This is a genomic window from Dyella sp. Tek66A03 (assembly GCF_052567735.1).
In genome coordinates, this window is the sequence record NZ_CP199584.1 from 3,486,848 (window position 1) to 3,541,868 (window position 55,021).

53 protein-coding genes and 1 pseudogene (1 of these 54 only partly in view) are annotated in these 55,021 nt (G+C 63.9%); 31 read left to right on the top strand and 23 right to left on the bottom strand.

Annotated features, from left to right (window positions below; genetic code table 11):
• On the top strand, window positions 1-1,462 hold the 3' portion of the coding sequence (locus ACT01B_RS15490; RefSeq protein WP_445144129.1) for an alpha-amylase family glycosyl hydrolase. 869 nt of this gene lie to the left of the window's left edge; the window shows 1,462 of its 2,331 coding nt (coding positions 870-2,331); the start codon falls outside the window, past its left edge; the stop codon is at window positions 1,460-1,462.
• Between the two features lie 215 nt (window positions 1,463-1,677).
• On the opposite strand, the gene ACT01B_RS15495 is transcribed toward ACT01B_RS15490, so the two are convergent.
• A complete protein-coding gene (locus tag ACT01B_RS15495) occupies window positions 1,678-2,508 on the bottom strand; it encodes a plasmid replication/partition related protein (protein ID WP_445144130.1) in 831 nt (276 codons plus the stop codon).
• Between the two features lie 131 nt (window positions 2,509-2,639).
• On the opposite strand from ACT01B_RS15495, the gene ACT01B_RS15500 reads away from it, so the two are divergent.
• From ACT01B_RS15500 to ACT01B_RS15525, 6 genes are all read left to right on the top strand, one after another.
• Window positions 2,640-3,104 (top strand): nuclear transport factor 2 family protein, encoded by a 465-nt coding sequence (locus ACT01B_RS15500; protein WP_445144131.1) that lies wholly within the window; start codon window positions 2,640-2,642, stop codon window positions 3,102-3,104.
• Window positions 3,105-3,181: 77 nt separating this feature from the next.
• On the top strand, window positions 3,182-4,126 hold the full coding sequence (locus ACT01B_RS15505; protein WP_445144132.1) for a peptidylprolyl isomerase: 945 nt from the start codon (window positions 3,182-3,184) through the stop codon (window positions 4,124-4,126).
• A 115-nt stretch (window positions 4,127-4,241) separates the two neighbouring features.
• Window positions 4,242-6,401 (top strand): AsmA family protein, encoded by a 2,160-nt coding sequence (locus ACT01B_RS15510; RefSeq protein WP_445144133.1) that lies wholly within the window; start codon window positions 4,242-4,244, stop codon window positions 6,399-6,401.
• An 84-nt stretch (window positions 6,402-6,485) separates the two neighbouring features.
• Window positions 6,486-7,415 (top strand): DMT family transporter, encoded by a 930-nt coding sequence (locus ACT01B_RS15515; RefSeq protein WP_445144134.1) that lies wholly within the window; start codon window positions 6,486-6,488, stop codon window positions 7,413-7,415.
• A gap of 80 nt (window positions 7,416-7,495) precedes the next feature.
• The gene (locus ACT01B_RS15520; RefSeq protein ID WP_445144135.1) at window positions 7,496-8,614 is read left to right on the top strand and encodes a calcium:proton antiporter; all 1,119 of its coding nucleotides are present in this window, start codon (window positions 7,496-7,498) and stop codon (window positions 8,612-8,614) included.
• 169 nt (window positions 8,615-8,783) lie between these two features.
• On the top strand, window positions 8,784-9,425 hold the full coding sequence (locus ACT01B_RS15525) for an NAD(P)-dependent oxidoreductase (RefSeq protein WP_445144136.1): 642 nt from the start codon (window positions 8,784-8,786) through the stop codon (window positions 9,423-9,425).
• A 51-nt stretch (window positions 9,426-9,476) separates the two neighbouring features.
• Here ACT01B_RS15525 and ACT01B_RS15530 read toward each other — a convergent pair whose 3' ends face one another.
• The 3 genes from ACT01B_RS15530 to ACT01B_RS15540 are packed head-to-tail and all read right to left on the bottom strand — an operon-like array spanning window position 9,477 to window position 12,771.
• Window positions 9,477-10,085, bottom strand: a complete 609-nt coding sequence (locus tag ACT01B_RS15530) for a c-type cytochrome (protein WP_445144137.1) — start codon at window positions 10,083-10,085, stop codon at window positions 9,477-9,479.
• Between the two features lie 26 nt (window positions 10,086-10,111).
• Entirely contained in the window at window positions 10,112-11,032 is a 921-nt protein-coding gene (locus tag ACT01B_RS15535) for a copper resistance protein B (protein ID WP_445144138.1), read from the bottom strand.
• A complete protein-coding gene (locus ACT01B_RS15540; RefSeq protein ID WP_445144139.1) occupies window positions 11,029-12,771 on the bottom strand; it encodes a copper resistance system multicopper oxidase in 1,743 nt (580 codons plus the stop codon). Before ACT01B_RS15540 ends, ACT01B_RS15535 begins: the two co-directional genes overlap by 4 nt.
• Before the next feature lie 606 nt (window positions 12,772-13,377).
• Between ACT01B_RS15540 and ACT01B_RS15545 the strand changes: the two genes are divergently transcribed.
• The 4 genes from ACT01B_RS15545 to ACT01B_RS15560 all read left to right on the top strand — a co-directional run bounded on the left by ACT01B_RS15545 (window position 13,378) and on the right by ACT01B_RS15560 (window position 16,844).
• On the top strand, window positions 13,378-14,259 hold the full coding sequence (locus tag ACT01B_RS15545; protein ID WP_445144140.1) for a 23S rRNA (adenine(2030)-N(6))-methyltransferase RlmJ: 882 nt from the start codon (window positions 13,378-13,380) through the stop codon (window positions 14,257-14,259).
• Window positions 14,260-14,351: 92 nt separating this feature from the next.
• Entirely contained in the window at window positions 14,352-14,867 is a 516-nt protein-coding gene (locus tag ACT01B_RS15550; RefSeq protein WP_445144141.1) for a Slp family lipoprotein, read from the top strand.
• A gap of 138 nt (window positions 14,868-15,005) precedes the next feature.
• The gene (locus ACT01B_RS15555; RefSeq protein WP_445144142.1) at window positions 15,006-15,797 is read left to right on the top strand and encodes a carbonic anhydrase; all 792 of its coding nucleotides are present in this window, start codon (window positions 15,006-15,008) and stop codon (window positions 15,795-15,797) included.
• 138 nt (window positions 15,798-15,935) lie between these two features.
• Window positions 15,936-16,844, top strand: a complete 909-nt coding sequence (locus tag ACT01B_RS15560; RefSeq protein WP_445144143.1) for a cation diffusion facilitator family transporter — start codon at window positions 15,936-15,938, stop codon at window positions 16,842-16,844.
• On the opposite strand, the gene ACT01B_RS15565 is transcribed toward ACT01B_RS15560, so the two are convergent.
• Window positions 16,841-17,236, bottom strand: coding sequence for a VOC family protein (locus tag ACT01B_RS15565; protein ID WP_445144144.1), 396 nt, complete (start codon window positions 17,234-17,236; stop codon window positions 16,841-16,843). The genes ACT01B_RS15560 and ACT01B_RS15565 overlap by 4 nt on opposite strands.
• On the bottom strand, window positions 17,233-17,631 hold the full coding sequence (locus ACT01B_RS15570) for an MmcQ/YjbR family DNA-binding protein (RefSeq protein WP_445147502.1): 399 nt from the start codon (window positions 17,629-17,631) through the stop codon (window positions 17,233-17,235). Before ACT01B_RS15570 ends, ACT01B_RS15565 begins: the two co-directional genes overlap by 4 nt.
• Before the next feature lie 201 nt (window positions 17,632-17,832).
• Here ACT01B_RS15570 and ACT01B_RS15575 point away from each other — a divergent pair, with 201 nt between their 5' ends.
• The 4 genes from ACT01B_RS15575 (at window position 17,833) to ACT01B_RS15590 (ending at window position 24,286) form a co-directional block, all read left to right on the top strand.
• A complete protein-coding gene (locus ACT01B_RS15575; RefSeq protein ID WP_445144145.1) occupies window positions 17,833-18,435 on the top strand; it encodes a GNAT family N-acetyltransferase in 603 nt (200 codons plus the stop codon).
• Window positions 18,436-18,541: 106 nt separating this feature from the next.
• Window positions 18,542-22,003: a transcription-repair coupling factor gene (gene mfd / locus ACT01B_RS15580; RefSeq protein ID WP_445144146.1), complete on the top strand. Its 3,462-nt coding sequence runs from the start codon at window positions 18,542-18,544 to the stop codon at window positions 22,001-22,003.
• 146 nt (window positions 22,004-22,149) lie between these two features.
• Entirely contained in the window at window positions 22,150-23,067 is a 918-nt protein-coding gene (locus ACT01B_RS15585; RefSeq protein ID WP_445144147.1) for a LysR family transcriptional regulator, read from the top strand.
• 61 nt (window positions 23,068-23,128) lie between these two features.
• Entirely contained in the window at window positions 23,129-24,286 is a 1,158-nt protein-coding gene (locus tag ACT01B_RS15590; RefSeq protein ID WP_445144148.1) for a calcium:proton antiporter, read from the top strand.
• Window positions 24,287-24,337: 51 nt separating this feature from the next.
• Here ACT01B_RS15590 and egtD read toward each other — a convergent pair whose 3' ends face one another.
• From egtD to ACT01B_RS15615, 5 genes are all read right to left on the bottom strand, one after another.
• Window positions 24,338-25,342: an L-histidine N(alpha)-methyltransferase gene (gene egtD, locus ACT01B_RS15595; protein WP_445144149.1), complete on the bottom strand. Its 1,005-nt coding sequence runs from the start codon at window positions 25,340-25,342 to the stop codon at window positions 24,338-24,340.
• Window positions 25,339-26,592 carry an ergothioneine biosynthesis protein EgtB gene (gene egtB, locus ACT01B_RS15600; protein ID WP_445144150.1) on the bottom strand — a complete coding sequence of 418 codons (1,254 nt, stop codon included), beginning with the start codon at window positions 26,590-26,592 and terminating at the stop codon, window positions 25,339-25,341. Before egtB ends, egtD begins: the two co-directional genes overlap by 4 nt.
• 239 nt (window positions 26,593-26,831) lie before the next feature.
• Window positions 26,832-27,224 (bottom strand): hypothetical protein, encoded by a 393-nt coding sequence (locus ACT01B_RS15605; protein WP_445144151.1) that lies wholly within the window; start codon window positions 27,222-27,224, stop codon window positions 26,832-26,834.
• 133 nt (window positions 27,225-27,357) lie between these two features.
• Window positions 27,358-29,553, bottom strand: coding sequence for a bifunctional 23S rRNA (guanine(2069)-N(7))-methyltransferase RlmK/23S rRNA (guanine(2445)-N(2))-methyltransferase RlmL (rlmKL, locus tag ACT01B_RS15610; RefSeq protein ID WP_445144152.1), 2,196 nt, complete (start codon window positions 29,551-29,553; stop codon window positions 27,358-27,360).
• On the bottom strand, window positions 29,550-30,080 hold the full coding sequence (locus tag ACT01B_RS15615; RefSeq protein WP_445144153.1) for an alpha/beta fold hydrolase: 531 nt from the start codon (window positions 30,078-30,080) through the stop codon (window positions 29,550-29,552). Before ACT01B_RS15615 ends, rlmKL begins: the two co-directional genes overlap by 4 nt.
• A gap of 378 nt (window positions 30,081-30,458) precedes the next feature.
• On the opposite strand from ACT01B_RS15615, the gene ACT01B_RS15620 reads away from it, so the two are divergent.
• Window positions 30,459-31,040: an N-acetylmuramoyl-L-alanine amidase gene (locus ACT01B_RS15620; protein ID WP_445144154.1), complete on the top strand. Its 582-nt coding sequence runs from the start codon at window positions 30,459-30,461 to the stop codon at window positions 31,038-31,040.
• A gap of 10 nt (window positions 31,041-31,050) precedes the next feature.
• On the opposite strand, the gene ACT01B_RS15625 is transcribed toward ACT01B_RS15620, so the two are convergent.
• Entirely contained in the window at window positions 31,051-31,293 is a 243-nt protein-coding gene (locus tag ACT01B_RS15625) for a helix-hairpin-helix domain-containing protein (protein WP_445144155.1), read from the bottom strand.
• Window positions 31,294-31,431: 138 nt separating this feature from the next.
• On the opposite strand from ACT01B_RS15625, the gene tesB reads away from it, so the two are divergent.
• From tesB to ACT01B_RS15640, 3 genes are all read left to right on the top strand, one after another.
• The gene (tesB, locus tag ACT01B_RS15630; RefSeq protein WP_445144156.1) at window positions 31,432-32,295 is read left to right on the top strand and encodes an acyl-CoA thioesterase II; all 864 of its coding nucleotides are present in this window, start codon (window positions 31,432-31,434) and stop codon (window positions 32,293-32,295) included.
• Window positions 32,296-32,427: 132 nt separating this feature from the next.
• Window positions 32,428-32,820, top strand: coding sequence for a hypothetical protein (locus ACT01B_RS15635; RefSeq protein ID WP_445144157.1), 393 nt, complete (start codon window positions 32,428-32,430; stop codon window positions 32,818-32,820).
• Between the two features lie 182 nt (window positions 32,821-33,002).
• Entirely contained in the window at window positions 33,003-33,713 is a 711-nt protein-coding gene (locus tag ACT01B_RS15640) for an arginyltransferase (protein WP_445144158.1), read from the top strand.
• Window positions 33,714-33,765: 52 nt separating this feature from the next.
• On the opposite strand, the gene ACT01B_RS15645 is transcribed toward ACT01B_RS15640, so the two are convergent.
• Together ACT01B_RS15645 and purT are read right to left on the bottom strand one after the other, a co-directional pair.
• Complete coding sequence (locus ACT01B_RS15645) at window positions 33,766-35,283, bottom strand: FMN-binding glutamate synthase family protein (RefSeq protein ID WP_445144159.1); 1,518 nt, start codon at window positions 35,281-35,283, stop codon at window positions 33,766-33,768.
• 160 nt (window positions 35,284-35,443) lie between these two features.
• Entirely contained in the window at window positions 35,444-36,625 is a 1,182-nt protein-coding gene (gene purT, locus ACT01B_RS15650) for a formate-dependent phosphoribosylglycinamide formyltransferase (RefSeq protein WP_445144160.1), read from the bottom strand.
• Window positions 36,626-36,772: 147 nt separating this feature from the next.
• Here purT and ACT01B_RS15655 point away from each other — a divergent pair, with 147 nt between their 5' ends.
• From ACT01B_RS15655 to ACT01B_RS15675, 5 genes and pseudogenes are all read left to right on the top strand, one after another.
• Entirely contained in the window at window positions 36,773-38,275 is a 1,503-nt protein-coding gene (locus tag ACT01B_RS15655) for a transglutaminase-like domain-containing protein (protein WP_445144161.1), read from the top strand.
• Window positions 38,276-38,294: 19 nt separating this feature from the next.
• Window positions 38,295-38,720: pseudogene (locus ACT01B_RS15660) on the top strand (SPFH domain-containing protein); the annotation flags it as partial.
• The gene (locus ACT01B_RS15665; RefSeq protein ID WP_445144162.1) at window positions 38,710-38,901 is read left to right on the top strand and encodes an Arc family DNA binding domain-containing protein; all 192 of its coding nucleotides are present in this window, start codon (window positions 38,710-38,712) and stop codon (window positions 38,899-38,901) included. The pseudogene ACT01B_RS15660 and the gene ACT01B_RS15665, both read left to right, overlap by 11 nt.
• 127 nt (window positions 38,902-39,028) lie before the next feature.
• Complete coding sequence (locus tag ACT01B_RS15670; RefSeq protein ID WP_445144163.1) at window positions 39,029-39,226, top strand: hypothetical protein; 198 nt, start codon at window positions 39,029-39,031, stop codon at window positions 39,224-39,226.
• A gap of 127 nt (window positions 39,227-39,353) precedes the next feature.
• The gene (locus tag ACT01B_RS15675) at window positions 39,354-39,818 is read left to right on the top strand and encodes a DUF1203 domain-containing protein (protein WP_445144164.1); all 465 of its coding nucleotides are present in this window, start codon (window positions 39,354-39,356) and stop codon (window positions 39,816-39,818) included.
• Window positions 39,819-39,824: 6 nt separating this feature from the next.
• On the opposite strand, the gene ACT01B_RS15680 is transcribed toward ACT01B_RS15675, so the two are convergent.
• Entirely contained in the window at window positions 39,825-40,211 is a 387-nt protein-coding gene (locus ACT01B_RS15680; protein ID WP_445144165.1) for a DUF423 domain-containing protein, read from the bottom strand.
• Between the two features lie 82 nt (window positions 40,212-40,293).
• Between ACT01B_RS15680 and ACT01B_RS15685 the strand changes: the two genes are divergently transcribed.
• Window positions 40,294-40,911, top strand: a complete 618-nt coding sequence (locus ACT01B_RS15685) for an SCO family protein (RefSeq protein WP_445144166.1) — start codon at window positions 40,294-40,296, stop codon at window positions 40,909-40,911.
• Window positions 40,908-41,393 (top strand): copper chaperone PCu(A)C, encoded by a 486-nt coding sequence (locus ACT01B_RS15690; protein ID WP_445144167.1) that lies wholly within the window; start codon window positions 40,908-40,910, stop codon window positions 41,391-41,393. The genes ACT01B_RS15685 and ACT01B_RS15690 overlap by 4 nt, the downstream gene beginning before the upstream one ends.
• Before the next feature lie 42 nt (window positions 41,394-41,435).
• On the opposite strand, the gene ACT01B_RS15695 is transcribed toward ACT01B_RS15690, so the two are convergent.
• The 7 genes from ACT01B_RS15695 to ACT01B_RS15725 all read right to left on the bottom strand — a co-directional run bounded on the left by ACT01B_RS15695 (window position 41,436) and on the right by ACT01B_RS15725 (window position 50,019).
• On the bottom strand, window positions 41,436-42,314 hold the full coding sequence (locus tag ACT01B_RS15695; RefSeq protein WP_445144168.1) for a cytochrome c oxidase assembly protein: 879 nt from the start codon (window positions 42,312-42,314) through the stop codon (window positions 41,436-41,438).
• 110 nt (window positions 42,315-42,424) lie between these two features.
• The gene (locus tag ACT01B_RS15700; RefSeq protein WP_445144169.1) at window positions 42,425-44,326 is read right to left on the bottom strand and encodes a GldG family protein; all 1,902 of its coding nucleotides are present in this window, start codon (window positions 44,324-44,326) and stop codon (window positions 42,425-42,427) included.
• Window positions 44,327-44,329: 3 nt separating this feature from the next.
• The gene (locus tag ACT01B_RS15705; protein ID WP_445144170.1) at window positions 44,330-45,064 is read right to left on the bottom strand and encodes an ABC transporter permease subunit; all 735 of its coding nucleotides are present in this window, start codon (window positions 45,062-45,064) and stop codon (window positions 44,330-44,332) included.
• Window positions 45,061-45,993, bottom strand: a complete 933-nt coding sequence (locus ACT01B_RS15710; protein WP_445144171.1) for an ABC transporter ATP-binding protein — start codon at window positions 45,991-45,993, stop codon at window positions 45,061-45,063. Before ACT01B_RS15710 ends, ACT01B_RS15705 begins: the two co-directional genes overlap by 4 nt.
• Before the next feature lie 175 nt (window positions 45,994-46,168).
• On the bottom strand, window positions 46,169-47,521 hold the full coding sequence (locus ACT01B_RS15715; RefSeq protein ID WP_445144172.1) for a polyketide cyclase: 1,353 nt from the start codon (window positions 47,519-47,521) through the stop codon (window positions 46,169-46,171).
• A gap of 227 nt (window positions 47,522-47,748) precedes the next feature.
• Window positions 47,749-48,390, bottom strand: coding sequence for a response regulator (locus tag ACT01B_RS15720; RefSeq protein ID WP_102304958.1), 642 nt, complete (start codon window positions 48,388-48,390; stop codon window positions 47,749-47,751).
• A 399-nt stretch (window positions 48,391-48,789) separates the two neighbouring features.
• On the bottom strand, window positions 48,790-50,019 hold the full coding sequence (locus tag ACT01B_RS15725) for a sensor histidine kinase (protein ID WP_445144173.1): 1,230 nt from the start codon (window positions 50,017-50,019) through the stop codon (window positions 48,790-48,792).
• Window positions 50,020-50,229: 210 nt separating this feature from the next.
• On the opposite strand from ACT01B_RS15725, the gene ACT01B_RS15730 reads away from it, so the two are divergent.
• The 5 genes from ACT01B_RS15730 (at window position 50,230) to ACT01B_RS15750 (ending at window position 53,404) form a co-directional block, all read left to right on the top strand.
• Window positions 50,230-50,850, top strand: a complete 621-nt coding sequence (locus tag ACT01B_RS15730) for a GNAT family N-acetyltransferase (RefSeq protein ID WP_445144174.1) — start codon at window positions 50,230-50,232, stop codon at window positions 50,848-50,850.
• Window positions 50,847-51,644, top strand: coding sequence for a septum site-determining protein MinC (gene minC, locus ACT01B_RS15735; protein WP_445144175.1), 798 nt, complete (start codon window positions 50,847-50,849; stop codon window positions 51,642-51,644). The genes ACT01B_RS15730 and minC overlap by 4 nt, the downstream gene beginning before the upstream one ends.
• A gap of 54 nt (window positions 51,645-51,698) precedes the next feature.
• Entirely contained in the window at window positions 51,699-52,514 is an 816-nt protein-coding gene (minD, locus tag ACT01B_RS15740) for a septum site-determining protein MinD (protein WP_445144176.1), read from the top strand.
• A gap of 5 nt (window positions 52,515-52,519) precedes the next feature.
• Entirely contained in the window at window positions 52,520-52,789 is a 270-nt protein-coding gene (gene minE / locus ACT01B_RS15745) for a cell division topological specificity factor MinE (protein WP_445144177.1), read from the top strand.
• Window positions 52,790-52,906: 117 nt separating this feature from the next.
• Entirely contained in the window at window positions 52,907-53,404 is a 498-nt protein-coding gene (locus tag ACT01B_RS15750) for a hypothetical protein (protein ID WP_445147503.1), read from the top strand.
• Window positions 53,405-53,541: 137 nt separating this feature from the next.
• Here ACT01B_RS15750 and ACT01B_RS15755 read toward each other — a convergent pair whose 3' ends face one another.
• The gene (locus ACT01B_RS15755) at window positions 53,542-54,810 is read right to left on the bottom strand and encodes a multidrug effflux MFS transporter (RefSeq protein ID WP_445144178.1); all 1,269 of its coding nucleotides are present in this window, start codon (window positions 54,808-54,810) and stop codon (window positions 53,542-53,544) included.
• Window positions 54,811-55,021: the final 211 nt, after the last annotated feature.

The following is a 55,021-nucleotide window of genomic DNA, read 5'->3' on the forward strand; positions in this document are numbered from 1 at the left end:
TAACAAGGCGCCTGGCGGCCCCACGGCGGAGTTCCAGGCGATGGTGCAGGCGTTCCACAATGCCGGCATCAAGGTCTACATGGACGTGGTCTACAACCACACGGCCGAAGGCGGCACCTGGACCAGCAGCGATCCCACCACGGCCACCATCTACTCGTGGCGCGGCCTGGACAATACGACTTACTACGAGCTCACCTCGGGCAACCAGTATTTCTACGACAACACCGGTGTCGGCGCGAATTTCAACACGTACAACACCGTCGCCCAGAACCTGATCGTCGATTCGCTCGCCTATTGGGCGAATACGATGGGCGTCGATGGTTATCGCTTCGATCTCGCCTCGGTGCTGGGCAATAGCTGTTTGAACGGCAGCGCGGTGGCTGGTGCGCCGAATTGCCCGAACGGCGGCTACAACTTCGACGCCGCGGATTCGAAGGTGGCGATCAATCGCATCCTGCGCGAATTCACCGTGCGTCCGGCGGCGGGCGGCAGTGGCCTGGATCTGTTCGCCGAGCCTTGGGCCATTGGCGGTAATTCCTATCAGCTTGGCGGCTTTCCGCAGGGCTGGTCGGAATGGAACGGCGCCTTCCGTGACAGCTTCCGCCAGGCGCAAAACGAACTGGGCAACATGACGATCTCGATCGGCCAGGATGCGACGAACTTCTCCGGCTCGTCCAACCTGTTTCAGGCCAGTGGCCGTTCGCCATGGAACTCGACGAACTTCATCGATGTGCACGACGGCATGACGCTCAATGACGTCTATGCGTGCAACGGCGCCAGCAACGGCCAGGCATGGCCCTACGGCCCCTCCGATGGTGGCACCAGCACGAACTACAGCTGGGACCAGGGCATGTCGGCCGGCACGGGTACGGCGCTCGACCAGCGGCGTGCGGCGCGCACGGGCATGGCCTTCGAAATGCTTTCCGCGGGCACACCGTTGATGCAGGGCGGTGACGAACATCTGCGCACGCTCAAGTGCAACAACAACGCCTACAACCTCGACTCGAGCGCGAACTGGCTCAACTACAGCTGGACCACCGACCAGTCGAATTTCTACAACTTCGCCCAGCGGCTGATCGCGTTCCGCAAGGCACACCCTGCCCTTCGCCCGGCGACCTGGTACAGCACCAGCCAGGTAGTGTGGTATCAACCGAGCGGCGCCGTCGCCACCAGCAGCTACTGGAACAACACCAGCAATTATGCGCTGGCGTACACCATCAACGGGCCGTCGCTTGGCGACAGCAACTCGATGTACATCGCCTATAACGGCTGGTCTGGCAGTGTCACGTTCACGCTGCCGGCACCGCCCTCAGGCACGAGCTGGTATCGCGTCACGGATACATGCAACTGGAATGACGGTTCGAACACCTTCGTCACGCCGGGCAACGAGGCCGTCATCGGCGGTGCCGGCACCACTTATAGTCAGTGCGGCCAGTCCTTGCTGTTGCTGATCTCGAAGTAAGCGGTTCAAGCCGTCATCTCCGCATGGCGGAGATGACGGCGATGTGCGTGACCGGTCGCACCGCTACGCCACACCATTGTGAAGCGCAATATATTGCGCTCGACAGCACATTTGTTGGCCCTTGGTTCGAGGGCTATTCGAAGGCTGCTTTCGCGCCCGTCTCCGCTCCCTGGCGCGACCCGCCGAAAAGCATCCGCCCCTTCCACGCCTTCCGTTCAATCGACGTTGTCTTGCAGCAGCGATAACTGCCTGCGCAACGCCTCGTTTTCGGAGGTCAGCTCGGCAACACGCCGGCGCAGGCTTTCCAACTCGCCCTCCTCGCGCTCCGCGACCGGTTCCAGGGTCACCGGCTCCTTGCTCGGCTTGCGACGCGAATCGCGCACGCGCTTGGCTGCTTGCTTCAACTCGTCGCTGCCGGCTATCGCCGCCGCTCGCTGCTCCTCCTCGGGAAGGCTCGCGACTGCGGCCGCCGCATTGATCGAAAGCGTGCCCGACTTCACCGCTGCCACCACCTCGGGCGCGGCCTGCTTCCGGATCTTCTCGATCAGCACCACCTGGCTGTTGCTCAGGCGCGCCTCACGGGCGATCGCCTGACGGCTCGGCAACGGCACGGACGGTGCCGCCGTAGCGGTGGATGCGTCCGGGGCTGCTCCCTCAACTGGGCCTGACGCTTCTTCGGCAGCCAGTTTCGCCGACGCTTCCGTTTCCTGCATGCGCGCCCTGCGCTCCGCCAAGATCTCCCGCTTGCGCAACGCCAGCACACCGCGCTGAAAGTCGGAAACGCTGCGGCGCCCGAGGTGCTGCTCGATCATCCACAAATGCACGTCGTCCAGGGACCGAAACCGCGTGTTCTGCGCCGTATGGAATGGCAGGTCGTGCTGGCGGCAAATGCCATAACGGTTATGTCCATCCACCAGGATGTCGCCCCATAGCACCAGCGCATCGCGGCAGCCTTCGGCAAGCAGGCTTCGCTCCAACGCCTCGTGCTCGTCCGGCGTCAGCGGGTCGATATAGGCCTTAAGTTCTTCGTTGACAACGATATCCATGGATACGATCTGGACTAGCGAAAAGGGGCGGGCATTGTAGAGAAGCCGGATGAGGATTGCTGCTACGATCTTCGTCCTGGCAACCTTCCACAGGCCTTGCCCTAGGCAAGCCCATAGCTAGAGGCACGCCCATGAACCGTCCGCCACTCCCTCCGTTCACGCTCGAAACCGCCACGCAGAAAGTGCGCCTCGCGGAAGATGCATGGAACACCCGCAATCCATCGCAGGTGGCGCAGGCGTATACACCGGACAGCCACTGGCGCAACCGCAACCAGTTCCTGCAAGGCCGCGAAAACATCGAAGCCTTCCTCACGCTCAAGTGGCAACGCGAGCTCGACTATCGCCTCATCAAGGAGCTTTGGGCGTTCCGCGAAAACCGCATTGCCGTTCGCTTCGCCTATGAGTGGCACGACGACAGCGGGCAGTGGTATCGCAGCTACGGCAACGAGAACTGGGAATTCGAACCCTCGGGACTCATGAGTCGACGCATCGCCAGCATCAACGACGCCCCCATCGCGGACGACGCGAGGAAATACCACTGGCCGCACGGGCGCCGTCCCGACGATCATCCATCGCTGTCGGACCTGGGTTTCTAGAATGCCGTGCCGAAAGGCCCGGACGTCTTGCGCAACAGACTCTGCTAACTTGCGATCTTTCCACCCCGGGGGATCTCATGTTGCCGCGCCTACGTCTTGCCGTCGCCCTTGCACTTGCCATCGCCTCGTTCGCCGCTGACGTCGCCGCGGACGACACCACGCCAGCGCACACACCGTCCACGAAAGAACTGCTGGCCAAGTCGAAGCCGCAAGAGTGGCGCGCGCCCGATCCCCAGAACCTGCTGGTGATGCAGCTGCCGCAAGGCAAGGTGGTGATCGAGCTGGCGCCGGATTTCACGCCGCTGCATGTGGCCAATATCCGCACCATGGCGCACGAGCATTACTACGACCAGCTCGCCATTGTTCGCGTGCACGACAATTTCGTCACCCAATGGGGCGATCCGGCCACGGACGACAACGGCGACAAGAGCAAGCTCAAGTCGATGGGCTCGGCCAAGCCCACGTTGCCGCCCGAATACACGCGCAGCATCGATGCCAGGCTGCCCTTCACCGCCCTGCCCGACGGCGATGTGTATGCGCCGGAAGTGGGTTTCTCCGAAGGCTTCCCAGTGGCGCGCAACAAGGCGACCGGACAGGAGTGGCTTACCCACTGCTACGGCATGGTGGGCGTGGGACGCGACAACGATCCGCAGAGTGGCAGCGGTAGCGAACTGTATGCCGTGATCGGCCACGCACCGCGTGGACTGGACCGCAACCTCGCGGTGGTCGGGCGTGTGCTGCAAGGGATGGAGTATTTGTCCGGCCTGCCGCGTGGCACTGGCCCGCTGGGTTTCTACGAGCAGCCGTCGCAGCACGTGACGATCAGCTCGGCCCGACTGATGTCCGACGTGCCTGCAGCGCAACGCAGCAAGCTCGAAGTACTGCGTACGGACAGCCCCACCTTCGCCGCGCTGGTCGAGGCCAAGCGCAATCGCCACGACGACTTCTACCAGTTCCCGGCGGGCAAGGTCGACCTGTGCAGCATCAGCATCCCGGTGCGCGAGGCCAGCGCGTCGCGTTGACGAGGGTGAATACCGCCTAAGCGCCACGAGCCCATAACGACGCCTTCTTCATACCTCCATCGCCACGATGCGAGCAGAGAATCAAGGCCGTGCTCAAGCATGGCGGGAGTGCGGGATGCGGCGTGGCTGGAAGGTGCTGTCCTGGATCGTCGGCGTGCTGTTGGCGCTCATTGTCGTGCTGCTCGTTGTGATTGCCACGTTTGACTGGAATCGGCTCAAGCCCACCATCAACGCGCAGGTCAGCCAGGCCATCGGACGCCCCTTTGCGATCCATGGCGATCTGAGCGTGCACTGGCGGCGCGATACCGAGGAAGGCGGTTTGGCCGCGCTGGTGCCATGGCCACAGTTCGTGGCCCAGAACATCACCATTGCCAACCCTGCCTGGGCGAAGCAATCGAACTTCGCCCAGTTCGATGCGCTGCGCTTCCGCGTGGCGCCGCTGCCGTTGATCGTGCATCGCATCGATATCCCGGTCGTGTTCCTGACCCGGCCGACCATCGACCTTGAGCGCGATGCGCAAGGGCGGGCCAGCTGGGATATCAACCTTGCATCCGCCGCAGCGCCGTCGGCGTGGAGACTGAACCTGCATGCCGTCGGCTTCGATCGCGGACACATCAGCCTGGACGATGCCATCAACAAGGCCGAGTTGCAGATCGCCGTGGAACCGCTCCAACGGGCGATCCCGTACGATGAGATCGTCGCGCAACAGTCAGCTGACGCTCGCGAGCAGGCCAGCAAGAAGCTAGGCGAGGCGACCCGCAAGGAGCTCGCCAAAGCCGCCACTGACAGCACCGCGCAGCCTATCCACACACAGGCTACCTATCAGTTCGCCTGGCAGGCGAATGGGCACTACCAGGGCGCGCCTGCGCAAGGCAGCGGCAAGACGGGCGCCGTGCTGGCGTTGGAGCAGACCGATCAGCCATTTCCCGTCCAGGCCGACATGCACATTGGCGACAACCACATCGCCCTGGTCGGCACCCTCACCGATCCGCTACACCTGGCCGGGCTGGACGTACGCCTGTGGTTCTCCGGCAGCAGCATGGCCAAGCTTTATCCGCTAACCGGCGTGACCCTGCCCGACACGCCACCGTATGCCACCGAAGGGCATTTGAGTGCGCGCCTGCAGCGCGGCGACAGTCATTTTTCCTACGAGAATTTCCGCGGCAGGGTTGGCGGCAGTGATATCGCCGGCAGCGTGGTGTTCGACACCGGCGGTGCGCGTCCCAAGCTCAGCGGCCAGATGACTTCGCAACTGGTGCGGCTGGTCGACCTGGCGCCGCTGATCGGCGCGGACTCCAATACCGAGAAGCAGCAGCGCGGCGACGCGACCTTGCAACCCACCGACAAGGTGTTGCCGGTCGAACCGTTCCGCACCGATCGTTGGCAGGCCATGGACGCCGACCTGACCTTTAGCGCAGCGCGCATCGCACGCGAGGCCGCGCTTCCCCTCGATGCGGTGTCGACGCATATCGTGATGGATGACGGTGTGATGCATCTGGACCCGCTCGCCTTCGACCTGGCCGGGGGTAAGGTCAATGGCGACGTGCGCCTGGACGGCAGCAAGGCCCCCATGCGCGGCGTCATCAAACTCAACGCACGCCATCTCAAGCTCAAGCAACTATTCCCGACGTTCGAGCCTATGCACACCAGCCTGGGCGAGATCAATGGTGACACGGCGCTGGACGCGCGCGGCAATTCCATTAGCGAACTGCTCGGCACGGCCACGGGTGAAGTCAAACTGCTGATGAACGATGGCGCGATCAGCAAGACGCTGCTGGAAACCGCGGGCCTCAACGTGGGCAATATCGTCATCGGCAAGCTGTTCGGCGACAAGACGGTAAAGATCAACTGTGCCGCCTCCGATCTCACTGCCGTCAACGGCCTGTTCCAGACACGCTTGTTCGTCTTCGATACCGAGGACGCCGTGATCAAGATCGACGGAACCATCAATTTCGCCAATGAACACCTCGACCTTGATGTACGGCCGGACTCAAGAGGGATGCGCATTTTTTCATTGCGCTCACCGCTGTATGTCAAAGGCACCCTAAAGAACCCTGACGTGGGCGTACAGCCGGGACCGCTGATTCTGCGCGGCGGCGGCGCCGTGGCTTTGGGCGTGCTCGCGACGCCCGTGGCCGCGCTGCTGGCCTTGGTGGCTACCAGCGAACAAGACGAACCCAATACCTGCGCCACCGTCCTGAAGCAAATGCGCGGACCGTCCAAGAGCCAGCCGGTACCTGCCGCGCCAATACCGAAGGCTGCCACTTCGCAGTGACGAGGCATGCCAGACAGGCCCTGCTCCCGTCGGCACCAGCGCGACCGCTAGAATGCGACGTCCCCTCCCTGCCGGCACCGATGCATGCAACCCGTTACCAAGGCCCGCTGGCAGATTCATTTCTGCGTCCTGTTGTGGGGCTTCACGGCCATTCTCGGCAAATTGATTACCTTGCCTGCATTACCCTTGGTGTGGTGGCGCATGCTGTTGGTGGTGGCGGCGCTGTTCCTGTTTCCGAGCGTTTGGCGCGGCCTGAAGGCGATGCCAGCCAGGCTACGCTGGGCCTACGCCGGCATTGGTGTGCTGGTGTCCCTGCATTGGTTGACGTTCTACGCCGCGATCAAACTCGCGAACGCGTCGGTGGCAGCCACGTGCATTGCGCTGGGGCCGGTCTTTCTCTCCCTGGTCGAACCGTGGATCGCACGCCGCAAGTTCGATCCACGCGAGTTGCTGATCGGTATCGCGGTCGTGCCCGGCGTGGCGATGGTGGTGGGCGGCGTTCCCGTGGCGATGCGCCTGGGTATCGCCGTTGGCGCGGTGTCGGCGCTGCTGGTGGCGCTGTTCGGCTCGTTCAATAAGCGACTGGTGGAGCATGGCGACCCGCTTACGGTGACCTGCATCGAGCTGGGTACGGGTACGGTATTCCTCACCTTGCTGGCACCGTTGCTGCCGCACGTAGGCCCCGCCTTCGTGCTGCCAGGCCTGCATGACGCAAGCTTGCTGGTGCTGCTATCGTTCGGCTGCACCCTGCTGCCGTTCGCGCTGGCGCTGGTCGCTCTACGCCATATGAGTGCCTTCGGCACCCAGATGGTGACCAACCTCGAACCCGTTTACGCCATCCTGCTGGCCATCGTCCTGCTCGGTGAGCAGCGCCAACTGGACAGCTGGTTCTACGCGGGCGTCGCCGTGATCCTGGCGGCCGTCTTCGTCTATCCGCTGCTCAGTCGCCAGCAGGCTGCACCGTCGCAGCCCGAGCTGTTGGGCACGTCGGAAAGCCACAGCATCGTCGAATAGGCGCCCCAAGCGCGCGCAAGTGCGGCTAAAGTACGCCGGAACGAGCGTACCGGTTCTTCGACCTTGGCGGGGTGGCTAGGATGAGGCTCAGTAGCGTGCCGTCGGTCTTCAGGGTCGAGTGGTTTCTGGTCCTGAGCGTGGCCACTTGCGTGGTATTCCTCATTTTCGGCGACCGGCCGCTGGGAAGGCTGGATCAACCGCTGCAGCTCGGCCTTGCCTTCGCCTGGTTGTTCTTCGTCATCCTCGGTGCGGCCCTGGCGGTCGTGCGTCATGCAGACCAGCTCGGTGAGCGGCTGGGCGAGCCCTATGGCACGCTGATCCTGACGCTGTCGATCACCTCCATCGAGGTCATCAGCATCACCGCCATCATGTTGCATGGCGAGAACAACCCGACGCTCGCACGCGACACCCTGTTCGCCGTCACCATGATCATCCTCAACGGCATGGTCGGATTGTCCTTGCTGATCGGCGGATGGCGGCACCGTGAGCAACACTACAACCTGCAGGGCGCCAACGCCTACCTGGGCGTAGTGATTCCGCTCGGCGTGCTGGCCCTGGTCTTGCCGAACTTTACCGTGACCACGGCGGGGCCGAGCCTGTCCTTCGCGCAGGAGGCGTTCATCGCGATCATCTCCGTGGGTCTGTATGTCGCCTTCCTGGCCTTGCAGACGAGGCGGCACCGCGCGTACTTCGCAGGCTCTGCGCAAGGCGAAGACCAGCACTCGGTCGATGATCACGGGTCGCCCACGCGACTGCTGGCGCATGTCGTGCTGCTCGTGGTCTACATGGCCCAGGTCGTGTTTCTCGCCGAGAAGCTGGCGCAACCGGTGGATTACGTCGTTGAAACCATGAAGTGGCCAGCAGCCTTCGCCGGCCTGACCATGGCGGTCCTGGTAGCGACTCCCGAAGCGATCGGTGCGGTACGCGCGGCCCGCGCCAATCACATGCAGCGCTCGGTGAATATTTTCCTGGGCTCGGTGCTGTCGACGATCGGGCTCACCATTCCGCTGATCCTGTTGATCAGCCATGTGACCCAGCATCCCATCGTGCTTGGGCTCGAGCACACCGACCTGCTGCTTTTCATGCTGACGCTCGCCTTGTGCCTGGTGACCTTTTCGAGCGGTCACACCAACGTCTTGCAGGGTGCCGTGCACTTGATGCTGTTCGTGGCGTATCTGTTTTTCATCTTCCAGGGATAGCTGTTGCGGATTGAGATCGACTTCGTTCGCCATGACCACCTCACAGGCGACTCAAACTCTCCAGTCAAATCCCTCTGATGCATTTATCGATGGCGCTGGCGAGCATTTCACGGACCAGCCGTCATCCTCTTCAGCCACATGAATTTCCATTCCCCGGAGAGCACGTTCCATGAAGATTGTCCTGTTCGGCGCCACCGGCCACGTCGGCCATGCCATCCTCGATGAAGCCCTCTCGCGTGGCCACCAGGTAACGGCCATCGCGCGCGATCCGTCGCGCCTGTCGGCCAGCCATGCACACATCAAGGTCGTTACCGGCGACGCGACACGTCCGGCAAGCTGGCAGGACGCGGTAGGTGGCGCCGATGTTGTCATCGCCAGCCTCTCCGCGCGTCGTGACGGCACCCACGACAGCATTCCCGCCACCGCCACGACGCTGCTGGACAACCTGCCGCAAACGGGCGTGAAGCGTCTCGTGTGGGTGGGCGGCGCCGGCTCGCTGGAAACCGCGCCAGGTGTTCGCGTCGTCGACGATCCACATTTTCCTGATGCGTGGAAAGCCGAAGCCCTTGTCCAGGCCAAAGCATTGGATGTGTTTCGCACCAGTACGTCCAAGGTTGAATGGACGTATATCAGTCCAGCGGCCTTGCTCGAAGACGGGGCGCGCACGGGCAGGTACCGCGTGGGCGGTGACCAGCTGCTGGTCGATGCCGACGGCAAGAGCCACATCAGCCTGCCCGACTTTGCGGCTGCCCTGCTGGATCGCGTGGAAAAGAACGACGCGCGGTGCCAGCGGATTACGTTCGCCTACTGATCCTGCATGGCGGACGGCCGGATGCCGTCCGCCATTTCGCATACCGCCTAATTAGTGCGAACCATGATCGTCGTGATCATGGTCATCGCCGTCGTGGCTCGCATTTCCCTCATGCTGGTCCTGCGCACCTGCCTCGTCATGATGGTGGTGCTCGTGACCGCCATGACCGTTATTGACAGGCACACCTGCCATCGTCTCGAACGTGGCCTCATCCAAGGTCGGCAGCTTGCGCACGAAGGCCACCATGTCCCAGATCGCCGCGTCATCGTGGCTAAGTCCCCAGGCCGGCATGGCGGTGAGCTTGACGCCGTGCTTGATTACCCAGAACGCCTCGGCCGCATCGTGCACGCCGTGCTTCGATAGATCCGGCGGCTGCGGGTAAAGACCCGTGCGAAGCTCGGTTTCACGCATCCCCGGTGTCAGATGGCAGGCCGCGCACATTTCCGCATAGTGCTCCGCGCCGCGACGAATACGCTGCGGATCTTCGAGATCGGGAACGGTGATGCCACGGGCCTGACGTTCGATGGAACGATCACGCAAAGACGAAATGGCCTGCTCCGTCAGCGCCCAGTGCGGGCGATCTGCTCCGATTTCATAAACGCCTGACCAGACAAAGACGGCCGAAGTCGCCGCCAGTAAAACCAGCGTCAACAGCAGCATGGTGAATATTCTCATGATCGATCTCCTTAGAACCAAAGCCTGATGCCGGCCAGCCACGTCGTTTCGCGCGCGGGCAGGACCGTGTCGCCCGTGGCACCGGCCGGTGTTCCGAAACGGCGCGCCCAGTTGATGCCGATATACGGCGCGAATTTCCTGCTGAACTCGTAGCGCAGGCGCAAGCCCGCTTCGAGATCGGACAGGCCTGATGAAATGCCGCGTTGCGGATCGTCCCTGCCATAGACATTCAGCTCCAGCTTCGGCGACAGGATCAAACGCTGGGTAAAGCGCAAGTCGTAGTTGGCCTCGAAGCGTGCCGCCGTGCGCCCCTGCTCACCGACATAGAACGTCGCCTGCGTTTCGAACCAGTACGGCGCCAGCCCCTGCACGCCAAACGCTGCCCATTGCCGGTTCGGCCCTTGCCCGAAATCCTGACGCACGCCCACCTGCCAGTCCCAGAAGCTCGTCCACGCGTGGCTCCACAGGACGTCGAGGCGACCATCCTGGGTTCCTGCGCTGTCCCGTTCGCCTTCCGTCTTGACCCATAGGCGGTCGATCCCGTTGCCCCACCAGGCTTCGGCCTCCCAGCTGTTGGCGTAGTCGCCATTCGTGCTGCGACTGCGCTCAAGGCGATCGAATAGCAGCATGCCCAGGGGCGGCGACGGATTCATATCCATCGACTCCGTCATTTCCGCGGGCGTCATGGCATGCACGGTGTCCTGTGGTGGCGGCGGTGGCACATGATCGTTCGGCGGCAGCGCGTCCTGCACCATCGGCTGCGAGGCCGCCACATGAGCCGCATGTGGATCATCGTGAGCGGCGCCTTGATGCTCCTGCGTGGACATCGACATGCCGGGCATATCCGCCATGTTCATGCTTTGTCCCCAGGCCGACATGGGAGAGGCCGCCAGCAGTGTCAGGGCGGCCGAAAGTAGGTTGAGCCTGCTCATGCCACGACCACCTCGCGGGACATGCCCGCCATGTGGAACAGCAGATGACAGTGGTAGGCCCAGCGTCCCTGGGCGTCGGCGCTCACCCGGTAGCTGACGCGCTGCGCCGGCTGTACGACGACGGTGTGCTTGCGCGCCTGAAACTCGCCTTCCGGCGATTCAAGCTCGCTCCACATGCCATGCAGGTGGATGGGATGGGCCATCATGGTGTCGTTCACCAGCACGAAGCGCACATGCTCGCCATGACGCAACCGCAACGGCCCGGCCTCCGAGGCTGGCTTGCCGTCGAACGACCAACGGTAGCGTTCCATATTGCCGGTCAAACGCAAGCTGATCTCACGATCCACACGTGGCGATATCGGTGCATCCACGGCATGCAAATCGGCATAGGTCAGCACGCGGCGACCGTTGCCACGCAAGCCTACGCCCGGGTCGTCAAGATTGCTGCGCGGCGTGGCAACGCGCATATCCACTTCCGGCCCTGTTTTCAGAGGCGCCGGAGCATGCTCGGGTGCCATCGACGTCATCGGCATACCCGGCATGCTCATATCCATGCCCGCCATGTCGTGCGTCATGCTTCCATGCCCCATCTCGCCATGGCTCATCGCACCCATCATGTCGCCCGTGCTGAGCAGCGGACGCGGATCGAGTGGTGGAATGGCGGCCATCATCCCGGCACGTGGCGCCAGGGTGGCACGTGCGTAGCCGGAGCGATCCATGCTTTGCGCGAAGATGGCCCAGGCGCGATCCGCCGTGGGCTCCACGATGACATCGTAGGTCTCGCCGGCGCCGATGCGGAATTCATCCACGTTCACCGGCTCGATCGCCTGACCGTCCGCGGCAACGACCCTCATCTTCAGCCCGGGCATGCGCACATCGAAGAACGTCATCGATGCACCATTGATAAAACGCAGACGTACTTTGTCGCCCGCATCGAACAGGCCCGTCCAGTTGCCCGCCGGCGTTTGGCCATTGAGCAGATAGGTGTACGTGGCGCCCGAGACATCGGCCAGATCGGTGGGATCCATGCGCATGCGATTCCACATCTGCCGCTGCGCCAGCGCCTGAGTCATACCGTCGCGCCCTACATCACGCACGAAGTCGCCGACGGTCGCCTTGCCTTGGTTGTAATAGCCGCTCTGCTTCCTGAGGTTGGCGTAGACCGTTTCCGGGTTGGTGTCCGTCCAATCGCTCAGCAGCACCGTGTAGTCACGCTGCACCGGATGGTGCTCGCCGTCCCGTGGCTCGATCACGATGGGACCGTACAGCCCGGTCTGTTCCTGAAAACCCGCATGGCTGTGATACCAGTAGGTGCCGGACTGATTGACGGTGAACCGGTAAACGTACTCGCCACCCGGCGGAATGCCGCCAAAGCTCAGGCCCGGCACGCCGTCCATATCGGCCGGCAACACGATGCCGTGCCAATGGATGGAACTGGCGACCGAGAGACGATTACGCACGCGTATGCTCACCGTTTCGCCTTGCCGCCAGCGCAGCAGCGGCGCAGGCAACTGACCATTCACGACGGTCGCCGTGCGTCGACGGCCGGTGAAATCGACGGGCAGCTGGGCGATCTCGAGTTCGAAATGATTGCCGCGCAATTCGGTACGGGGCGCGACGGCCTGGGCCAGCGCCTTGCCACGCCGGAGGCCAAGCCCTGCCACTACCCCACCCAGGGCCAAGCCCTGTACGAAACGCCGACGCGGCAGCTGGATGCTGCGCGGTTCTAGCTTTTCCATTGAAAAACTCCGTCATTCGTACCCGCATGGCGGGCGCATCGAATCGGCCGGACAGTCGGCCCTAAGCAGCGTACGGAGATTCAGGCGAGCGGTGGTCGCAAGGGAGGTTCGTAGACTGGCTGCGGCGCTGTCTCGCGACTTGCCACCCATCCCGTGTTTTGCGGTAAGGCATGCGACAGTCCCTGCGCAAGGGAGCACGGCACACTGGCGGCCGCATGCGCGCAAGCACAATCGGGCGTTGCCGCTGCGGTATGCCCGGGCGAGTGGTCTTGCATATCCATCGCATGCGACATCGTCATCGTCATCGATGTGCCGCTCGATGCGCAGCAAGCTTCCTGCGCCCATGCCTGGCTCGCCATGGTCAGCCAGGCACACAGTGCCAGCGCGAACAGGGCGCGGCAGCGACGCAGGCGGCGGAACAGGTGACGGGACATGCCCGGAGCATAGCCATCTGATGGCGGCCAGCTCAACTCTGGAGGTGGCTTCATCAGCGCTTTGGACGATGTGAGCGCCTTCCAGGGGGCGCCGGGTGAGCCGTTTCCGGTGCAAAAAAGCGCAACTGCCCACTTCCACCTATAATTGCCCGCCAAATGGCGCCCATCCCTTATGAACTACCGTCACGCCTACCACGCCGGTAACTTCGCCGATGTCCTGAAGCATTCGGTGCTGTTTGCGCTGATCGAAGCGCTGCAGGCCAAGGCCACGCCATTCGGGTTCATCGACACGCATTCCGGCAGCGGCTGCTACGCGCTCGATGGCTTCGAGGCCAGCAAGACCGGCGAGTACAAGGATGGCATCGTTCGCCTGCTGTTCCCCGATCTGCATCAACCCCAGGAGCACAGCGCCGCCTTGCCGCCGCTGTTGCGCCGCTGGCTGGATTCGATTCTCAAGCTGCCGGGCAACGAGCAAGGGCTGAAGCTCTACCCCGGCTCGCCGCTGCAGGTCGCGCGCGCCATGCGTGATATCGACAGTGCCCAGCTGTGTGAGCTGCACACCGAGGAAGCGGAACGCCTGCGCGAATTGTTCCATCGCGATCACCGCGTGCACGTTCATCAGCGCGATGGCTATGAAGCACTCAAGAGTTTCATTCCTCCGCAGGAGAAGCGCGGCCTGGTGCTGATCGACCCGCCGTACGAGGCGCAGGAATCCGAGTACCGCGTGATCGAGAAAGCGCTCAAGCTGGCACTGCTGCGCTGGCCCACGGGCATGTACGCCCTCTGGTACCCGATCAAGCTACGCAGCCAGGTGCAACCGTTCCATCGCTGGCTGCAGCGCTGCGGCGCCAGGCGCGTGCTGCGCGCGGAGCTGCTGGTACACCCCGACGACTCGCCGCTGCGCCTCAACGGCTCGGGCATGGTGATCATCAACGCACCATGGAAGCTGGACGACACCCTGCGCGAACCGATGCGCGCCATGTCCCGCCTGCTCTCGCAAGACAAGCCAGCCCAATGGCGGCTCGACTGGCTGGTCCAGGACACCGCCAGCTGAACGTCTGACCAGGCCCACGCTCGCGAGCTACCGCCCCCATCGCGTGCCCGTTAAGCTCAGCCTTGTCACCGCCTGAGATGCCGGAGCCCGCCATGCGCAAACGCCTCGCCAACGTCCTTATCCGCGGCGCCCTGCCGGCAAGCCTGCTGGCCCTGGCCGCCTGCGCGCCAGCGCCGATCTATAAGCCTTCCGCCAACACGGTCGTCACCACGCCGGATGTCGTAGCGCATGAACCCGGGCGCTACGCTAATGCCGATGTCATCTGGGGCGGGCGCATCGTGGACGTGCGCAATCTTCCCGACCATAGCGAGATCGAAATCGTCGGCTACCCGCTCGACAGCTCGCAACGGCCGAAGGCCGACGGTGGCGGCTGGGGTCGTTTTATCGCGGTGATGCCCGGCTATGTCGAGTCGTTCGACTATCCGGCCGGCGCCTTGATCACCCTGGCCGGCCGCGTCAGCGGCAGCCGCACTGGCGAAGTGGGCCAGGCCGGTTACGTGTACCCGCTGGTTGGCGTGGCGCAGTCGCACCTATGGACGGCCGCGGAGATGCATAGCGGCCATCCCAACGTCAGCTTCGGGCTGGGCGTGGGTGTCGGCATTCGCTAATGGATCGTAGGGCCCACGCGCCGGTACACCCGGCACGAGGTGCGATGGACGACCGACGGATCGACGAGGTAAATCCACGCGACGCTCCGGCCCATGCCGGCTGTCACATCAGTCAAGCCACTTGAGGAGATGTGTGTCATGCGTAAAGCCTGGTTTCACGTGTTGGGATGGGCCACCCTGGTGTTGTCGAGTGCATCGGTGTCGGCAGCAGACCAGCCTACGCCGCCCGCACACGCACACCACTGGTCCTATGCCGGCGCTAACGGTCCCGGTCACTGGGGTAGCCTCGACGACGCCGATGTCGCCTGCGGCAAGGGCGAACAGCAATCGCCCATCGATCTTGATTCGCGCACCGCCAAAACGGGCAAATCCGGCAAATTCCACATCAACTACCAGCCCGGCGCGGTGACCTTGCTCAACAACGGCCACACGGTTGAGGCCGAAGTCGGTGACGCCGCCGATACCGTTACGTTCGAAGGCGCCAGTTACCGCTTGGCACAGTTCCATTTCCATGCGCCGAGCGAACACAGCATCGACGGCAAGCACTTCCCGCTGGAAATACACTTTGTGAACAAGGACGCCGAAGGCCATATCACGGTGGTCGGCGTACTCGTGCGCGCGGGTGCGGAAAACAAGAATCTGGCCGCCGTTTTCAATGCTCTGCCCGCCCATGAAACGCCCGCCGGCGAGCATGCGGACAAACCCGCACAGGTAGACCTTGCCGCCGTCTTGCCAAGTGAGCACAAGGCCTTCGTCTACAACGGCTCACTTACCACCCCTCCCTGCACCGAGGGCGTGCACTGGATCGTGTTGGCGCAGCCCGTCGAGATGTCCCGCGCGCAGATCGGCAATTTCGCCAAGATATTCCACGACAATCACCGTCCGCTGCAGAAGATCAACGGTCGCCAAATCGATAGCGAAACGTACTGAGGTACGGCCCAGGCGCGCACGGCCTTACCTGCGCGCCGCTCCTTGCCTCATAGCGTGCCTGTGCAGGCGCCTTGATCGCTCATACGACGCCGCTACACTGGAAACGCTCAAGGGATGCCTGCGCAAGGGGACGATGCGATGTCTGGTCAAGCCAATTCGCTGAGGGCGATCCTGCTCGCACTCGGCGCGAATTTCGCGATTTTCCTGAGCAAGCTCGCAGCCGCGCTGATCACCGGTTCCGGCGCGCTGTTGGCCGAGGCGGTGCATTCACTGGCGGACTGCGGCAATCAGGGTTTACTGCTGCTGGGCATGCGCCAGGCGGGCCGCCCTCCCTCGGACGAGTACCCGCTTGGATGGGGACGCGCACTGTATTTCTGGTCGTTCCTGGTGGCCATCCTGCTGTTCAGCGTGGGCGGCATGTTTTCGATCTACGAAGGCATCCACAAGCTTTCCCATCCCGAGCCGCTGCGATGGCCGTGGCTGGCTATCGGCGTCCTCGCGTTCGGGGTGGTCGCCGAATCCATCTCGATGCGCGGCTGCCTCAAGGAAGTGAACAAGGTGCGTGACGGCCGTAGCCTATGGCAATGGTTTCATGAAACCCGCTCCAGCGAATTGCTGGTGATCTTCGGCGAGGATCTCGCCGCCCTGTTCGGTCTCACCGTCGCGCTACTCGCCGTGCTGGCCACCATGATCACCGGCGACCCTCTGTTCGATGCGATCGGCACCATTGTCATCGGAGTTCTGCTGGTGGTCGTGGCCGTCGCCGTGGCCAGCGAGGTGAAGGCGCTGCTCATCGGTCAAGGGCTGGAGCCCAAGCAGCGCGAAGCCTTGCTGGCCTTCATCAATGACTGCCCAGAAGTCGATGTGGTGCTCAACCTCATCACCCTGCAGATGGGGCCGGACGTGATGGTGGCGGTCAAGGCGCGCATGGCGCCCGCGCGAGACCAGCTATCGCTGATCCAGGCGATCAACGAAGTCGAGCGCGCCATGAAGGCGAAGTTCGCCGATATCCGCTGGAGTTTCTTCGAACCGGACGTGATGGACTAAGAGCGCTGCAGCTGCAGCAGATCCCACTTGTTGCCGTAGAGATCCTGGAACACCACGACCGTCCCGTAGGCTTCTTCCCGCGGCAACTCGCAGAATGCCGCACCCGCGGCTTTCATGCGCTCGTAATCGCGCCAGAAATCGTCGGTATGCAACAACAAGAACACGCGACCGCCGGTCTGGTCGCCGATGCGCGCCGTCTGCTCCGGCGTCGATGCCTTCGCCAGCAGCAGGCGCGTTTCGCCAGCGCCAGCAGGCGACACCATCACCCAGCGTTTGCCGCCACCCATGTCGGTGTCTTCAAGCAACTCAAAACCCAGCACGCGCGTATACCACGCGATGGCCGCGTCGTAGTCCGCCACGACCAGGGCAATGCTTCCGATGTGTTGCTTCACTGCTTGTTCTCCGCGGGCGCGGGCCATGCACCCAGTTCCGCCTGCATCTTCTTGGTGAGTTTGGCGCGCACCAGCGTATAGGCCTGCCGAACAAAGGCTTCCAGCTCCGAGGTGGCGAAGCGCTGCGGCTCGATCACCGAGACCCAGTGGGCGCGGGCCATATAGGGGGCGGGGATGATACCGGGTTGATCGGTCAACTCCAGAAACCGCTCGTCCTCCACTTTGAAGGACAGCCGACCTCCCTCCGCCCCGTCCAACGGCGTGACCACAAACATCTTGCCGCCGACGCTGAAAACCAGATCGCCACCCCACTTGATATCCCGGGTGACGCCCGGCCAGCGACCGCAGCACGCCTCCAGTTGTTTTGCGGTCATGCCGCCTGCCGCCTTTGTCATGACGTTCACCCTCTCTCGACACTCCGGCCGCTCGCGGAGCCTTCCCAATGGATTCTGGAACGCCAGGCGGTCGCTGTCTGCCCGGCCCAGGCAAAGTTTTTTGTCCGCAGGAGCCTGCAATGCGACATCACGCCGCAAAAAACATAGGCATTACAGGGAATTGTTCATGTTGCGGTGCACACAATACGCTAAAGTATGGACATGAACGCCGCCATCGACCTCAGCAACTATCGGCACGCCGTCATCCCGCCTCGCAGCACCGAGCGCTTCGCCCGTCCGCAGCTGGCCAGCCAGCCCAAGGGCGAGCTGGTGCGCACGCTCGATGGGCGAGAGTTGCGTCTGCGCGATATCGAACCAGGCGACGTGGCGGCCTTGCAGCGGCAGTTTGCCCGCCTGTCGCCGCAAGACATCCGGCGTCGCTTCCTGCACTCGATGAGCGAGCTGCCGGATTCGATGGCGCAGCGTCTGTGCCGCATCGATCCGGCGATCGAGTCGGCCTTCGTGCTGGTGGATGAAACCGTCAAGCCCGCCGAGATCCGCGCTGTGGGCCGCATCTATGTGGATGAGGCCGCCGACAGCGCCGAGTTCTCGGTGCTGGTGGAGCCCGATTGGGCCCGCGTGGGTCTGGGCCATCTGCTGATGCAGCGTCTGGTCGACGACTGTCGCCGCCGCGGCCTGCACGAAATCTGGGGTTATGTGCTGCTGGAAAATCGTCCCATGTTGCATCTATGCAAGGATCTGGGCTTCACGCGCCGTCTGATCCCGGATGAGCCGGGTACGACACAGATTTCCTTGCAGCTCTGACACTCCCTGTATGAGACCACCGCCCCGGACTTCCGGGGCGGTCGCGTTACACTTGCCCGCTTTCCCAGCGCGGCCCGACGGTCGCGCCATTGAATCCAGCGTCCGCATGGCCCACAAAATCCCGCACCCGTCCCTGCCCACCAGCCCCAAGCAGCGCCGTTTCTGGACGTCGCCGTACGGCTCCTCGCGCGCCCTGCTGGTGGCGGAGGCCGCGCGCAGCCATGACGGCCTGCTGGTGGCCGTCACCCGCGACACCCAGCGCGCCCACGCCCTGGAGGACGAGCTGCGCCTGTTTGCCGGCGGCCTGCCCGTGCTGCACTTCCCGGACTGGGAAACCCTGCCCTACGACGTCTTCAGCCCGCATCCGGACATCGTCTCGCAACGCGTCGCCACGCTTTACCAGCTGCCGAGCACGCAACGCGGCGTGCTGGTCGTGCCGATCGCCACCCTGATGCAGCGCATCGCCCCGCGCAGCCACATCACCGGCGCGGGACTGATGATGAAGAAGGGCCAGAAACTGGACCTGGCTGGCGAACAGCGGCGTCTCGAAGCAGCCGGTTATCGCAACGTGCCGCAGGTGGCCGAGCCGGGCGACTTTGCCGTCCGCGGCGCCTTGATCGACATTTTCCCGATGGGTTCGGCCGAGCCCTATCGCATCGAGCTCTTCGATGACGAGGTGGAATCGATTCGCAGCTTCGATGCGGAGACGCAGCGCTCGCAGCAACAGGTGGAGCGCATCGAGCTGCTGCCCGCGCGCGAGTTTCCGGTGACCGAGAACGCGGCAAAGGACTTCCGCGCGAACCTGCGCGAGCGCTTCCCCATCGATGTCCGCCGCTGCCCGCTTTACCAGGACATGAAGGAAGGCGTCACGCCGGGCGGCATCGAGTATTACCTGCCGCTGTTCTTCGAACAGACCGCGACCTTGTTCGACTACCTGGCCGACAACGCCGTCTTCCTGCTGGGCGAAAGCGCGCTTGACTCGGCCGAGCAGTTCTGGACGCAGACCAGTGAGCGCTACGATCAGCGCGCGCACGATATCGAACGCCCGGTGTTGCCACCGGCCGAACTGTATCTGCCACCCGAACTGCTGCGCGAGCAACTCAACAAGCGCCTGCGCATCGAGCTGGTCGAAAGCGGCCACGAGCATGCGCAGTCCAGCGGCACGCAGCCGGCGCCCGAGCTCCCGCTCAATCGCAAGGGCGAGGAACCCGGCACCTCGTTGCGCCATTTCATAGCCAGCTATCCAGGGCGCGTACTCATCGCTGCCGACTCGGCTGGCCGTCGCGAAGCCTTGATCGAACAACTCGCCAGTGCCGGCCTCAAGCCCGACACCGTCGATGGCTGGCCGGGCTTTCTCGCCGCCAGCGGCAAGGACACGCTGCGCCTCGCCATCACCATCGCGGCGCTGGAGCAGGGCTTCGCGCTCACCGAACCGGCGATCACCGTGCTCACCGAACGCGAGTTGTTCGGCGAGCGCGTGCGCACCGAACGCAAACGTCGTCGTGGCGCCGTGCGCGATCCGGAAAGCATCATCCGCGATCTCACCGAGCTGACCATCGGCGCACCGATCGTGCACGTGGATCACGGCGTGGGCCGCTACCAGGGCCTGGTGTCGATGGAACTGGGCGGCATGGAGGGTGAGTTCCTCACCATCGAATACGCCAAGGGCGACAAGCTGTATGTGCCGGTGGCCCAGCTCGGCCTGGTCAGCCGTTACACCGGCACGGCGCCGGAACTCGCACCCTTGCATTCGCTGGGTGGCGATGCATGGGAACGCGCCCGCCGCAAGGCCGCCGAGAAAGTACGCGACGTGGCGGCCGAACTGCTGGCCATTTACGCCCAGCGCGAGGCGCGCGGTGGTGAGGCGCTATCGATCGATCGCCAACTGGTGGAAGAATTCGGTGCCAGCTTCCCGTTCGAGGAAACGCCCGACCAGATGCAGGCCATCGATGCCGTACTCGCCGACCTGGCCGCGCCGCGCGCGATGGACCGTGTGATCTGTGGCGACGTGGGCTTCGGCAAGACCGAAGTTGCCTTGCGCGCGGCCTTTGCCGCTGCCACGGCCGGTCGACAGGTCGCCGTCCTGGTGCCCACGACCCTGCTCGCCCAGCAGCACTACCGCAACTTTGCCGATCGCTTCGCCGACTGGCCGGTGCGCGTGGATGTGCTCTCGCGCTTCAAGTCGACCAAGGAAGTGAACGACGCGCTCAAGCGTTTGGCCGACGGCCAGATCGACGTGATCATCGGCACCCACAAGCTGCTGCAGCCGGATATCAAGTTCAAGAGTCTCGGCCTGGTGGTGGTGGACGAAGAGCAGCGCTTCGGCGTGCGCCAGAAGGAACAGTTGAAAAAGCTGCGCGCTGAAGTCGACCTGCTGACCATGACGGCCACGCCGATCCCGCGCACCTTGAACATGGCGATGAGCGGACTGCGCGACCTTTCGCTGATCGCCACGCCCCCGGCCCATCGCTTGGCGGTACGCACGTTTATCGCGGCGTGGGAGCCGGCGCTGATTCGCGAGGCGTTCCAACGCGAATTGCAGCGCGGCGGCCAAGTGTACTTCCTGCACAACGAAGTGGACACCATCGAGCGTGCCACCCGCGAACTGCAGGAACTGATCCCCGAAGCGCGCATCGGCGTGGCCCACGGCCAGATGCCCGAGCGTGAGCTGGAGCGGGTGATGGCGGACTTCCACCGCCAACGCTTCAACGTGCTGGTGTGCACCACCATCATCGAAACCGGCATCGATATCCCGACCGCCAATACCATCATCATCAACCGCGCCGATCGTTTCGGCCTGGCCCAGCTGCACCAGCTGCGCGGCCGCGTCGGCCGTTCGCACCATCGCGCTTATGCCTATCTGGTGGTGCCCGACCGCAAGGCGATGACCGCCGATGCGGAGAAGCGACTCGAAGCCCTGGCGTCACTGGAAGAGTTGGGTGCCGGCTTCACGCTGGCTACGCACGACCTTGAAATCCGCGGCGCCGGCGAATTGCTGGGCGACGAGCAGTCCGGTCAGATCCAGGAGATCGGCTTCGGCCTGTATACCGAGTTGCTGGAACGCGCCGTGCGCGCGCTGAAGTCTGGAAAGGTGCCCGACTTCGATCTCACCAGCGAGCACGAGACCGAAGTCGAGCTGCACCTGCCCGCGCTGATTCCCGACGACTATCTACCCGACGTACACACGCGCCTGACCTTGTACAAGCGCATCGCCAGTGCACGCAACGAGGATCATCTGCGTGATCTGCAGGTGGAGATGATCGACCGCTTCGGACTGCTGCCGGATGCTGCCAAGCAGTTGTTCGGCGTGGCCGGACTGAAGCTGATGGCAACACCGCTGGGCATCCGCAAGCTGGATTTCGGTGCCAATGGGGGACGCATCACCTTCCGCGACAAGCCGGAGGTCGATCCGATGGCGATCATCCGCCTGATCCAGAGCCAGCCGCGTATCTACAAGCTGGACGGCCAGGACAAACTCAAGGTAAACCTGGAACTGCCCGGCGCCACGGAGCGTCTGCGCGCCGCGCAGGAAGTGCTGGTGTCGCTGGGGGCGCGCCGGCCCGGCTGATCGCTGCGTCACCGCTGGCGTCTAAATTAAAACGTACCGTCATCCCAGCAAACGTTGGGATGACGGTACGGTATTCCTGGAACACTCGGCACGGCCGCACCCGCTGCCGTACTATCGCCCCAGAAACTCGTTCGAAGGGGTCGAACATGTTGTCCGAGGACGAACTAGCCTTGCTGGAAGCCATTCGCGAGAGCGGCAGCCTCTCGCGCGCCGCCGTTCGGCTGGGCAAGGCACCGTCCACCATTTCGCATGCGGCACGACAACTCGAAGCGCGCTTCGACGCCCTGCTGTTCGATCGCCGCCGCTATCGACTGCAACTCACGCCGGCCGGCCAGGTACTGGCACTGGAAGCCGCCCGCCTGATGCAGGATGTCTCGCGCCTCACCCGTCGCGTGAAACAGATTGCCGGCGGCTGGGAAGATCGCCTGTGGCTGGTCAGCGACGAGTTGCTGGAGTTCGAGATCTTCACCCCGCTGATCCGTGCTTTCGACGCGCTGGAATCGGGCGTGGCGCTGCGCCTCACCCACGAGGTGTTGAGTGGCACATGGGAAGCGCTACGTGACGGTCGTGCCGACATCATCATCGGTGCCACCAACGAGCCGCCCGCGATCCCCAAGCTACGCTGGTTCGAGTTGGGGGTGATGGAGTGGGTCTTCGCCGTGTCGCCGCGACATCCCCTGGCCAAGGCGCAGGAGCCGCTGCAGCGCGAAACCGTGGCCCAGCATCGCAGCGTGGTCGTAGCCGATTCCTCGCGCAGCTCCGAAGGCCGTGCCTACGGCCTGGTCGGCGGCCAGGCCACGCTCGCGGTACCGAGCATGCATGCCAAGATCACCGCGCAGCGGCAGAATCTGGGCGTGGGCTGGCTGCCTCGCCAGCGTGTCGCCGCCCTGCTGAAGCGCGGCGAACTGGTGGAAAAGCAGATGGCCGACCCGCGCGAACCCAATACACTTTATGTGGCCTGGCGCGGCGATCACGAAGGGCGCGCACTGACATGGTGGCTCGACCAGCTTCGCCAGCCAAGGCTGGCGAAGCGCCTGATCAAGGGCCTGGAAATCACTGAGTAACACAGGCGCGGCTATTGTCGCGCGCGGCACACGGTTCGACATCACGAAAGCAGGACGCCCGATGACACACGATTCCGCACATCCAACCGAAGCCGCGCCCGGGTTCCGGGCCAAGACGCTCATCCGCCCGGCTATTGCATGGCTCACGGTAGCGCTGTTCCTGGTGTTCGGCTCGGACTGGATGGCCGAACTCAACCAGCACACCGTCGGCCTGAGCCTGTTCGCGTGGCTGTTCTTCGTCATCGTGTGGGTGGCGTTTGGCGTCGTGCATGAAGCGGAGGAGCTTGCCGGTTTGCTCGGCGAGCCGTTCGGCACCTTGGTGCTCACGTTATCCATCGTGATTATCGAAGTGGTGCTGATTTCCGCCGTCATGCTGGGCACGGGAGACACCTCGACGCTCGCGCGCGACACCATGTTCGCCGTGCTGATGATCGTGCTCAACGGCGTGGTCGGCCTCGGCCTGCTGATCGGCGGCATGCGCCATCACGAGCAGTCGTACAACCTGCATGGTGCCTCGGCCTATCTCGCGGTCATCATTCCGCTTGCCACGATTGCGCTGGTGCTGCCCAACTTCACCTCGTCCACCTCGGACGGCTCGCTGACGCCGCTCCAGGCGACCTCCTTCTCGATCCTCACCATTGCACTCTACGGCATGTTTCTCTGGCTGCAGACCGGCCGGCACAAGGGCTATTTCGTCGCGCCGAAGGACACGTCGGACTTGAATGAGCCAGAGGACCCGCCGCCGCCGCCGCGCAAGGCGAGCAAGGGCGAGCTGGTTCGCCACATGGTGCTGCTGCTTATCAACATCCTGCCCATCATCATCCTGTCCAAGAGCCTGGCCAAGGTGCTCGACTACGGCATCGATGCCACCGGCGCGCCGCCTGCCCTGGGCGGCGTCATCATTGCCATGCTGGTATTCACGCCCGAAGGCATCTCGGCCCTGCAAGCGATTCGTCGCGACCAGCTCACGCGTGCGATCAATCTGTGCCTGGGCGGCGCGGCCTCCACGGTCGGCCTCACCGTTCCGGCGGTACTCGCCATCGGGCTGTTCACGGGCAAGCCAGTGGTGCTCGGCCTGCCGCCCGCCAGCATCGTGCTGCTCGCATCCACGCTGGTGCTAAGCGGCCTGACGTTCTCGGGATGGCGCACGACCATGCTGGAAGGCGCCGTTCACCTGTCAATGTTCGCGGTGTTCGTGGTGCTGATCTTCAGTCCATGACGTGATGCATCGACTGGCGGTTTCGGCTGGCGCCGGAGCGGCGGCCAGACTTCAATCCTGCGCCACGGCCTCGCGCGTCCTGGTGCCGGCGCGGACCAGGTAGTGCACGCTGAACATATTGAGCGGGTCGTTCCACGTCTGGGCCACTTCAAGGCCGGCCTTGTCGGCGAGGTGGGCGAAGTCGGTTGGCGAATACTTGCAGCTGTATTCGACCTGCATGGCTTCGTCCTGCTTGAAGGTCACTTGCTGCCTTCCCACTCTAACCTTCTGCTCGCGGGCGCTGACGATGAAGGTTTCGATGCGTCCCGCCATGGCGTTGTAATGCGCGCGATGACGGAAGGCCGCGACATCGAAGTCAGTGCCGACTTCGCGATTCAAGCGCACCAGCATGTTCAAGGTGAACTCGGCGGTGACGCCGGCACGATCGTTGTAGGCCGCCTCGATCGTCGCCGTGTCCTTCTTCAGGTCCGCACCAATGAGGATGCCACCGCCGTCGCCCATTTCGCCGCGCATCTTGCGCAGCAGTTCGGCCGCCTCGCGCGCTTCGAAATTGCCGATGGTCGAGCCGGGGAAATACAACACCGTGCGACGCGGCACGCGCGGCGGGATAGGCAGGCGCAATGCGCGGGTGAAGTCGCCATGCAGCGGTTGCACCGGCAAGGTCGGAAAGCGTTCCGCCAGTCCTTGTACGCAACGGCGTAGCGGCTCGACTGAGATCTCCACCGGCACGTAGGCCACCGGGGTATGCAGGTGTTCCAGCAACATGGGTGTTTTCACGGCGTTGCCGCTACCGTATTCGACCAGTCGCACGTCCTCGCCCAGCACGTTGGCGATATCAGCGGCGTGCACGCCCATCAGCGCAATCTCGCTGCGCGTGAGGTAATACTCCGGCTGCTCGCAAATCGCCTCGAACAACTGCGAGCCGCGTTCGTCGTAGAACAACCAGGACGGCAGTTGCTTGGGTTTTGCCCGCAGTCCGCGCTGAATAATCTCGATCAGTTCATCGGCGGGTGGACGACGTTCGTCGTCACGAAGATCGCAGGCTTGCATACTCATCGGTCTTGCCCCAGTCGTATCCCCATGAACTGCCACCGCGCATGGGGAGGAAAGAAATTTCGATAGCTGGCACGGACATGCTCGCGCGGCGTGGCGCACGAACCGCCCCGCAATATCCATTGCCCACACATGAACTTGCCGTTGTATTCGCCCAGCGCACCGGGCAGCGGCCGGAATCCGGGATAGCTGACATACGGCGATGCGGTCCACTCCCACACATCGCCGAACATCTGCAGCAGGCCAGGCTCCTGCGAGGCCGCGCGCGGATGGAAGGCCCGCTCATCGAGCAGATTGCCTTGTACGGGCAATGAAGCCGCAGCACTCTCCCACTCTGCTTCCGTGGGCAGCCGCGCGCCGGCCCAGCGCGCAAACGCGTCGGCCTCGTAGTAACTGACGTGGCACACCGGCGCTTGAGGATCGATGGGATGCACGCCTGCCAAGGTGAACTCGCTGTCGAGATCCTCCTGCCAGTACAACGGGCGTTGCCAGTTCTCGCGCCGCACCGCATCCCATCCGTCGGACAGCCAAAGCGATGGTTCGCGATAGCCACCGTCATGCACGAACTCCGCGTACTCGGCATTCGTAATCAATCGGTTGGCCAGCGCATGGGGTTGCAACAGCGCGCGATGACGCGGGCCTTCGTTGTCGAACGCGAAGGCCTTACCCTCGTGCCCGATCTCGACGATGTCCTCGCGCCCCGCAATGAAATTCAATGTCACCGTATCCGCGGTACTCCGGGGAGCAAGTCGCGCGGTGTAGGCGGGCAACAAGGGGTTCGTTGCAAACGCATGCTTGATGTCGGTGAGCAGCAGCTCCTGATGCTGCTGCTCGTGCTGAAGTCCAAGCTCGATCACCGCCAGCGTCGCCGCGTCGACACCACGGCGCAACCGCTCGCTCACTGCCTCGTCGACTCTTTCGCGGAAGTCGTAGATTTGCGCGATGCCAGGGCGCGAAAGCAGGCCACGCTGCGGGCGCGCATGCATGGGGCCTACGCTCTGGTAGTACGAGTTGAACAGGTAATGCCATTCCGGATGCGCTGGCCGATAGTCGGCGTCGCGCTCCAGCACAAACTTTTCAAAGAACCACGTGGTGTGCGCGAGGTGCCACTTGGCCGGACTGGCATCGGGCATGGACTGCACCATCATGTCTTCGGCGCTCAGTTGCGCGCACAGCGCCGCACTGCGATGGCGGATCCGTCGAAACCGCTGCACAGGCGCCTCGATCTCGACCGCCGGCCTGACCACCGTCATTGGCGCCCCCATGGCCGAGTACCGGCACAACCGGTCCCTGAGATGTCGTGATGGATGTCGTCGTGCCAGAACATTCTGCGCACCATGCCGTAGCAGTCGTTCAAACCGTGTGATGTATGGATGGCGGAACCCTGACAGGCATCCAAGGTTGGGGACCGATCACAATCCGGGCCTTGGCCACCGAAACGACGAAGCCCGGCAAGATGCCGGGCTTCGTGGCCAACCTGTACGATCCTGGATCAGCGACCGTAACCGCGGTAGTGGTCATGGCCGTGGTCGTGGTCGTGGTCGTGGTCGTGGTCACGGTCACGGTCACGGCGGTAGTAACCGCCACCGCGCGGATAGTAGCCGCGGTCGCGGTAGTAACCCGGCCCCACCACAACCCCTACGGCTGCCGGCGCGTAGTACACGGGTGCCGGCTCGTAGTACACGGGTGCCGGCTCGTAATAGACCGGCGCGGGCGCAGGATAGTAAGCCGGACCGCCGTAATAACCGACACCTACGACTGGCAGACCGATGCCTACGCTCACGTTAACGTGGCCAGCGAAGGCCGGCGCCACGGCCACGCAGCCGAGCAGCATGGCACTCGCCAGGACGACACGCTTGACGGAGGAAAGCTTTGACTTGTTCATGACCTATTGTCTCCCAGAAGCGGCTCGATTCCGAGATAAGGGCCTGTGCATCCTAGCCTTAGATCGTTCTTCGCCGGGGTCCATGTTCTGACTTTTGCGCTGAATCCGCACTGAGTGAGATTGCCCGGTTAGGTCAACGTTTACCCTGTTTGCGGACGTGGTTCACACTGCTGTTCCAGGGCGACTCCTGCGGGTGCAAGCGAAGCAGCCAGCATCCATGAATATCGGTCCGGCGGGTGAAGTCGAACGGAATGCTGGGCATGCTCCAGTCCTCGACCATCAACCGCTCATGCAGGGCTTCATGATCGAGCTTGAACTTGCGGAAATTATTGGAGAACACGATCACGCCGTCGGCCGTGAGACGCTCGGCGCAGGCCAGCAGCAGCTTGACGTGGTCACGCTGGACGTCGAAGTCCTCGGCCCGCTTGGAGTTGGAGAATGTCGGCGGATCGACGTAGATCAGTCCGTAATGCTCCTTGTCCTGCTCAAGGAAGGTCACGGCATCAGCCTGCATCAGGCGGTGCTTGGTACCGGTGAAGCCGTTTAGCGATAGGTTGCGGGATGCCCAGTCCAGATAGGTGGCGGACAGGTCGACGCTGGTGGTATCACGCGCGCCGCCGGCCGCCGCATACACGCTGGCGGTCGCGGTGTAGGCAAACAAATTGAGCACGCGCCGACCCTCGGCCAGCTCCCGCACCTTGGCGCGCACCAGGCGGTGGTCGATGAACAGGCCGGTATCGAGATAGTCGGTCAGGTTGACCAGGAAGCGCAGTCCGCCCTCGGCCACCTCGATGAACTCGCCGCGCTGGTCGAACTGGCCGTACTTGGAGCCGCCCTTGCCGCGCTCACGGGTCTTCAGACCGATGCGCTCGCGCGGCACGCCAAGCACTTCGCCAGCCACCCGCACGATCTCGCGCAGGCGTTGCCGCGCCGTCTCCGGCGGAATATCGGCCGGTGCGCGGTACTCCTGGATGTGTAGATGGATCGGGCCACCCGTATTGCTGTAGACGTCGATGGCGGCCGCGTATTCCGGCAGGTCCTGGTCGTAGGCACGCCAGCAATGGATGCTCTCGCGTTCCAGCCGCTTGCGCAGGTGGCGCAGGTTCTTTTCCAGGCGGTTGCGCAACATCTGCGCGCCTTCGGACAGCGGCTTGGCTTCGCGCGGCACGTCCTCGCGGGCATGCAGCTCGAACACCAGCAGCACGGTTTCCAGGGCACCGTTGTAGAGCGCGTACTTTTTCTCGGCGCGCAACGGGATGGCCTGCCCCAGTTCTACGTCGCCCGCGAGCACGGCGGCACGCCAGCCGGCAAAGCGTTCGCGCAAGGCTTCGCCAATGGCCCGATAAAGACGCGGCATCTCATTGCGCTCGCCCAGGCGCTCGCCATAGGGCGGGTTGGCGATCACCAGGCCGCGGCTGAAACCCGGCGGCGGCGCGACATGGGTGACGTCGTGCTTGTCCAGCGTGAGGAAGCCAGCCACACCCGCTTCCTGCGCGTTGCGCTTGGCCGTCTGCACCATGCGCGGGTCCGCATCGCTGCCGAAGAAGCAACTGCGCAGGGCGCTCAAGCCAGCCTCGGCGCGCTGGCGCGCTTCGTCCAGCACACTGCGCCATAGCGCGATGTCGTGCTGCGCCCAGCCGAGGAAGCCGTAGTACTCGCGATGCAGACCGGGGGCGACGTCGGCCGCCATCCATGCACCCTCGATCAGCAAGGTGCCCGAGCCGCACATCGGGTCGAGCAAGGCGCCGCCTTCGGCGTAGATCTCCGGCCAGCGCGCGCGCAGCAACATGGCGGCGGCGAGGTTTTCCTTCAGCGGTGCCTCGCCCTGCACTTCGCGCCAGCCGCGGCGATGCAACGGCGCGCCGGCGAGGTCGAGCGACACGGTGGCGCGATCGCGGCGCAGGCGCAGGTTGATGCGCACATCGGGTTCGTCGGTATCCACACCCGGACGCGCGCCGTCGCGCTGGCGGAACTGGTCGACGATGGCGTCTTTCACCCGCTGCGCGATGAACTGGCTATGGGTGAGCTCGCTTTGCGAGGTGACCGAATCCACGGCCAAGGTGGCGTGGGAGGCAAGATGAGTCGACCAGTCGATCGACTGCACGCCACGGTAGAGGTCGTCGTCCGTGGCCGCATCGAACTCGGCCAACGGCATCAGGATGCGACTGGCGAGGCGCGACCACAGGCAGGCGCGATAAGCGGTTTCCAAGGTGCCGGAAAAATGCGCGCCGGCCAGCGCTTCGCGCACGTCGGCAGCGCCCAGCGCGACCAGTTCGTCGCGCAGCAGGTATTCGAGGCCTTTCGGGCAGGTGGCAAAGAAGGCGCTCATGCCGCGGCGGCCAGGTGATCGAGGAACAGACGGAACTCCTCGGTGATGCGGTCCAGGCTGACGCTCAGCCGGTGGTCGTCATCGAGCATCATCAAGGGCAGACGGTGGCGCCTGGCAAAGGCCAGCGCATCCTCGGGCACGCATACATCATCCTGCCAACCATGGATCAGCTGGGTGGGCACGCCCGCGCGCACCTGGAAAACGTTCGCATAGCCTGGAATCCGATCACTCGGGGCAGCCATCAGGAACAGGCCGGCCACCGGGCGCGCCAGCGAGGCCAGGCCCGACACAAACGCGCCCATGCTTGATCCGACCAGGATCGGGGCAACATCGAGCGCGTCGATCGTAGCGAGCAGCCGTGCGATGCGCGGTGGGATCGAGCCGGCGTAACCCAGGGTGTCTTCGTCGCGGTAGTCCGGCCGATGGGTCTGCCAGCCCAGCGTTTCGGCGAAAGCGGCCAACGCGCTGACCTTGGTGGCGTCCGGACCGGAGTCTGAACCGTGCGAAAGAATGATCTGGCCGCGCATCTGCGGTCTCCAAAACGACGTCTATCAGGCCGCGCATCGTAACAGGCGCCGTTCCGTGGGGCGTCTAGGGATGCTCTGAGCAACTCTGCGTAGGCGGCATGATGTCCAGAAGGCCCGCCGGATGTGTTGCGCGGCGTGGGGAAGACTGGCCGTCTTGCCAAGCCGTGCGGCGCAGCCGGCGGGCCTTCTGGACATCACCCCATCGGGTTGAATTCCGTGCGTTGGGGCCGGCTCTGTCTGTCCGCATCCCTTCGGTGCGCCGGCTCGACAGACGTCCAGTCTGCCTTCGCCGTCACCCCTGTGGTCTGCGAACAGACAGAGCCGGTGACGCCTACGCAGAGTTCCTCAGAGCATCCCTAGGCATGCGAGACTGCCGTTATGCCACTCACCATCCACGACCAGCCCCTACCCTATGTATCCCTGCTGCCCGAGCGCCCCGCCAGCGCCGTGGAGATGGTGGTCATCCACTGTACCGAGCTGCCCGACCTGGCCACGGCCCGTGAATACGGGGAACGGGTGCTGTACGAGAGCGGCGCGGGCGCCAGCGGGCACTACTACATCGACCGCGACGGCTCGATCTACCGCTATGTGCCCGGCACCCGGGTGGCCAACCATGTGCGCGGGCACAACGCCAACTCCATCGGCATCGAGCTGGTGAACCTGGGGCGCTACCCCGACTGGTGGAACTCCAGCCACCAGACCATGACCGAACCGTATACGGCAGCGCAGATAGCCGCCTTGCGCGCCCTGCTGGCCCAGCTGCGCCACGACTTCCCCCACCTGCACCTGATCGCCGGTCATGAGGACCTGGACACCGCGCGCATGCCGGCCACCGATGATCCGACCAGGGAAGTGCCCCGCAAGCTCGATCCGGGTCCGATGTTTCCGTGGGATGAGGTGCTTAAAGGCAGCGGTCTGCAGCGGATTCAGACGAGCCCGACAACGGGAAGTCCGCGCTAGGGGACGCTCCCTAGCCGTCCCGTCGCCGCGCCAAGTCCACAATGGCATGCATGGCCGCACGGGCCTGGGGACTGTTACGCCAGCAGGTCGAACCCAGCGCCGCGCTGATCTGATCATTGAGGTCGGCAGGATCCTGCCCGGCGAGTTGGGAAAGCTCGGCAAAGCCGATCTGCTCCAGGCGCGCCACCACCGTGGCGCCGACACCCTTCAAGGCGAGCAGCTGCGCCCGCTCCTCATCTGAAAATCCGCCCATATCCGTTCAGGCCCCACATCGAATGCAGACTGGCAGCATTCCGTGTCCGCCCGGGGCGGTCAAGCCGCCGGTGCCGGGCGGGCCCGGCCTGGACAAGACCGCTATAATCGCCGGCCATCCACCCGCCGAGCGCCACCCATGACGGAAACTCACGTCCGAGAACTAGTCGACCTACTCGAACTCGAGCGACTGGAGGACAACCTGTTTCGCGGTCAGAGCCGGGACATCGGCACGCAATTCGTGTTCGGCGGACAAGTGCTCGGCCAGGCCTTGTCGGCCGCCCAACGCACGGTCGATCCGCTGCGCGAGGCGCATTCGCTGCACGCGTATTTCCTGCGCGCGGGCGACATCGATGCCCCCATCGTCTACAGCGTGGAACGCGCCCGCGACGGCGGCACGTTCTCCTCGCGCCGGGTGGTGGCCATCCAGCACGGCCAGCCGATCCTGAACGGGTCCGTCTCGTTCCAGGTGCCGGAAGAAGGCTTCGAGCATCAATCCTCGATGCCCGAGGTGCCGATGCCCGAGGATATCGAGCCGATGCACCCGCTGACGGCGGAAGAGCTGGCCCGGTTTCCGGAAAAGCTGCAGCGCTGGCTGGGCGTGGACGCGCCTTTCGAATTCCGCCACGTGTGGCCGCAGGACAAGCTGCGTCCCACCAAGCGTCCACCGATCCAGCACATCTGGTTCCGCCTCACCGCCCCGGTCGGCGACGCCCCCTCATTGCACCGAGCCCTGCTGGCCTATGCCTCGGATTTCAACCTGATCGGCACGGCGACGCTGCCGCACGGGATTTCGTATTACACCCACAATGTGCAGATGGCGAGCCTGGACCACGCGCTGTGGTTCCACCGCCCGTTCCGCGTGGACGAATGGCTGTTGTATTCCTTCGACAGCCCGACGGCACAGGGCGCGCGCGGGCTGGCCCGTGGCCAGATCTTCAGCCGCGATGGCCAACTGGTGGCTTCCAGTGCGCAGGAAGGCCTGATTCGCCTGCGCGGCTAAGCCCGCGCTTGCCGTAAAATCGGGGCATGCTCCGGGTACCGTGGCCGATACCGGCTACGCAACCCGCCATGCCGCGGCCTGTCCACGACACTCCCCTCCGGCCCGCTACGGCAACGAAGACAGGTTTATTCCATGCGCCAGCTCTATACCTCTCCCCGGCAGGAAAACATCGACCGTGTCGCCGCGCTGCTTGCTGAAAAGGGCATCGAATGCACGATCACCAACCGCTCCAACTGGAAGAAGCCCAGCTACCAGCGTTTCAGCTACTCGCAACGCCAAGAAGAGCGCGACAGCTGGCCCCAGGTTTGGGTGAACAGGGCCGACGACTACACCGAAGCCCGCACCGTCCTGAAGGAACTGGGCATCGAGCCTGTCATAAGGCACGGCGAGGAGCTGGCCCTGGCGCGCAACCCGACGCCCGAGGCCCAGCAGAAAAGCGTTGCCACGCGCATTCGCCGCATCGTCATGCTGGCTGTAGCAGGCGCCTTTGTGGTCCTGATGCTGCGCTACATGGGCATCATCTAGGCGCGTCTCCGCCCGGCCCACCGATCGGGCCGGACCGCCCCGGTGCCTTCCCGACGACCCCAAGGCTTCGAGTCCTGCCCAATGCATCTGCCCTGACGGGAGATAACCGGGAATCAATCCAGTACGTGCTATAGGACTTTTCCTACTCACAAACTCCACTAAAGCGGACATAGAATCGTCCCATGCGTTCTGACCGTGTCCGCCTATTCCAAACCCTGCCGCACACTTGCGGCTATTTTGGCGAGCGCACGGCACAGAACCTGGTGATCGACCCGGCGGCGCCGCAACTGGACCAGCTCTATGGCCCGGCTCTGGAACGCGGGTTTCGTCGTGCCGGCGGCCATCTGTACTACCCGTATTGCACCAGCTGTCGCGCCTGCACGCCGTGCCGGATCGATGCGCTGCACTTCAGCCCGGACCGCTCCCAGCGCCGCTGCCTCAAGCGCAATGCGGATATCCAGGTGGTCGAGTCGATGGCTGGCTATAACACCGAGCGACATACGCTATATGAGCGCTACCTGCGCAGCCGGCACCCCGGCGGCGGCATGGATGAGGCCGACGCCAGTGACTTCCGGCGTTTCCTGACGGCGCCATGGAGCCCGACCATGTTCCTGGAATTCCGCCTCGGCACCCGCCTGCTCGGCGTGGCCGTGACGGATGTCTGCCTGCAGGGCTTGTCCGCCGTCTATACCTTCTTCGACCCGGATGAAACCGCACGCAGCCTCGGCACCTACGCCATCCTGCAACAGGTCGCGCTGGCCCAACGCCGCAACCTGCCCTGGATCTACCTGGGTTTCTGGATCGCCGGCCACCCCAAGATGGACTACAAGCGCCGCTTCCGCCCGATGCAGATCCGCACCAGCGAGGGTTGGGTGGAGATGGCGGGAGACTGAGTGCTGGGTGAAGACGGGAATGCTTCCTGTCTGCACCGTCCCCCCACTTCCCTTAGTGTGCGGTTGCGGCGGGAATGACCGGGTAAGGATGCAGTTTCACCAGCGGCACCGAAAGCCCGTCATCGCCGACCACGCGGCAGTGCGTGCGATCGAGCTGCCGCGGCTCATCGACGCCGCAGCTGTGGGCAATGATGCCGACCTCGTGCATCACGTTCTTGGCGTAGTGGAAAACGCGCTCGCTCTTGTCGGTCACGACCAGGCCGCGTTGCAGTTTGGAATTCTGCGTCGTGATACCGGTGGGACAGGTATTGCGGTTGCATTGCAGCGATTGGATGCAGCCCAGGGCCAGCATGAAACCGCGTGCGGAATTGACGAAGTCCGCGCCCATCGACAGCGCCCACGCCACGTCGTAAGCCGCGATGCACTTGCCCGAGCAGATCACCTTGATGCGCTCACGCAAGCCCTTGACGATGAGCATGTCGACCAGCGCAGGCAGCGCTTCGTGCAGTGGCAGGCCAACGCCTTCCATCAAGGTCTGTGGTGCGGCGCCGGTGCCGCCTTCCGAACCGTCGACGATGATGAAGTCGGGCGCGCTTTCGACACCGCGCAGTTTCACCTCGTCGCACAGCTCGGCAATCCAGTCCATGCCGCCAAACACGGCCTTGAAGCCGACGGGTTTACCGGTGAGATCGCGGATATGCTGGATCGAATTCATCAACTCCTGCACATTGCCGATATCCAGGTGGCGGTTCGGGCTCTGCGAATCCTGGCCGACCGGAATGCCACGGATAGCAGCGATCTCCGGCGTCACCTTCGCCGCCGGCAGCAGTCCGCCCATGCCGGGCTTGGCACCCTGGCCGAGCTTGATGCTGATCATCTTCACCTGCTTGTGTGCGCAGATCGCCAGCAGCTTCTCATCGTCGAGCTTGCCGTCAGGCGTGCGCACGCCGTATTTGGCCGTGCCGATCTCGAAGATGATGTCGCAGCCGCCTTCCAGGTGATACGGCGCCAACCCGCCCTCGCCGGTGTCCATCCAGATGCCGGCCTTGGCCGCGCCGAATGACAATGCGCGCACCGCGGGCGCCGAGAGCGCACCAAAACTCATCGCGGATATATTGAAGAACGCCGCATGTTGATACGGCTCGCGTGCATACGGCCCAAGCGTGACCAGCCGAGGCTCCACATGCTTCTCGCCCAGCGCGGGAAACGGTGCGTTGACGAAAAACGGCACGCCCTCGCCACGCAGATCGCGGGTGGAACCGAACGCGTTGGTGTTGTCCACGTTCTTGGCGGCGCGATAAACCCACAAGCGTTGAGCACGGTTGAACGGCAACTCTTCGCGATCGCTGGAATACAGGTACTGCCGGAAGAACTCGCCGAGATGGAGGAACCAGTAACGGAAGTGGCCGATGACCGGAAAATTGCGCAGCACGGAATTGGAGGTCTGGTTGCGATCCACGATCCACACCACCATCACCACCACGACCAACAACACAAGCAACAGCAGGAACAGGGCGGCGAAAGTTTCAATCGTCACCACCAGCCAATGCGCGAATTCCGTCGGTTGCATCATTTGCTCCAGTTGTCATCCCCTCTCCCCCAGGGGGAGAGGGTTGGGGTTAGCAGCAGTCCTGCTATCAGGCTACTCGAAGCGTGCTTTGTCGAAACCTTGAGGCGAGCACCAACCCCTCACCTCGATCCTCTCCCCTGCGGGGAGAGGAAGCCAAGCACTAGAGCTCCACGCGCAAGGCCTTGGCAGCGCGTATGGACTTGTCCTTGGCCGCATCGATGCTTCCATCGCGCGCCAGCGTGACAGCCATGCGTCGACGACCTTTCACGGTCGGTTTGCCGAAGATGCGCAACTGGGTATCGGCTTCAAGCAAAGCCTCGGCCACGTTGAAATAGCGCGGGGCTCCACCGTCGCCTTCCACCAGTACCGCACACGAGGCCGACGGACCAAATTGGCGAATGGCCGGTATCGGCAAGCCAAGGATCGCGCGCGCGTGCAGGGCGAATTCGGACAGGTCCTGCGAGATCAAGGTCACCAGGCCGGTGTCGTGCGGGCGTGGACTGACCTCGGAAAAGATCACGCTGTCGCCCTTCACGAAGAACTCGACGCCAAACACCCCCCAGCCGCCCAGGGCGGCAGTGATGCCGGCGGCTTGACGCTGCGCCTCGACCAGGGCGGCCTCGCTCATCGGTTGCGGCTGCCACGACTCGCGGTAATCACCATCTTCCTGGCGATGACCGATCGGTGCGCAAAAGCTCACGCCGTCTCGGTGCCGCACGGTGAGCAAGGTGATTTCGTAATCGAAATCGACAAAGCCCTCGACGATCACCCTGCCCTTGCCGGCACGGCCGCCCGACTGGGCGTAGTCCCATGCAGGCTGCAAGTCGCCCGGCTGGCGCACCACGCTTTGGCCCTTGCCCGACGAACTCATCACCGGCTTGATCACGAACGGCAGGCCGATGGTGGCGGCCGCGTCCTGATACTCGGCTTCCGTCTCGCAAAAGCGGTAGCGCGAGGTGGGCAGCTGCAATTCCTCGGCGGCCAGCCGACGGATGCCTTCCCGGTCCATGGTGAGCCAGGCGGCGCGAGCGGTGGGAATGACGCGCAGTCCTTCCTTCTCCAACTCGATCAGCGTCGGCGTATGGATCGCCTCGATCTCCGGCACGACCAGATCGGGCTTTTCCTGTTCGATCAGTGCGCGCAACGCGGCGCCGTCCAACATATCGATCACATGGCTGCGATGCGCCACCTGCATCGCGGGAGCGTTGGCATAGCGGTCCACCGCAATCACTTCCACGGCGTAGCGCTGGAGTTCGATCGCCACCTCCTTGCCAAGCTCGCCGGAGCCGAGCAGAAGCACGCGCAAGGCATGGTCGGAATAAGGCGTGCCAAACGGCTTCATCGAAATCTCCGGAGGGGGGGCAAAGCGCCATTGTAAGCGGCACGACCGTGCCGCGCTTCCACTCGCTGTGCACTTCACCTAGCGCGCATTGACGGGCGCCCGGATCGGGCGTTGACTGTGTTTCGTCTCCGTCCCCACGGAAGTACCATGCGCAACGGGATCGCTCCGCTCCTGCTGGCGCTGACGTTGTGCCTTGCCCCCTGGATCGGGGCCCGCGCCAGCACGCCGGTGCCCGACGACAGCACCTGGATGACCGTGCTGCTGGACGGCCGCAAGATCGGCTACGTGCATGTCGAGTACCAGCGCGACGGTGACATCGTCACCACCACGCAAACCTTGTCGATCGATCTGCACCGCAATGGCAAGGACCTGCCCATGAGCAACATGACGCGCAGCGTTGAAAACAGCAGCGGACAGCCGCTGGCCTTTGCGGCGCGCACCACGTTGTCGGCCATGGACAGCACGACCAGCGGCGAGCGCCAGCCCGATGGCCGCTTTATGGTCACGACGACGGTGGGCGGTGTATCGCGGCAGCAGAGCATGGATTGGCCGTCGGGCGCCCTGCTTAGCGAAGGGCAGCGCCTGGTGTTTGCAAGGACCGGCATCCGCCCGGGACAGCTGTACGAGATGCGCATGTTCGATCCGGCCAGCCTGCAGGTGGAGCTTGCTTCGATGCAGGTGGTCGGTGTCGAACAGGTCACCCTGCCCGGTGGCACCGCGATGCTCGAACACCAGCGCCAGGTCATCCGCTCGTCGCATGGCCCGCAAATCGTGGATCTGTGGCTGGACGAACGCGGGCGGACCCGTAAGGGCGTGCTCAACGTGCTTGGCCGCGAAATGGAAATGTTGGCCTGCGACCGCGCCTGCGCGCTGGCGCCCGAGCAGCATGTGGACATGCTCCGCGAGGCCATGGTGGTCTCGCCACGGCCTCTCACGGCGCCGCTGCGTGGCACCCCATTGCGTTATCGCATCAAGCAACCGGAGAGTTATTCGCCGCCCGTCATCGTCACCGACGAGCAGCAGGTCTCGAACCTTGGTCATGGCCAGTGGCTGGTCGACATCGGTGGCGCCGAAGCCAACCGCGCGAGACCTCCCCAGCCGGAGGATTCACGTCCCAATGCCTGGCTTCAATCGGATGCGCCGACGCTACGCCGGCTCGCCGCCCAGGTGGTGGAAGGCGCACCCGACAACCTGCAGAGGATGGAACGCCTGCGCCGCTTCGTTAGCGGTTACATCACCCCGCACGGGCTGGACGTGGGCTACGCCTCGGCGCTGGAGGTGCTGAGCCATCCCTACGGCGACTGCACTGAATACGCGGTACTGCTGGCTGCCATGGCACGCGCGGTAGGTATTCCCGCGCGGGTGGTTACCGGCATCGTCTACAGCGACCGCTACGGCGGCAAGTCGCAGGTTTTCGTGCCGCATGCCTGGGTACAGGCATGGATCGATGGCCACTGGCGCAGCTTCGACGCCGCCCTGCGCCGTTTCGATAGCAGCCATATCGCGATGGATACCGGCGACGGCGATCCGTGGCGCTTCTTCAACGTCACCAACCTGTTCTCGCGCCTGCAGATCGAAGACATCTCGCCGCTGCAGCCCGCTCCGCGCCCGGGGAATCGGCATGCCAGACCGGGTACGGGCGGGCTTTGAACAGCCACGGCCGGCACTGAGTGAATCCGCCCTGCGCCAGATGGCGCAGAATTACCCCTACGACTCGCATGACGACGGCAAGCCAGCCCTGCGCAGCCACGGCGACGTCATCAACAATCACCTGCGCGACGAGATCCAGGCACGCTTGGAGAAAGCAGGCGTGCAGGTCATCGAAGCGCGCATCAGCCACCTCGCCTACGCCCAGGAAATCGCCCAGGCCATGCTGCAGCGCCAGCAGGCCAACGCCATTGTCGCCGCACGCGAGCGCATCGTCGAAGGCGCCGTCGGCATGGTCGCCATGGCGCTCGAGCGCCTGCGTCAGCAGGGTGTGGTCGAACTCGACGAAGAACGCAAGGCAGCCATGGTCAGCAACTTGCTGGTGGTGTTGTGCGGCGACCGCTCCACGCAACCGGTGGTGAATGCCGGCACGCTCTATGGCGGCTGAAAAAAAAGCCTATCCGCTACGCATCAGCGCTGCCGTGCTGGAAGCCATGCAGCGCTGGGCCGACGACGATCTGCGCAGCGTCAATGCGCAGATCGAGTTCGTTTTGCGCGAAGCGTTGAGAGAAAACGGGCGGTTGCAACGCGATGCGGCAGCGCCGGCAGTCGACGACGAAAGCGACTGATCACCGGTCTCGTCGAGGGCCCTAGTGTCGTTCTGGTATCGACATACCCTGCACGGCATCCGCGCTAGGGTTACGCCTGACGCCACGCGACCTGTCCCAGGTTGCGACGCATCCCGCGGAGAACCCCATGGCGAACGACTATCGCTCATTGCCCGATGGCCCGGTCCTGTGCGAAGCCTGTATCCAGGCTGGCCAAGAAGTGGAAATGCAACCGCATCCCGTGCTGCCGCCCGAAGCGGAAAAGCATGCCGAGTCGGAGAATACGGAACTGCAGAGTTATCGCTGCCCGGAGTGTGAAGGCCTCGAAATCTTCCGCGTCGACTGAATCCAGGGGCGCGAAGGTCATTCACCTCGCTTTGGCGCCCGCTTCCTGTCGGGAAACGCGCAAGAAGCGGATAGCGGCTCATTGGAACGAGCGGCAAGCTCATCGCTCCTTGCTTTGGAGCGCTGCCATGAGCTTCCGCATTACCGGCCTGCCTGCCGAACCGTTCGCCGACCTTTTCTCACTGCCCGATGAGGCGCTGGCCGAGCGCCTTGCCATGCACGTGGTCGCCGATAGCGCGCATGGCTACCCCTGCCGCATCAGCCTCACCGACGCCGAACCCGGTCAAGCGCTGATCCTGCTCAACTACGAGCACCAATCGGCGAATTCGCCGTTCCGCTCCCGCTATGCGATCTATATCCGCGAAGGCGAGCAGCAGTACGACGAAGTCGACCTGGTGCCCGATCAGCTGCGCCGGCGCCTGCTTTCCGTGCGTGGCTTCGATGAGCACGGCATGTTGCGCGATGCGGATGTGGCCGAAGGAACCGCGTTGGAGTCACTGATCCAGCGCCTCTTCGAGAATGACAAAGTCGCCTATCTGCATATCCATATGGCACGCCCCGGCTGCTATGCCGCGCGCGTGGATCGAGCCTGACCAAGCTCAGCGGGCATCGCGCTGGGCGATCGAGCCAAGTGCCGTGCCCAGCGCCAACCATCCGACCATAAAGGCCACGCCACCCAAGGGCGTGATCGCGCCGACCCAGCGCGGCGCGTCAAGAGCAAGCACATAAAGGCTGCCGCAGAAAACTACGATGCCCAGCAAGAACGCGACGATCGCCACCCGTCGCGCCCGGCCCTGCGCGACGACCCCGGTCAAAGCCAACGCAAGCGCATGCCAGAAGTGATAACTCACCGCCGTGTGCCATAGCTCGCTGCCACGCGCATCGAGCACGCCGCGCAGCGCGTGTGCCCCGAATGCGCCCAGCAACACGGCGCTGGCGCCCGCCAGACCTATCAGCACGCCGGTGACAGAGACAGTTTGTCGCATGGTATGCGGTTCCTTGGGATAGCGGACGCCGTCGAGGCGGCCGGTATCGTATGCTGACGGGATGATTCGCATCGATTCTCGCATGAAGCTTCGCCGCGCCAACCGCATCGTGTGGCTGCTGGCGATGATCCTTGGATGCTTGCTGCTGGCTGGCTGCAACCGCGAAGAGTCAGTGCCGTGGCGGCTCACCAATGTCACCGGTCACATGCCCGACCTCGACTTCTCGCTGGTCGACGATCACGGCAAGCCCGTCAGCGGCCAGGACTATCGCGGCAAGGTCGTCGTCCTGTATTTCGGCTACACGCACTGCCCGGATGTCTGCCCGTTGACGCTGGCCCAGTTGCACGTCGTGATGCAGCGACTCGGTCCGCTTGCCGACGGCGCGCGCATCCTGTTCGTCAGCGTCGACCCGGCGCGCGATACGCCTGAAGTCATGCACGCCTATGTCAATGCATTCGATCCTCGAGCCGTCGGCCTGTCCGGTGCACCACGCGAGATCGAAGCCCTGAGCAAGCGCTATCGCTCGGCGTTCACCCGTGAACCCGACAAAGGCGACGGGCAGTATGAAGTCAGCCACAGTTCGGCCATCTACGTGTTCGACCGCGACGGCAAGGCGCGTCTGCTGGCGACTCCGGGCAACCCTCAGGACGACCTTGTGCATGACCTACACCTGCTGCTGAGCCCGGGAGCGTCCTCATGATGCGTCGCCCGCAGGGTGCGCGCGCCTTATCCTTGCTCATAGCCGGCATGCTGCTGGCCGGCGGCGCCCATGCCACCGAAGCGGAGCACATCCGCGCCAGTCAGCCGTGGCTTCGCGTACTTCCCGGCGACCTGCCCGCCGGCGCTTACGTCACGCTGGAGAATACGGGCGACCAGCCCGCCAGCCTGCACGGCGCAAGCAGCGCAAGCTATGCAAGCGTCATGCTGCACAAAAGCACGACGGAAGGTGGCATGGGTCGCATGACCTCGGTGGATAACCTCGTCATTCCTGCCCACGGCAAGGCGCAGTTGTCGCCCGGCGGTTACCACCTGATGCTGATGAAGGCCGCCGCCACGGTGAAGCCAGGCGACCAGGTGAAGCTGACCCTGATCTTTGGCGACGGCAGCAAACTGGATGCTGATTTTCTTGCGCGTCCAGCCAATGCCACGGACGTCGACGCTAGCGCGGATCACGCCCACTAAGCGTCATCCGATGTAGGCAACCCTCTCCTACGACAACAGCAGCTAGTCCTGGGTGAGCGATACCGGAGCCGTCCGCACACCGCGCCGCACCGGTCGAGGTTTGCGACGAATGCGCCCGCTGCGCGACAGGCGTAGCCACTGGCGCATGGCCAACAGCCCGCCGATCGATTCAATGATCGCGGCGGGCACCCACATGATCACGCCACCCACCAACTGCGCCGTGAGCACGTCGAAGGTGAAAGCGCGGCCGCAGATCTCGAAGATCGGATAAAGGTCGGTCTTGGAAAACGTGACAATGGCGCCCGCGAGAATCTGCGGCGTCATGGTGATGCCCGGGGATAGCACGCGCATGCCCGGCGTCATGCGGCCCGGCGGCCGTGGACGATGGTCGAGCACCAGCCACCAGTAGCTGAAGCCACTGACCAGCATCGACCAGTTCATGAAGCGATAGATACGCCAGTCCAGCATCGCCAGCGTCTGCATCGACGGCACCAGCCACATCAGGATGAAGGCCACGAACAGGATCGTCGCCACCACCGGATTCAGCAACACGGCACTGAACAGGCGCCACGGCCAGGAGCGCATGGCCGGTCGCAACAGGCGTACCCGCCAGCCCAACGGCAACCCCTTGCGCAACACGGAGCCCGGATAGGAAGCAATGATCAGCAGTGGCGCCAGGTGATGCAGCAGCACCTGCTGGATGCGATGCATGAAAAACTCATGCTCGAAGAAATAATCCAGATAGGTATGCAGCGACACGTAGATCATCGCCATGCCGATCCAGAACGGCAATTGGCGACCGATGCTCACCGGCAATCGGCGTGCGCCGCGCACATAGAGCACGCCGCAGGTCACGAAGATCAGCAGGAAGACCCAGGAAAACTCCCAGGGCACGATCCACTTGAGCACGCTTGCCATCATTGATCAGATCCGGGCCGACTCACCGGCGCAGGCACAGCATAGTTCCTTGCAGCCATCGTCCCTTGCTGGCTGCACTGCGACACGTTGCCGCCCAACATCCTGCACCCTGCTCATACCCGGCGCCGGCTACGCATCGAACGGCGCCAGCCGTACAGCAGTCCAACCAGGGCCACCAAGGCTGGCACCAGCACGATATTGATGAACTTCAGGCGCAGTCCGAGCGCATCGATCTCCGCGTTGAACTGGTGTTGCACGCTGCGCAATTCCTTGTTGATTTCCAGCTGGCGCTGCAGGAACTGCTCGATCTCGCCGCGCTGCTCCGTACTGACCGCATCGCTGCGCGCCGCCTTGGCGGGCTGCAGTTCGCTGAGGTGGCTGCGCGTCGCCGCCAGCTCGCGCTGCAACTCCTGCTTCTTGGCCAGGAACTTCTGGTCGGCCACGCTCTGCAACGCCAACACCCGGGTAAAGGGCCGCTGTGAGCTGACCCGCCCGTGGATGGAGAGCAGGGCCGAGGAACCACTGAGATTGTCGGCGATGTTGGTGATGAAATCCCCGTTGTTGGCCAGCGCGCTGAGCTGCGGCTGACCCAGCAGGCTTGCTGTATAGGACACCCATAGGCGATCGCTGAGCAGGTCGGTATCGCCAACCAGGATCACCTCGGCCGCGTCGCCGGACTTCGCCAGATGGCCCGCCTCGCCCGCACGCTCCGGGAAGGCCGTTGAGAACTGTCCACGCAGACGCGCCGCGATGACATAGTGGGCATTGTCCGGCTTGTAGCTGTCCAGCAGGTTGGCGGGATTGCTGATCGACTCGCGCACGCGCTGGCTCGACACGACCTGGGCGTCGGTCGAGGTCTGCATCAACGGCAACAGTCGCGACGAGGTGCCCGGCGACAGGTCAAAAAAGCCGCTACTCGATACGTTGACCCGCTGCAGGCTGGCCGTGATCACATCGTCACGATTGAGCTCCTGCTGGCCCAGGCCCAACATGGCCGGGTGGCTCATGGAACTGCTGTCGGCCAGCTCGATGCGCAACGCCCGCGAGCGATCAAGCACGACCTTTTGCGGGTCGTATTGCACGCCCCACGCCGCAAACAGCTTCGGCAAATCGGAATCGTGGTCGTCCGTCGCCCCGCTGCTGTTCACGAACGGCGCGTTGTCCATCTCCGCCAGCGGATCGACAAACACCACCAGATGACCGCCGCGCAGCACGTACTGGTCGATCGCATAGAGCGTATCCGCGGACAAATGCTTGGGATGGACCACCAGCAGCGCCTGGATGTCGCTGTCGACTCTTTTCAGTTTGGCCGGATCGAGTGTCTTGATATCGAACAACTGGCCCAGCTGACGCATCGCCGTCCACGGCTCTTCGCCAATCACCGGGTTGCCTTGCACCGGCAAGCTGCTTATCAGGCCGACGCGCGGCTTGGACGGCTGGTCCAGCTCATACAGCAGCTTGGCGATGTCGTATTCGAGAAACGTTTCGCGTGATGGATCGAATAACGGGATGGCCAGGGTCTTGCCCGGCAAATGCCCGTCGCCGTCGCCGTCGCTATCGGTGTCGGCGTTGGGTGATAGCGTGCTGCCGACCAGACCGAAAAACACGCGCTCGCCATTGGTGCCACCGCCGATCGGCGTCAGCCCATAACCCTCGGCACTGGCTTCGTCGTCGGAGTAAGGCACGGGATCGACGATCTGCAAGCGCAGTCGCCCATGCGCGCGCGCCACCATCTCCTGCAACATCTCGCTGACGCGTTGCTCGTAACTGCGCAGCTGGGGCAGGTCGCGCGTGGCATGTTCTGAAAAATACAGCGTGAGCTTCAGCGGAGCGCGCAGCCCACGCACGATGTGGATCGTACCCGGCGTGAGGGTGTAGAGCTTGTCGGCGGTGAGATCCACCCGCCCCAGGCGCAACCAGCGGCCGCTGGCCAGCGTAAGGGCCACGAAGCCGATCGCCAGCACGGCCAGCGCGGTCAGCAGGACGGTACGTCGACTCAAGTGTAGGCGCGCCATCGTTCAGGGCGTCCGCTTGAGATCGAGTACCAGCACGCCGGCGGTCAGCCAGGCAGCCATGGTCAGCAGGAAATACACCAGATCGCGCAGGTCCAGCACGCCACGCGAGATCGCCTCGAAGTGCCGCAACATGCTCAGATGCGCCACCGCGTTCACCAGCTTGCGTGGCAGCGCACCCTGGAAAAACTCCAACACCTGCGGCTGGCCCACGAGGATCAGCAGGAAACACACCACCACGGTCAGCACGAAGGCCACCACCTGGCTCTGCGTCACCGCCGACAGGCAGGCACCGATGGCCAGGAACGCGCCTGCCATCAGCCAGCTGCCCATGTAGCTGGCGAGGATCACACCGTTGTCCGGTGACCCCAGGTAGTTCACCGTGATCCAGATCGGAAACGTGAGCACCAGGGCCAGCCCGATGAACAGCCAGGCCGCGAGAAATTTGCCCAGCATGGCCTGCGCCAACGTCAGCGGCAGGCTGAGCAGCAACTCCAGCGTGCCGCCCTTCGCTTCCTCGGCCCACATGCGCATCGACACCGCCGGCACCAGGACCAGGTAAAGCCACGGATGCATCACGAAGAACGGCTGCAGGTCGGCCTGCCCACGCTGATAAAAATCACCCGCGTAGAACGTAAGAATGCCGGCCAGCACCAAAAAGATGACCAGGAACACATACGCCACCGGCGTCACGAAATAGCTGCGCAATTCGCGCCGCGCCACCGCCGCGACCGGACTCATGCCCTGCCCTCGGCGCTGGTGGTGATGTTGCGGAACACCTCGTCGAGACGTCCACGTTCCAGCTGAATTTCCGACACTTCCAGACCTTGTTGCCGCAGCAGTGTTTCCACCGGCTCGAGAATGCGCTCGCCCGGCCTGGGGAATACCGTGATGCGCCCATCGAGCGGATCCACTTCGATCGACGCCACTTGCGGCAGCCGGCCCAGCATCTCCTGCGACACGCCGCTACCCGGCGCGCTGAACGACACGGCGCCGTGATAACGCGAGCGCGCTTCGAGCTCGGCCGGCGTGGCATCAGCCAGCAGTCGACCGTTGGCGATGATCACCACGCGGTTGCATAGCGCGTGGACCTCCTCCAGCAGGTGGGTGGAGATGAGGATGGTGCGTTCGCGCGCCATCGCGTCGATCAACTGGCGCACCGTGTGCTTCTGGTTGGGATCCAGGCCATCGGTCGGTTCGTCGAGCATCAGCACCGGCGGGTTGTGCAGGATCGCCTGAGCCAGGCCGACACGTCGCCGCAAGCCCTTCGACAAGGTGTCGATGCATTGGTCCAACACGCTCTCCAGCTGCAAGCGCCCGACCACCTCTTCAAAACGACGAAAGCCGGCGTCATGCCGCATGCCACGAATGCGGATGATGAAGGTGAGGAACTCGCGCACGGTCAGCTCGCCATAGCTTGGCGCGCCTTCCGGCAGGTAACCCAAGGCCCGCTTGGCCTTCAGCGGCTCCTTGCGGACGTCGTGCCCGCACACCCGCGCCGTACCGGAACTGGGCTCCAGGAAGCCGGCAATCATGCGCATGGCGGTGGTCTTGCCGGCACCGTTGGGGCCCAGCAAGCCCAGCACTTGTCCGGGCTCGGCGCGAATGCTGAGCGCGTCCACCGCCGTGAGGCTGCCGTAGCGTCGGGTGAGCTGTTCGGTTTCGATCATGTCCAGTCGAAGTCAGAGGGCGGGCTTCGGGCGAAGCGTGCCGCCGGGTCGTCCAGCGACGGTCGACCCGCAATGTAACCGAAAAGTTCGACCACGCCCGGGCGACGGGCTCGCGAAAATGAAAAGGCCCTTCACGGGGAAGGGCCTTCTCGATAAACCGGCGTTGGAGGCCGGCTTACTTTGCGGTGGTGGCAGCGCTGGCCGGAGCGGCAGCAGTGCCGGAAGCGGCCGGAGCCTGGTCACCGCTGTCGTCGAGAGACGGCGGCTTGATGCCGGCTTCCTGCTCCGGGGTCTGCTCCGGGGCGTAGCTGAGCGGCAGGTAGACGTCGAACTCGGCGTAGCTCTTCACTTCGTCGCCCTGCTTCACTTCCGGCTTGGCTTCGATGTCGTAGAAGCGATTGACCACTTCGTCGAATTTGTAGCCGTGGGTCTGGGCATAGGCCTTGAGCAGGTCGCGGGTCTGCGGCACGCCAGCGGCGGTACCGTTCCACACGGCCTTGAGGGCCGGGCCACCGAAGGCAAGGAAAGCACGCACGTTGTCGTCGATGATCAGGCGGCCGAAGCGGTCATGACCACCCGGAGCATTGTTCTCGGGCGTGCTGGCGGCGGCGTTGGCGCTGGTGCCGGCCTCGGCGGCCGTCGACAGATCCGGAGCCTTGGCCGCGGTCAGTTCCACCGTCTGGCCAGCCACGTTCAGGCTGGTCGCGCTGATCGCCATGCCGACGTCGAAGGTGTAGGTCTGATCACCATAGTTGGTGGTGAAGATGACGCGCGGACCGACCACATTCACGCCAAGCTTCTTGGCGGCAGCCTGAATCTGGCTCACGGCCTTGTCGGTCGCGTCGCTCAGGGCCTCAAGACCACCCTTGCGCTCGATCGACGAGGACACCAGCAGCATCGGCGTGGGCTGGGTCTGCTCGATATACGGGATCAGCTTGCTGTAATCGACGTTCTGCACCGAAGCCAATACGTTCTGCAGGTCGTTCAGGGTGAACTGGATAAACGCATCCGGATCGCCATGAATATACAGGTTGGCGTAGCGGTTGATCAGGTTGAAGCCGTAGTCGACGTCATACGACCAGGTGATCTTGGTGAGCTGACCGCGGCTGCCCTGACGATCGAGGTCGAGGGTGAAATGCTTGTCGTTGCCACGCCAGTCATTGTCGACGTTCCAGACGATGGAAGCCTTCTTGGCGGTGGAGTCGACCTTGTCGAAGCTCGGGTCGGCCGACGCGATGGTCAGCTTGCCGCTGCCGACCTTCGGATCGCTACCGGTCCAGCTCAGCTCGGCGCCCGGGCCATAGGCCTTGCCCGAGAAGTCGTACTTGATATTCCGGTCGTACTGGCGCTGCACGGAGTATTCCGGGAAGCGACGGAGGTTGTTTAGCACGTCATAAACCTGACGCATGTCCTTGCCGACGACCAGCGACCTTTCCACATGGCCACTGCCAGGCATAACCAAGCCCACCACAACCGCCACGACGGCGACGATGACTAGGGCAACAATAAATTCAAGAACACGCATCATTCCAGGGTTCTCCGCACGTCTCTACTGTCTACGGCACAAGGCAGTCGCCGGGGACCGGCCGGCCACGGGAGATTCCCGAAGAATCGCATCGTGACAGGGGGTCGGCCAGCGCCGAAGCCTCCGATGGTACTTAATCGCGCGCAGGAACGCTATCGGGCCGTAAAGACTGCCTAACAGCCATTCTTCGCAGGATGGCGTAGGCCCGTTCTGGGGACCCTGCGAGGGCATCAAACGATGCCCAGTTCCAGCGCCTTCAGGACCGCGCGGGTGCGGTCGCGCACGCCCAGCTTGGAAAGGATGTTGGAGACGTGGTTCTTCACCGTCCCCTCGGCCACTTTCAGGGAGTTGGCGATCTCCTTGTTGCTATAGCCACCGGACAGCAGGCGCAGGATCTCGGTCTCGCGTTCGGTCAGCGGGTCGGGCTGCTCCAGGCTGGTGAACTGGTTCTGCATGCGCCCTACGCCGGCCAGCAAGCGCTGGGTCACCATCGGCGCCACCAGCGAACCGCCGGCAGACACCGTACGCACGGCTTCCACCAACTGTTCCAGCGACACGTCCTTCAGCAGATAGCCGCGTGCGCCGGCCTTGAGGCCCTGCAACACCAGCTGGTCGTCGTCAAAAGTGGTGAGGATGATGGTGGGGGGCAATTCGTTGCGGGCGGACAGCGCCTGCAGCACTTCCAGGCCGCTCATATTGGGCATGCGCAGATCCAGCAGGACCACGTCGGGCTTGATCCGCGGAATATCTTGCACGGCCTGGGCGCCATCGGCGCATTCGGCCACGACGCGGATGTCCTCCGCCAGATCCAGCAGTGAACGGACACCCTGGCGAACCAGGTTCTGGTCGTCGACGAGACAGACGGAAATCATCGCGGATCCTCGAAGCAATGGTGGCCCATGTGCGATGCCCACGGGCTACGGGGAAGAACGATGCTGCTATCCAAGCGGTTCATTTTGGCACGAGCCATGGGTCGTGGGTGAGCGTTGGGCACCCTTACTTGGGGATGCTGTGATCTATTCAACGGGGGTGTCACCGGTTCTGTCTGCCCGCAGATGCGTGCTGCGTCGGCGAAGGCAGGCTGGCTGCCTGTCGAGACGGCGCGGCGCGGAGCTGCGGGCAGACAGAACCGGCCCTTCGGGTGATGTCCAGCAAGCCCGCAGGCCGCGGTGCGCGGCTTGCCCAGGCAGCCAGCCTGCGCTGCGCCACGCCCCACACCCTGCGAACTTGCTGGACATCATGCCACCCCCGTTGAATAGATCAGAGCATCCCTAAAGCATGCCCAAGGCCGGCGGCTCGAACCGCGACGGGGTATGCGCCAACTCCGGCGCCTCACCCAACGGTAAACGCACCGTCAGCGCAAAACCTTGATGGAGCGCCGGGTCCACCATCACGCTGCCGCCAAACTCCGCCAGCCGCTCGCGCATGCCCGACAGGCCGTTGCCCGGCCGGAAATTCGTCGCACCCCGGCCATCGTCGCGCGCGGCCAGCTCCAGCAGGTTGGCGTTGACGTAGTCAAAGCGCAACCACAGGTTGCGGGCGCCGGCGTGGCGCGCCGTATTGGTGATGATCTCCTGGGCACAACGCAGCAACACCTGCGCCCGGCGTGGATCCTCCACACTGAAGCGCGGCGGGGTATCCAGCTGCACGTTCAGGCCGGGCACGCCTTCGACCAAACTGCGCAGCGCCTGGGTCAGGTCGATGGCATCGTCCTGGCGCAACTCGCTCACCACTTCGCGCACGTCCGACAGCAGGTGCTTGGCCGTGGCCTGCGCCTTCAACACATGCTCGGCGGCCTGTGGATTGGTCAAATGACTGGCCACTTCCAGGTTGAGGCTCAAGGCCGTGAGGTGATGGCCAATCAGGTCATGCAGGTCGCGCGCGATGCGCATGCGCTCTGCAATGCGGGTGGATTCGGCGAGCAGGGCGCGGGTGGCGCGCAACTCCGAATTGAGGCGCCGCTGGGCTTCACGCTCCTCGGCCTGCAGGCTGGCGATCATCGAGGTAAAGAACACCAGGGCCGAAATGCCCAGATACATGCAGACCTGCAGGATGGCCGTGACCGTGGTCCAGCCCTTATAGCTGGCGATGATCGGTATCAGCATGAGGTTCTGCATCAACATCCACATCAAGCCCGCACCTACCGGCAACTGCCACGGCAACACGACCGCGATCACCAGCATCAACATGGCGGACAAGCCGCTCTGGCTGAACCAGCCCATCGCGATGGCCGAGCCGGTCAAGATCACCAGGCCGATCAGACGCATGACGGGGGGCAATCCGGTCTGACGGGTCACACTGGATCGACGGGTCAGCAGCAGATAGGTCACGCCGAAGGTCAGGTAGGAAAAAATCCAGCCGGAAATATCCGGATTACTCCACCAGGAGTTGACCTGCGCCAGGCTCCAGCTACCTGGCAGCAGCGGCAGCGCCACGCACAGGTAGGTAGTCAGCCCGGCGTAACGAAGTAAGCGGATGTGATTGATATTGGACCATGTCATACCCGGCATCATTAGCCAGGCGGCCCCGTGGTGCAATGCGTGAGAAGTCATTGCCCCTCCCCTGCCAAAAGCCATGGCAGCTCGCGCTTTACGAAGGTTTTACATGGTGCGCCGTGTTATGTGCGGCCCGCCGCCGCGTGCCATAATGCCGCCCGTCACGCGGGGCCGAACATCGGTCTTGTCCTCGAACCACACAAAGCGGAGCAACGAATGGCCCTTGCCATCCGCGACGTGCGAGAGCACGACCTGGATGCCGTACTGGCGCTCAACAACGCCGCCGGCCGCACCATCCTCGCCCTTGACGCGGCTCAGCTGCGCTACTTCTACGACCATGCGGACTATTTCCGCGTGGCCGAGATAGATGGCCATCTCGCCGGGTTCCTTATTGCGCTGCGCGAAGGCAGCGAGTACGACAGTCCCAATTATTGCTGGTTCTCCGAGCACTATCCGCAGTTCCTGTACATCGACCGCATCGTCATCGCCAACGCCTATCGCCGTCACGGCTTGGGTCGCATCTTCTATTGCGACGTCAACAGTTATGCCGAAGTGCGCGTGCCGCTACTGACCTGCGAGGTGTTCCTGGAGCCACGCGACGACGTGGTGGTGCTGTTCCATGGCACCTACGGTTTCCAGGAAGTGGGCCAGCAGCGCATGGGCGCGGATGGCCCGCAAGTCAGCCTGCTGGCCAAGGATCTGCCCAGCTACGCGTTCGTACGCGAAACCTATCTCGATCACGACGGCCTACCCGACGTCCCCTGGCTGGCCGAACGCCAGCGCCCTTCGACCCCTGATGCCCCCCAGCGCCGTTTGGCTGGGAAGCGTCACCCATGAAAGCGCGAATGGATACTCAAGACGCTTGCGACCTGCGCTTCGGCCAGGTCGGCATTGCCAATGTACGCGTGCGCCGCGTCGACGCCGCCGCTCTCTGCGAGGAGCTGGAGCGGCGCGTCCACGCGGCACCCCAACTGTTCTCCCGCGCCGCGGTCGTGCTGGACCTGAGCCATTTGCGCGAGCTGCCCGACGACGGTTCGGTCGATGCCCTGCTGGAAGCCGTGCGCAGCGCCGGCATGTTGCCGGTGGGCCTGGCCTATGGCACCAGCGAAGTCGAGGCCCTTTCGCGTCGCATGGGTTTGCCGCTGATCGCCAAGTTCCGCGCCGCCTACGAGCCCGCCGATGGCGGCAGCATTGCGCCGCCGGCGCCAGCCGCGGCTACACCCGCGCCGGCTGCCGAACCTGCGCGCCGGGCTGAGCCAATGGTGCAGAGCGAACCCGAACCGTCGAAGCAGGCCTCGCCAATGCAGGGAGCCATGCATCACGACGGCGCGGTACGTTCAGGCCAGCAGATCTATGCTCGCGATCGCGACCTGATCGTCACCGGTGCGATCGCGAACGGTGCCGAGGTCATCGCCGACGGCAGCATTCACGTCTATGGTGGTCTACGCGGGCGCGCCATGGCGGGTGCGCAGGGTGACGAAAAGGCGCGCCTGTTCGTGTCGGACTTCCGCGCTGAACTGGTGGCGATTGCCGGGCATTACCGCGTGTTTGAACAAATTCCCAAAGACCTGGAAGGCCAGTCTGTGCAATGCTGGCTCGAAGGTGAAAAACTGCTGATCGCCAAGCTGTGACGATCGCTTGATTGCTGTTACCTACTATTACAAAGAACCATGCGGAGATGAGCCTTGACTGCTGAGATTATCGTTGTCACCTCCGGCAAAGGCGGCGTCGGCAAGACCACCACCAGCGCCTCGCTTGCCACGGGCCTCGCCATGGCCGGCAAGAAAGTCGCGGTGATCGATTTCGACGTCGGCCTGCGCAACCTCGACCTGATCATGGGCTGTGAGCGGCGCGTGGTGTACGACTTCGTCAATGTCGTACACGGCGAAGCTACGCTTAAGCAAGCCCTGATCAAGGACAAACGCTACGACAGCCTCTACGTGCTGGCGGCCAGCCAGACGCGTGACAAGGACGCCCTCACCCAGGAAGGCGTCGAGAAGGTGCTCGAAGATCTCGGCAAGGAAGGCTTCGACTACGTCGTTTGCGATTCGCCGGCAGGCATCGAAAAGGGTGCGCATCTGGCGATGTACTTCGCCGATCACGCCGTGGTGGTGGTCAACCCCGAGGTATCCTCGGTGCGTGATTCGGACCGCATCCTCGGCCTGCTCGCCAGCAAGACGCGTCGTGCCGAGCGCGGTGATGGTGCAATCAAGCAGCACTTGCTGCTGACCCGCTACAACCCGGTGCGCGTCGCCGTGGGCGAGATGCTGAGCGTGAAGGACGTGGAGGACATCCTCGGCATCAACGTGGTCGGCGTCATCCCCGAGTCCGAGAACGTACTGGCCGCGTCCAATGCGGGCGTGCCGGTCATCCTTGACGACAACTCGTATGCCGGCCAGGCCTACAGCGACACAGTGGCACGCATCCTCGGCGAAGAACGCGCCCTACGCTTTGTCGAGCCGCCGAAGAAGGGCTTCTTCCAGCGCGTGTTTGGAGGTTGATGGCGATGGGTATTCTTGATTTCCTGAAGCGCAAGCCGGAGCCCACCGCTGTCGTCGCCAGGGAGCGTCTTCGCATCATCGTGGCTCAGGAGCGCTCCAACCGAGGCGCGCCTGACTACCTGCCGTTGCTGCGCAACGAGCTGCTCGAAGTGATCAAGAAATACGTCCACGTCGACCTCGAAGCCATCAATATCAACGTCGAGCGCGACAGCGGACACGAGATCCTCGAGCTTTCGGTAGCCCTGCCCGACCACGCCCAGCCCAAAGCGGGCTGATGCTGCTGCGCAGGCCCGGCCTGCGCAGCGACTCGCACGACCTGTCGCCGCCGCCAGGTGGCGACCTTGATCACCATGTCTCTGCAACCCACTCCCTCTACCGACGAAGCCAGCGTGATGCGCCTGGGCGAACTGGGCTTCGCCGTGTCGTCGGCGCTGCTGGCCCGCTATGGGCTGCGCCTGGAGCGCGTGGCGCCCGGCTGCCCGATTCCCGGCAGTTTCTGGGGCGACGAGGAGGCTGGCATCATCGGCAACACGGTCTACGCCCGCGACGACACCCCGGTGCATTCGCTGCTGCATGAGGCCGGACACCTGATTGTGCTGCCCGACGAACGGCGTGGTGCCGTCCACACCGATGCCACCGATTCGATCGATGAGGAAGACGCCACCTGCTACCTGCAGATCGTGCTCGCCGACGAACTACCCGGCGTCGGGCGCCAGCGCCTGATGACGGATATGGATGCCTGGGGCTATTCGTTCCGGCTGGGCTCGACGCAGGCCTGGTTCGAGCAGGATGCGGCGAATGCGCGGCGGTGGTTGATTGCACGAGGATTGCTGGATGAGGACGGGGTACCGGTCGTTAGCAAAACGCGCGCCCCTAACGTAAAGATGTAGGAGCGCACCCTGTGCGCGAAAAACCGGCAGGACTGCCGGTTTGCACAGCGCCAGCTGCCCATCCGAATGGCTGAGGAACACAGTTGCTACAAAAATAACGAATAGTCAGCCACCGATTCCGGGGCGAGCGGGGCCGCCTAGCGCGGCTCCGTGATCTCGGTCTGCAACTCCGTCTCCACCGTCGGCCCCAAATGCTGTGCCCCCAGCGGACGTCGCGTCACCGCGCGATACCAGCGCCAGGAGAACCAGCCGATCACCGTGAGCAAACTGGCCCCAAGCGCCAGATACAGCATGTGGCCGGACAGCAGTGGCGACATCACGCCGGCCACGAACGCACACAGGGTCAAACTGGCGAACGCCTGCACCGACGAAGCACCGCCGCGCCGATGCGGAAAACGATCCAGCAGCAACAGGGTCAAGGTCGGGAACGCCAGCTGGATACCGATGCCATGCAATACCAGCGGCAGCATTGACCAGGGCAGCGTGGGCTCGCGACTCACCAGCGCGGCGAGCAGGTGAAATGCGCAGGCCGCGAGCATGAAGCCGTAACCCAGGTTCACCGTGAAGACCACACTGCGTCGACCGGCCAAGCGGCCCGACATCAAGGCGCCACCTGCCAGGCCCGCCACCACCGGCAGGAACAGCCATGGGAATCCTTGCGCCGAGAGATGCAACAGGTCCCGGACAATGCGGGGCGCTGACGAGATATAGAGAAACAGCCCGGCGAAGTTCACTGAACAGGAAATCAGCAACGGCCAGAATTGGCGGTCCTGGCCGAATTCCATATAGCCCCGTACCAGCGTGCTCGGGTGAAAAGGCGTTCGGGCTTCGGGTGGATGGCACTCGTCGAGAAACAGGATCAAGGCCACGGCCAGCATCAGGGTGAACCCCATCAGCACCCAGAAAATACCGTGCCAACCGTTGAGGAACAGCAACTGCGCGCCGACAATCGGCGCGATCACCGGCGCCACGCTGAAGATCATCATCACGCGCGACATCAACTGCTGCGCCGCTGCCCCCGACAGACTATCGCGAATGACCGCCCGCCCTACCACCAGGCCGGCGCCAGCGCACATGCCTTGCAGGGCACGGCACGTCAGTAGCATGCCGTAGGAGGTGGAAAGCGCCGCACCGGCCGAAGCCACCGCATAGACCAGCATGCCCGCGACAATCACCGGCTTGCGCCCGATGGCGTCGGAAATGGCTCCGTGAAACAGGCTCATCGCCGCATAGGTGATCAGATAGACGCTGATCATCTGTTGCAGCCCCACACTGTCCACGCCAAAGCGCGCGCCGATCAGCGGAAACGCCGGAAAGACGGCGTCGATCGAGAACGGGCCAATCATGGACAGTCCCGCGAGCAGCCACGGCAGGCTGCGCCGTATGGGACGCTGGGATGGGGTCATGAGCATGGCACGGCTGACGGAGAGCGCCGAGTATAGCGGCGCTCCCAGCCGCACAAATCATGACGACTGGCCACCGAGACCAACGACTGGCGGTTTCGAGACGAGTCTTGCCTGAGCCTTTACCGCGGCCTCGCGTGCCGGACCAGGACGCAAGCAACGGGCGTAGCGGGACCAACCAGGCGCCTTGAGGCCGATATCGGCGGTAGAGCGA

What these genes read in the sequence shown, in the direction of transcription:
- ACT01B_RS15495 (WP_445144130.1), bottom strand. Translation starts at nt 2,508, where the DNA reads ATGGATATCGTTGTCAACGAAGAACTTAAGGCCTATATCGACCCGCTG.
- ACT01B_RS15500 (WP_445144131.1), top strand. Translation starts at nt 2,640, where the DNA reads ATGAACCGTCCGCCACTCCCTCCGTTCACGCTCGAAACCGCCACGCAG.
- ACT01B_RS15505 (WP_445144132.1), top strand. Translation starts at nt 3,182, where the DNA reads ATGTTGCCGCGCCTACGTCTTGCCGTCGCCCTTGCACTTGCCATCGCC.
- ACT01B_RS15510 (WP_445144133.1), top strand. Translation starts at nt 4,242, where the DNA reads ATGCGGCGTGGCTGGAAGGTGCTGTCCTGGATCGTCGGCGTGCTGTTG.
- ACT01B_RS15515 (WP_445144134.1), top strand. Translation starts at nt 6,486, where the DNA reads ATGCAACCCGTTACCAAGGCCCGCTGGCAGATTCATTTCTGCGTCCTG.
- ACT01B_RS15520 (WP_445144135.1), top strand. Translation starts at nt 7,496, where the DNA reads ATGAGGCTCAGTAGCGTGCCGTCGGTCTTCAGGGTCGAGTGGTTTCTG.
- ACT01B_RS15525 (WP_445144136.1), top strand. Translation starts at nt 8,784, where the DNA reads ATGAAGATTGTCCTGTTCGGCGCCACCGGCCACGTCGGCCATGCCATC.
- ACT01B_RS15530 (WP_445144137.1), bottom strand. Translation starts at nt 10,085, where the DNA reads ATGCTGCTGTTGACGCTGGTTTTACTGGCGGCGACTTCGGCCGTCTTT.
- ACT01B_RS15535 (WP_445144138.1), bottom strand. Translation starts at nt 11,032, where the DNA reads ATGAGCAGGCTCAACCTACTTTCGGCCGCCCTGACACTGCTGGCGGCC.
- ACT01B_RS15540 (WP_445144139.1), bottom strand. Translation starts at nt 12,771, where the DNA reads ATGGAAAAGCTAGAACCGCGCAGCATCCAGCTGCCGCGTCGGCGTTTC.
- ACT01B_RS15545 (WP_445144140.1), top strand. Translation starts at nt 13,378, where the DNA reads ATGAACTACCGTCACGCCTACCACGCCGGTAACTTCGCCGATGTCCTG.
- ACT01B_RS15550 (WP_445144141.1), top strand. Translation starts at nt 14,352, where the DNA reads ATGCGCAAACGCCTCGCCAACGTCCTTATCCGCGGCGCCCTGCCGGCA.
- ACT01B_RS15555 (WP_445144142.1), top strand. Translation starts at nt 15,006, where the DNA reads ATGCGTAAAGCCTGGTTTCACGTGTTGGGATGGGCCACCCTGGTGTTG.
- ACT01B_RS15560 (WP_445144143.1), top strand. Translation starts at nt 15,936, where the DNA reads ATGTCTGGTCAAGCCAATTCGCTGAGGGCGATCCTGCTCGCACTCGGC.
- ACT01B_RS15570 (WP_445147502.1), bottom strand. Translation starts at nt 17,631, where the DNA reads ATGACAAAGGCGGCAGGCGGCATGACCGCAAAACAACTGGAGGCGTGC.
- ACT01B_RS15575 (WP_445144145.1), top strand. Translation starts at nt 17,833, where the DNA reads ATGAACGCCGCCATCGACCTCAGCAACTATCGGCACGCCGTCATCCCG.
- mfd (WP_445144146.1), top strand. Translation starts at nt 18,542, where the DNA reads ATGGCCCACAAAATCCCGCACCCGTCCCTGCCCACCAGCCCCAAGCAG.
- ACT01B_RS15585 (WP_445144147.1), top strand. Translation starts at nt 22,150, where the DNA reads ATGTTGTCCGAGGACGAACTAGCCTTGCTGGAAGCCATTCGCGAGAGC.
- ACT01B_RS15590 (WP_445144148.1), top strand. Translation starts at nt 23,129, where the DNA reads ATGACACACGATTCCGCACATCCAACCGAAGCCGCGCCCGGGTTCCGG.
- egtD (WP_445144149.1), bottom strand. Translation starts at nt 25,342, where the DNA reads ATGAGTATGCAAGCCTGCGATCTTCGTGACGACGAACGTCGTCCACCC.
- egtB (WP_445144150.1), bottom strand. Translation starts at nt 26,592, where the DNA reads ATGACGGTGGTCAGGCCGGCGGTCGAGATCGAGGCGCCTGTGCAGCGG.
- ACT01B_RS15605 (WP_445144151.1), bottom strand. Translation starts at nt 27,224, where the DNA reads ATGAACAAGTCAAAGCTTTCCTCCGTCAAGCGTGTCGTCCTGGCGAGT.
- rlmKL (WP_445144152.1), bottom strand. Translation starts at nt 29,553, where the DNA reads ATGAGCGCCTTCTTTGCCACCTGCCCGAAAGGCCTCGAATACCTGCTG.
- ACT01B_RS15615 (WP_445144153.1), bottom strand. Translation starts at nt 30,080, where the DNA reads ATGCGCGGCCAGATCATTCTTTCGCACGGTTCAGACTCCGGTCCGGAC.
- ACT01B_RS15620 (WP_445144154.1), top strand. Translation starts at nt 30,459, where the DNA reads ATGCCACTCACCATCCACGACCAGCCCCTACCCTATGTATCCCTGCTG.
- ACT01B_RS15625 (WP_445144155.1), bottom strand. Translation starts at nt 31,293, where the DNA reads ATGGGCGGATTTTCAGATGAGGAGCGGGCGCAGCTGCTCGCCTTGAAG.
- tesB (WP_445144156.1), top strand. Translation starts at nt 31,432, where the DNA reads ATGACGGAAACTCACGTCCGAGAACTAGTCGACCTACTCGAACTCGAG.
- ACT01B_RS15635 (WP_445144157.1), top strand. Translation starts at nt 32,428, where the DNA reads ATGCGCCAGCTCTATACCTCTCCCCGGCAGGAAAACATCGACCGTGTC.
- ACT01B_RS15640 (WP_445144158.1), top strand. Translation starts at nt 33,003, where the DNA reads ATGCGTTCTGACCGTGTCCGCCTATTCCAAACCCTGCCGCACACTTGC.
- ACT01B_RS15645 (WP_445144159.1), bottom strand. Translation starts at nt 35,283, where the DNA reads ATGCAACCGACGGAATTCGCGCATTGGCTGGTGGTGACGATTGAAACT.
- purT (WP_445144160.1), bottom strand. Translation starts at nt 36,625, where the DNA reads ATGAAGCCGTTTGGCACGCCTTATTCCGACCATGCCTTGCGCGTGCTT.
- ACT01B_RS15655 (WP_445144161.1), top strand. Translation starts at nt 36,773, where the DNA reads ATGCGCAACGGGATCGCTCCGCTCCTGCTGGCGCTGACGTTGTGCCTT.
- ACT01B_RS15665 (WP_445144162.1), top strand. Translation starts at nt 38,710, where the DNA reads ATGGCGGCTGAAAAAAAAGCCTATCCGCTACGCATCAGCGCTGCCGTG.
- ACT01B_RS15670 (WP_445144163.1), top strand. Translation starts at nt 39,029, where the DNA reads ATGGCGAACGACTATCGCTCATTGCCCGATGGCCCGGTCCTGTGCGAA.
- ACT01B_RS15675 (WP_445144164.1), top strand. Translation starts at nt 39,354, where the DNA reads ATGAGCTTCCGCATTACCGGCCTGCCTGCCGAACCGTTCGCCGACCTT.
- ACT01B_RS15680 (WP_445144165.1), bottom strand. Translation starts at nt 40,211, where the DNA reads ATGCGACAAACTGTCTCTGTCACCGGCGTGCTGATAGGTCTGGCGGGC.
- ACT01B_RS15685 (WP_445144166.1), top strand. Translation starts at nt 40,294, where the DNA reads ATGAAGCTTCGCCGCGCCAACCGCATCGTGTGGCTGCTGGCGATGATC.
- ACT01B_RS15690 (WP_445144167.1), top strand. Translation starts at nt 40,908, where the DNA reads ATGATGCGTCGCCCGCAGGGTGCGCGCGCCTTATCCTTGCTCATAGCC.
- ACT01B_RS15695 (WP_445144168.1), bottom strand. Translation starts at nt 42,314, where the DNA reads ATGATGGCAAGCGTGCTCAAGTGGATCGTGCCCTGGGAGTTTTCCTGG.
- ACT01B_RS15700 (WP_445144169.1), bottom strand. Translation starts at nt 44,326, where the DNA reads ATGGCGCGCCTACACTTGAGTCGACGTACCGTCCTGCTGACCGCGCTG.
- ACT01B_RS15705 (WP_445144170.1), bottom strand. Translation starts at nt 45,064, where the DNA reads ATGAGTCCGGTCGCGGCGGTGGCGCGGCGCGAATTGCGCAGCTATTTC.
- ACT01B_RS15710 (WP_445144171.1), bottom strand. Translation starts at nt 45,993, where the DNA reads ATGATCGAAACCGAACAGCTCACCCGACGCTACGGCAGCCTCACGGCG.
- ACT01B_RS15715 (WP_445144172.1), bottom strand. Translation starts at nt 47,521, where the DNA reads ATGATGCGTGTTCTTGAATTTATTGTTGCCCTAGTCATCGTCGCCGTC.
- ACT01B_RS15720 (WP_102304958.1), bottom strand. Translation starts at nt 48,390, where the DNA reads ATGATTTCCGTCTGTCTCGTCGACGACCAGAACCTGGTTCGCCAGGGT.
- ACT01B_RS15725 (WP_445144173.1), bottom strand. Translation starts at nt 50,019, where the DNA reads ATGACATGGTCCAATATCAATCACATCCGCTTACTTCGTTACGCCGGG.
- ACT01B_RS15730 (WP_445144174.1), top strand. Translation starts at nt 50,230, where the DNA reads ATGGCCCTTGCCATCCGCGACGTGCGAGAGCACGACCTGGATGCCGTA.
- minC (WP_445144175.1), top strand. Translation starts at nt 50,847, where the DNA reads ATGAAAGCGCGAATGGATACTCAAGACGCTTGCGACCTGCGCTTCGGC.
- minE (WP_445144177.1), top strand. Translation starts at nt 52,520, where the DNA reads ATGGGTATTCTTGATTTCCTGAAGCGCAAGCCGGAGCCCACCGCTGTC.
- ACT01B_RS15750 (WP_445147503.1), top strand. Translation starts at nt 52,907, where the DNA reads ATGCGCCTGGGCGAACTGGGCTTCGCCGTGTCGTCGGCGCTGCTGGCC.
- ACT01B_RS15755 (WP_445144178.1), bottom strand. Translation starts at nt 54,810, where the DNA reads ATGACCCCATCCCAGCGTCCCATACGGCGCAGCCTGCCGTGGCTGCTC.